This window comes from Streptomyces sp. NPDC051183, assembly GCF_040682455.1.
Taxonomy (GTDB): Bacteria; Actinomycetota; Actinomycetes; order Streptomycetales; family Streptomycetaceae; genus Streptomyces.
Genome location: NZ_JBFBBA010000015.1, coordinates 115,343 through 173,013, shown reverse-complemented (window position 1 = coordinate 173,013; position 57,671 = coordinate 115,343). Strand labels below are relative to the sequence as shown.

The 57,671-nt window shown below is 72.6% G+C and carries 46 protein-coding genes (2 of these 46 running past the window's edge); 24 read left to right on the top strand and 22 right to left on the bottom strand.

What is annotated here, in order from left to right; all coding sequences use genetic code 11:
- The 4 genes from msrB to AB0M99_RS16065 all read right to left on the bottom strand — a co-directional run.
- A protein-coding gene (gene msrB, locus AB0M99_RS16080; RefSeq protein WP_365920683.1) for a peptide-methionine (R)-S-oxide reductase MsrB crosses the window boundary here: on the bottom strand, positions 1 to 274 show its 5' portion. It extends 134 nt beyond the left edge of the window; the window shows 274 of its 408 coding nt (coding positions 1-274); it begins with the start codon at positions 272 to 274; its stop codon lies off the left edge, out of view.
- Positions 275 to 296: 22 nt separating this feature from the next.
- Positions 297 to 1,691: a UDP-N-acetylmuramate--L-alanine ligase gene (gene murC / locus AB0M99_RS16075; RefSeq protein WP_365920681.1), complete on the bottom strand. Its 1,395-nt coding sequence runs from the start codon at positions 1,689 to 1,691 to the stop codon at positions 297 to 299.
- A 43-nt stretch (positions 1,692 to 1,734) separates the two neighbouring features.
- Positions 1,735 to 2,202 carry an indole-3-glycerol phosphate synthase gene (locus AB0M99_RS16070; protein WP_365920679.1) on the bottom strand — a complete coding sequence of 156 codons (468 nt, stop codon included), beginning with the start codon at positions 2,200 to 2,202 and terminating at the stop codon, positions 1,735 to 1,737.
- 131 nt (positions 2,203 to 2,333) lie between these two features.
- Positions 2,334 to 3,128, bottom strand: a complete 795-nt coding sequence (locus tag AB0M99_RS16065) for a pyrimidine reductase family protein (RefSeq protein ID WP_365920677.1) — start codon at positions 3,126 to 3,128, stop codon at positions 2,334 to 2,336.
- Positions 3,129 to 3,164: 36 nt separating this feature from the next.
- Here AB0M99_RS16065 and zapE point away from each other — a divergent pair, with 36 nt between their 5' ends.
- The 5 genes from zapE (at position 3,165) to AB0M99_RS16040 (ending at position 8,578) form a co-directional block, all read left to right on the top strand.
- Positions 3,165 to 4,268, top strand: a complete 1,104-nt coding sequence (gene zapE / locus AB0M99_RS16060; RefSeq protein ID WP_365920675.1) for a cell division protein ZapE — start codon at positions 3,165 to 3,167, stop codon at positions 4,266 to 4,268.
- Positions 4,269 to 4,330: 62 nt separating this feature from the next.
- Positions 4,331 to 4,759 carry an OsmC family protein gene (locus AB0M99_RS16055; RefSeq protein ID WP_365920673.1) on the top strand — a complete coding sequence of 143 codons (429 nt, stop codon included), beginning with the start codon at positions 4,331 to 4,333 and terminating at the stop codon, positions 4,757 to 4,759.
- Positions 4,760 to 4,959: 200 nt separating this feature from the next.
- Positions 4,960 to 6,309, top strand: coding sequence for an alkaline phosphatase PhoX (locus AB0M99_RS16050; protein WP_365920671.1), 1,350 nt, complete (start codon positions 4,960 to 4,962; stop codon positions 6,307 to 6,309).
- A gap of 488 nt (positions 6,310 to 6,797) precedes the next feature.
- Positions 6,798 to 7,634, top strand: a complete 837-nt coding sequence (locus tag AB0M99_RS16045; protein WP_365920701.1) for a PPK2 family polyphosphate kinase — start codon at positions 6,798 to 6,800, stop codon at positions 7,632 to 7,634.
- 17 nt (positions 7,635 to 7,651) lie between these two features.
- Positions 7,652 to 8,578 carry a polysaccharide deacetylase family protein gene (locus AB0M99_RS16040; RefSeq protein ID WP_365920669.1) on the top strand — a complete coding sequence of 309 codons (927 nt, stop codon included), beginning with the start codon at positions 7,652 to 7,654 and terminating at the stop codon, positions 8,576 to 8,578.
- 13 nt (positions 8,579 to 8,591) lie between these two features.
- Here AB0M99_RS16040 and AB0M99_RS16035 read toward each other — a convergent pair whose 3' ends face one another.
- From AB0M99_RS16035 to AB0M99_RS16025, 3 genes are all read right to left on the bottom strand, one after another.
- Complete coding sequence (locus AB0M99_RS16035; RefSeq protein WP_365920667.1) at positions 8,592 to 8,792, bottom strand: hypothetical protein; 201 nt, start codon at positions 8,790 to 8,792, stop codon at positions 8,592 to 8,594.
- Positions 8,793 to 8,860: 68 nt separating this feature from the next.
- Positions 8,861 to 9,793 carry a sigma-70 family RNA polymerase sigma factor gene (locus tag AB0M99_RS16030; RefSeq protein ID WP_365920665.1) on the bottom strand — a complete coding sequence of 311 codons (933 nt, stop codon included), beginning with the start codon at positions 9,791 to 9,793 and terminating at the stop codon, positions 8,861 to 8,863.
- On the bottom strand, positions 9,794 to 10,468 hold the full coding sequence (locus AB0M99_RS16025) for an AIM24 family protein (RefSeq protein WP_365920663.1): 675 nt from the start codon (positions 10,466 to 10,468) through the stop codon (positions 9,794 to 9,796). It lies immediately after the preceding gene.
- Positions 10,469 to 10,565: 97 nt separating this feature from the next.
- Here AB0M99_RS16025 and AB0M99_RS16020 point away from each other — a divergent pair, with 97 nt between their 5' ends.
- From AB0M99_RS16020 to AB0M99_RS16005, 4 genes are read left to right on the top strand one after another with little or no spacing between them, the layout of a single operon-like run.
- On the top strand, positions 10,566 to 12,008 hold the full coding sequence (locus AB0M99_RS16020) for a site-specific integrase (protein WP_365920661.1): 1,443 nt from the start codon (positions 10,566 to 10,568) through the stop codon (positions 12,006 to 12,008).
- Entirely contained in the window at positions 12,008 to 13,747 is a 1,740-nt protein-coding gene (locus AB0M99_RS16015; protein ID WP_365920659.1) for a hypothetical protein, read from the top strand. The genes AB0M99_RS16020 and AB0M99_RS16015 overlap by 1 nt, the downstream gene beginning before the upstream one ends.
- Positions 13,744 to 15,942, top strand: coding sequence for a hypothetical protein (locus tag AB0M99_RS16010; protein ID WP_365920657.1), 2,199 nt, complete (start codon positions 13,744 to 13,746; stop codon positions 15,940 to 15,942). Before AB0M99_RS16015 ends, AB0M99_RS16010 begins: the two co-directional genes overlap by 4 nt.
- 1 nt (position 15,943) lies before the next feature.
- Entirely contained in the window at positions 15,944 to 16,426 is a 483-nt protein-coding gene (locus AB0M99_RS16005; protein ID WP_365920655.1) for a hypothetical protein, read from the top strand.
- Between the two features lie 253 nt (positions 16,427 to 16,679).
- Here AB0M99_RS16005 and AB0M99_RS16000 read toward each other — a convergent pair whose 3' ends face one another.
- Together AB0M99_RS16000 and AB0M99_RS15995 are read right to left on the bottom strand one after the other, a co-directional pair.
- The gene (locus AB0M99_RS16000; RefSeq protein ID WP_365920653.1) at positions 16,680 to 17,372 is read right to left on the bottom strand and encodes a transferase; all 693 of its coding nucleotides are present in this window, start codon (positions 17,370 to 17,372) and stop codon (positions 16,680 to 16,682) included.
- A 35-nt stretch (positions 17,373 to 17,407) separates the two neighbouring features.
- Positions 17,408 to 18,460: an NAD-dependent epimerase/dehydratase family protein gene (locus AB0M99_RS15995; RefSeq protein ID WP_365920652.1), complete on the bottom strand. Its 1,053-nt coding sequence runs from the start codon at positions 18,458 to 18,460 to the stop codon at positions 17,408 to 17,410.
- Positions 18,461 to 18,703: 243 nt separating this feature from the next.
- Between AB0M99_RS15995 and AB0M99_RS15990 the strand changes: the two genes are divergently transcribed.
- From AB0M99_RS15990 to AB0M99_RS15960, 7 genes are all read left to right on the top strand, one after another.
- Complete coding sequence (locus AB0M99_RS15990; protein WP_365920650.1) at positions 18,704 to 20,065, top strand: tetratricopeptide repeat protein; 1,362 nt, start codon at positions 18,704 to 18,706, stop codon at positions 20,063 to 20,065.
- 16 nt (positions 20,066 to 20,081) lie between these two features.
- The gene (locus AB0M99_RS15985; protein WP_365920648.1) at positions 20,082 to 20,951 is read left to right on the top strand and encodes a glycosyltransferase; all 870 of its coding nucleotides are present in this window, start codon (positions 20,082 to 20,084) and stop codon (positions 20,949 to 20,951) included.
- A 304-nt stretch (positions 20,952 to 21,255) separates the two neighbouring features.
- A complete protein-coding gene (locus tag AB0M99_RS15980; protein WP_365920646.1) occupies positions 21,256 to 22,005 on the top strand; it encodes an aminoacyl-tRNA hydrolase in 750 nt (249 codons plus the stop codon).
- A gap of 141 nt (positions 22,006 to 22,146) precedes the next feature.
- On the top strand, positions 22,147 to 23,472 hold the full coding sequence (locus AB0M99_RS15975; protein ID WP_365920644.1) for a DUF692 domain-containing protein: 1,326 nt from the start codon (positions 22,147 to 22,149) through the stop codon (positions 23,470 to 23,472).
- Positions 23,469 to 24,533, top strand: a complete 1,065-nt coding sequence (locus AB0M99_RS15970; RefSeq protein ID WP_365920642.1) for a TIGR04222 domain-containing membrane protein — start codon at positions 23,469 to 23,471, stop codon at positions 24,531 to 24,533. The genes AB0M99_RS15975 and AB0M99_RS15970 overlap by 4 nt, the downstream gene beginning before the upstream one ends.
- Before the next feature lie 84 nt (positions 24,534 to 24,617).
- The gene (locus tag AB0M99_RS15965) at positions 24,618 to 25,403 is read left to right on the top strand and encodes a TIGR04222 domain-containing membrane protein (protein WP_365920640.1); all 786 of its coding nucleotides are present in this window, start codon (positions 24,618 to 24,620) and stop codon (positions 25,401 to 25,403) included.
- 81 nt (positions 25,404 to 25,484) lie between these two features.
- Positions 25,485 to 27,134: an alpha/beta hydrolase gene (locus AB0M99_RS15960; protein WP_365920638.1), complete on the top strand. Its 1,650-nt coding sequence runs from the start codon at positions 25,485 to 25,487 to the stop codon at positions 27,132 to 27,134.
- 99 nt (positions 27,135 to 27,233) lie between these two features.
- Here the strand turns inward: AB0M99_RS15960 and hemQ are convergent, their stop codons facing one another.
- Positions 27,234 to 27,947, bottom strand: coding sequence for a hydrogen peroxide-dependent heme synthase (gene hemQ / locus AB0M99_RS15955; RefSeq protein WP_254384570.1), 714 nt, complete (start codon positions 27,945 to 27,947; stop codon positions 27,234 to 27,236).
- A gap of 23 nt (positions 27,948 to 27,970) precedes the next feature.
- Positions 27,971 to 29,443: a protoporphyrinogen oxidase gene (gene hemG / locus AB0M99_RS15950; protein WP_365920636.1), complete on the bottom strand. Its 1,473-nt coding sequence runs from the start codon at positions 29,441 to 29,443 to the stop codon at positions 27,971 to 27,973.
- A gap of 140 nt (positions 29,444 to 29,583) precedes the next feature.
- On the opposite strand from hemG, the gene AB0M99_RS15945 reads away from it, so the two are divergent.
- Together AB0M99_RS15945 and AB0M99_RS15940 are read left to right on the top strand one after the other, a co-directional pair.
- Complete coding sequence (locus AB0M99_RS15945; protein ID WP_365920634.1) at positions 29,584 to 30,642, top strand: DUF4349 domain-containing protein; 1,059 nt, start codon at positions 29,584 to 29,586, stop codon at positions 30,640 to 30,642.
- Positions 30,643 to 30,705: 63 nt separating this feature from the next.
- Positions 30,706 to 32,085, top strand: coding sequence for an FAD-dependent oxidoreductase (locus tag AB0M99_RS15940; RefSeq protein WP_365920632.1), 1,380 nt, complete (start codon positions 30,706 to 30,708; stop codon positions 32,083 to 32,085).
- A 91-nt stretch (positions 32,086 to 32,176) separates the two neighbouring features.
- Here the strand turns inward: AB0M99_RS15940 and hemE are convergent, their stop codons facing one another.
- Positions 32,177 to 33,241 carry a uroporphyrinogen decarboxylase gene (hemE, locus tag AB0M99_RS15935; protein WP_365920630.1) on the bottom strand — a complete coding sequence of 355 codons (1,065 nt, stop codon included), beginning with the start codon at positions 33,239 to 33,241 and terminating at the stop codon, positions 32,177 to 32,179.
- Positions 33,242 to 33,332: 91 nt separating this feature from the next.
- Between hemE and AB0M99_RS15930 the strand changes: the two genes are divergently transcribed.
- The 5 genes from AB0M99_RS15930 (at position 33,333) to AB0M99_RS15910 (ending at position 39,998) form a co-directional block, all read left to right on the top strand.
- Positions 33,333 to 33,989: a DUF3000 domain-containing protein gene (locus AB0M99_RS15930; protein ID WP_365920628.1), complete on the top strand. Its 657-nt coding sequence runs from the start codon at positions 33,333 to 33,335 to the stop codon at positions 33,987 to 33,989.
- 308 nt (positions 33,990 to 34,297) lie between these two features.
- Complete coding sequence (locus AB0M99_RS15925) at positions 34,298 to 34,960, top strand: response regulator transcription factor (protein WP_069922445.1); 663 nt, start codon at positions 34,298 to 34,300, stop codon at positions 34,958 to 34,960.
- 157 nt (positions 34,961 to 35,117) lie between these two features.
- Positions 35,118 to 36,401 carry a ribonuclease D gene (locus tag AB0M99_RS15920; RefSeq protein WP_365920626.1) on the top strand — a complete coding sequence of 428 codons (1,284 nt, stop codon included), beginning with the start codon at positions 35,118 to 35,120 and terminating at the stop codon, positions 36,399 to 36,401.
- A 244-nt stretch (positions 36,402 to 36,645) separates the two neighbouring features.
- Positions 36,646 to 37,872 (top strand): acetyl-CoA C-acyltransferase, encoded by a 1,227-nt coding sequence (locus AB0M99_RS15915; protein WP_365920624.1) that lies wholly within the window; start codon positions 36,646 to 36,648, stop codon positions 37,870 to 37,872.
- Positions 37,869 to 39,998: a 3-hydroxyacyl-CoA dehydrogenase NAD-binding domain-containing protein gene (locus AB0M99_RS15910; protein WP_365920621.1), complete on the top strand. Its 2,130-nt coding sequence runs from the start codon at positions 37,869 to 37,871 to the stop codon at positions 39,996 to 39,998. Before AB0M99_RS15915 ends, AB0M99_RS15910 begins: the two co-directional genes overlap by 4 nt.
- Before the next feature lie 99 nt (positions 39,999 to 40,097).
- Here AB0M99_RS15910 and AB0M99_RS15905 read toward each other — a convergent pair whose 3' ends face one another.
- From AB0M99_RS15905 to AB0M99_RS15870, 8 genes are all read right to left on the bottom strand, one after another.
- Positions 40,098 to 41,834 carry an FG-GAP-like repeat-containing protein gene (locus AB0M99_RS15905; protein WP_365920619.1) on the bottom strand — a complete coding sequence of 579 codons (1,737 nt, stop codon included), beginning with the start codon at positions 41,832 to 41,834 and terminating at the stop codon, positions 40,098 to 40,100.
- A 10-nt stretch (positions 41,835 to 41,844) separates the two neighbouring features.
- Positions 41,845 to 42,810: an endonuclease/exonuclease/phosphatase family protein gene (locus AB0M99_RS15900; protein WP_365920617.1), complete on the bottom strand. Its 966-nt coding sequence runs from the start codon at positions 42,808 to 42,810 to the stop codon at positions 41,845 to 41,847.
- Positions 42,807 to 44,774 carry a PIG-L family deacetylase gene (locus AB0M99_RS15895; protein ID WP_365920616.1) on the bottom strand — a complete coding sequence of 656 codons (1,968 nt, stop codon included), beginning with the start codon at positions 44,772 to 44,774 and terminating at the stop codon, positions 42,807 to 42,809. The genes AB0M99_RS15900 and AB0M99_RS15895 overlap by 4 nt, the downstream gene beginning before the upstream one ends.
- The gene (locus AB0M99_RS15890; protein ID WP_365920614.1) at positions 44,771 to 46,879 is read right to left on the bottom strand and encodes a glycosyltransferase family 4 protein; all 2,109 of its coding nucleotides are present in this window, start codon (positions 46,877 to 46,879) and stop codon (positions 44,771 to 44,773) included. Before AB0M99_RS15890 ends, AB0M99_RS15895 begins: the two co-directional genes overlap by 4 nt.
- Positions 46,876 to 48,630: a stealth family protein gene (locus AB0M99_RS15885; protein ID WP_365920699.1), complete on the bottom strand. Its 1,755-nt coding sequence runs from the start codon at positions 48,628 to 48,630 to the stop codon at positions 46,876 to 46,878. Before AB0M99_RS15885 ends, AB0M99_RS15890 begins: the two co-directional genes overlap by 4 nt.
- Positions 48,630 to 50,351, bottom strand: a complete 1,722-nt coding sequence (locus AB0M99_RS15880) for a sugar phosphotransferase (RefSeq protein ID WP_365920612.1) — start codon at positions 50,349 to 50,351, stop codon at positions 48,630 to 48,632. The genes AB0M99_RS15885 and AB0M99_RS15880 overlap by 1 nt, the downstream gene beginning before the upstream one ends.
- A 12-nt stretch (positions 50,352 to 50,363) precedes the next feature.
- Positions 50,364 to 51,977, bottom strand: a complete 1,614-nt coding sequence (locus AB0M99_RS15875) for a stealth conserved region 3 domain-containing protein (RefSeq protein WP_365920610.1) — start codon at positions 51,975 to 51,977, stop codon at positions 50,364 to 50,366.
- Positions 51,978 to 52,111: 134 nt separating this feature from the next.
- Positions 52,112 to 53,839, bottom strand: a complete 1,728-nt coding sequence (locus AB0M99_RS15870) for a hypothetical protein (protein WP_365920608.1) — start codon at positions 53,837 to 53,839, stop codon at positions 52,112 to 52,114.
- A gap of 177 nt (positions 53,840 to 54,016) precedes the next feature.
- On the opposite strand from AB0M99_RS15870, the gene AB0M99_RS15865 reads away from it, so the two are divergent.
- Positions 54,017 to 55,090: an LCP family protein gene (locus AB0M99_RS15865; RefSeq protein ID WP_365920606.1), complete on the top strand. Its 1,074-nt coding sequence runs from the start codon at positions 54,017 to 54,019 to the stop codon at positions 55,088 to 55,090.
- Positions 55,091 to 55,123: 33 nt separating this feature from the next.
- Here the strand turns inward: AB0M99_RS15865 and AB0M99_RS15860 are convergent, their stop codons facing one another.
- Positions 55,124 to 56,620 carry an amino acid permease gene (locus tag AB0M99_RS15860; protein WP_365920604.1) on the bottom strand — a complete coding sequence of 499 codons (1,497 nt, stop codon included), beginning with the start codon at positions 56,618 to 56,620 and terminating at the stop codon, positions 55,124 to 55,126.
- Positions 56,621 to 56,749: 129 nt separating this feature from the next.
- On the bottom strand, positions 56,750 to 57,671 hold the final stretch of the coding sequence (dxs, locus tag AB0M99_RS15855; protein WP_365920602.1) for a 1-deoxy-D-xylulose-5-phosphate synthase. It continues 995 nt past the right edge of the window; 922 of the gene's 1,917 nt are visible here — the last part of the coding sequence; its start codon lies beyond the right edge, outside the window — the gene reads right to left on this strand; it ends in the stop codon at positions 56,750 to 56,752.

The window sequence follows — 57,671 nt, the reverse complement described above, 5'->3', positions numbered from 1 at the left end:
GGACCATGCCGTGGGAGACGTCCGCCTTCAGTTCGACCGCCTCGGAGTCCTTGGGGTCGAAGAAGGACGGCCAGCCGCAGTGCGACTCGAACTTCTCCGTGGAGCGGAAGAGTTCGGAGCCGCAGGCGCGGCAGGCGTAGACGCCCTCCGTCTTGGTGTCCGTGTACTCACCGCGGAAGGCCGGCTCGGTGCCGGCGAGGCGCAGCACCTGGTACTCGGACGGGGTCAGCTCCGCCTGCCACTGCTCGTCCGTCTTCTCGACCTCGTACGACATGACTCTCCCGCTCCTCGTGTCTTCAGCTCGACAGGCGGGCGAGGATGGCCGGACCGAGGTCCGTGACGTCGCCCGCGCCCATCGTGAGAACGAGATCGCCGGGCTTGGCCATTCCCGCGACGACCTCGGCGACGGCGCCCTTGTCGTGCTCGGCGGTGACGTCGGCGCCCGCGGTCCGGGCGGCCGCGATGATGATCTCGCTGGTGACCCCGGGGAGCGGGTCCTCGCGGGCGGGGTAGATGTCCAGGACCACGGAGGCGTCGGCGAGCGCCAGGGCCTGGCCCATCTCCTTGCCGAGCTCCTGGGTGCGGGAGAAGAGGTGGGGCTGGAAGACGACCAGGATGCGCGAGTCCCCGGCGGCGCCGCGGATGGCCTCCAGGTCGGCGGTCATCTCGGTGGGGTGGTGCGCGTAGGAGTCGATGACCTGTACGCCGGCCGCCTCGCCCTTGAGCTGGAGGCGGCGCTTGACCCCGGTGTACTTGCCGAGGGCCGAGGCGAGGTTGTGCGCCGGGATGCCGAGGGCGACGCCGGCGGCGAGGGCCGCGACGGCGTTGTGCGCGTAGTGGCGGCCGGGCACGGAGACGGTGAAGGTGAGCATCCGGCCGTCGATGACGACGGTGACCTCGCTGGTCAGGCCGCGCGGGGTGATCTTCGTGATCCGGACGTCGGCCTCGGGCTCCTCGCCGTACGTGACGACGGTGAGGCCCTCCTTGCCGCGGACCCGGCCGGCGATCTCGGCCGCGCCCGCCTGGCCGTGGGCGACGACCAGGGTGCCGCCGGGCTCGATCTTGCCGACGAAGGTCTCGAAGGACTCGTAGATCTCGTCCATCGACGCGTAGTTCGCGTGGTGGTCGAGCTCGGCGTTGAGGATGATCGCGACGCGCGGGGTGTACTTGTGGAAGCTGCGGTCGCTCTCGTCCGCCTCGGCCACGAAGATGTCGCCCTCGCCGTGGTGGGCGTTGGAGCCGGGGGCGTCCAGGTCGCCGCCGATGGCGTACGAGGGGTCCAGGCCCAGGGCCGACAGGGACACCGCCAGCATCGAGGTGGTGGTGGTCTTGCCGTGCGTACCGGCGACCGCGATCGGCCGCAGCCCGTCCATCAGGCCCGCGAGGGCGTCGGAGCGGTGCACGACGGGGATCCCGAGCTCCGCGGCGCGGGCCAGCTCGGGGTTGTCGGCGCGGATGGCGCTGGAGACGACCACGCAGGTGGCGTCCTCGGCGAGGTGGCCGGCGGCGTGCCCGATGTGCACGGTGGCGCCGTGGGCGCGCAGCGCCTGGGCGGTCTCGGAATCACGGGCGTCGCTGCCGGCGACCTTCGCGCCGCGCTGGGCGAGGATCTTCGCGATGCCGGACATGCCGGCGCCGCCGATGCCGATGAAGTGGGGCCGTTCCATGGCGGTCGGCAGGCCGGGCTTCATTCAGGTCGCTCCAGGATCGAGTACGGGTTCAGCCGCTTACACCCTATTCCTTGTGGGCGAAGAGCTTGAGCACCGGAACGCCGACCTTGTGCCGGGCCCGGGAGGCCCAGTCCCGGTGGAAGAACTCCTCCACGTAGTGGGGGGCGGTCAGGACGATCACCTCGTCGGCGCCGGTCTCCTCCACCACCGCCTTGAGCTTGTCGAGGGGGTGGTCCTCGACGATCTGCCCGACGGCCTTCGCGCCCTTCTTGCGCAGGGCCGCCAGGGAGTGTTCGAGGGCCTGCCCGGCGGGGCCGCGGGCGGCCTCGCCCTCGGGTTCGTCGCCCTCGCGGATGGCCTCGGGGAGCTCACCGAGCGCGACGTCGTCGATGGCGCGCAGCAGCCGGTCCCGGTCGCCGCGGGGCTGCATGAGGACGACGAAGGAGACCGAGTCGTCTCCGTGAAGGGTGGTGACGAAGTCCACGTCGACGGGGGTCAGCGGCTGCTCGATCATCAATACGCTCGTGAACACGGACGCCCTCTCCTTCGTGGGCCGAGGCCGACCGGCCCCTGCGGAAACCATCCTGCCCCGCTGTCGCACGGGGCCTGCGGATGTATATGTGCCCAGCGGAAGCTAAGCGGAACGACAAATTCCGCGCCTTGTCAGATCCGACGGTAGCTCGTGAAGAGGAACCCGGCCTCTTCCAGTACGCAGGCCGGTGCGAGCCGGTGCGGAACCGTGACGGAGGGGCCCACGGAGATCCGCTGGGCGTCCCCCGCCGTGAGGGTCGGCGAGATCGTCAGGCACAGCTCGTCCAGCGCGTCGGCGGCCACGAACTGGCCCAGCAGCCTCGGCCCGCCCTCGATCAGCTGGCGGCGCAGCCCGCGCTCGGCAAGGCCCCGTACGGCACGGGCCGGGTCCACGGCGGCGCCTTCGCCCGCCAGCACGACCTCGACCCCGGCCGCCCGGGCCTGCGCCACCCGGTCGGCGGGGGCGCCGGCGCCCGTGACCACCAGGGTGGGGACCAGCGGGGAGGCGAACAGCGGCAGCGAGAAGTCCAGGTCCAGGCTCGCGGTGACCACGGCGATGGCGGGCGCCGGGCCCTGGCCCGCGGCCTCGCGGCGGGCCGCGAAGGCCTCCCGGGCCCGCGCCGGGCGGTAACCCTCCAGACGAACCGTTTCCGCGCCCACGACCACCACATCGGCCAGCGCCCGCAGGGTGCCGAAGATCCGCATGTCGGTCTCGCCGGAGATGGGCTGCGAGCGGCCGTCGTGCTGGGCGGCGCCGTCCAGAGTCGAAACCATGTTCGCCCGCAGCCAGTGGCCGTCCGGGCCGATCGCCGGGTAGGCGTACGCCTCGGCGAGCTCGTCCAGCGACCACTCGCGGTCGGCCTGGTCTTCGGCCGAGGCCGGGTCGGGGGCTGATGTCTGATCGGTCACAGGGAACAGGCGTCGCATCGGTGCAGTGTGCCACGGCCCGTAGAGTTGAGTGCTGTGTCAACATCACTCTCGCCCTCCGGATCACTCTCCGGCCGGCCTCCGATAGCCGACGCGGGCCCGCAGGCCCTGTGCGCCCGCGAGCCGCGGGTGCCCGCCGAACGGCTGGTGGCCGAGATGGTGCCGCCGCCCCGCTTCGACTCGGTGCGCTTCGACACGTACGACCCGGACCCGACGCAGCCGAGCCAGGCCGAGGCCGTCACCGTGCTCAGCGGATTCGCGGCCGGTCTGGGCGGGGCGCACGCGACCGGGGCCGGCAAGCGCCGCTGGTTCGCGAAGAAGCCGGCCGCCCCGACCGCCCCGCGCGGGGTCTACCTCGACGGCGGCTACGGCGTCGGCAAGACCCACCTGCTGGCCTCCCTGTGGCACGCCACCCCGGCCGAGCCCGCGCTGAAGGCCTTCGGGACCTTCGTGGAGCTGACCAACCTGGTCGGCGCGCTCGGCTTCCAGCAGACCGTGCAGACCCTGGGCGGGCACCGGCTCCTGTGCATCGACGAGTTCGAGCTGGACGACCCGGGCGACACCGTCCTGGTGTCCTCGCTGCTCAGCCGCCTCGTCGAGCAGGGTGTGGCGCTGGCCGCCACCTCCAACACCCTGCCCGGCAAGCTGGGCGAGGGCCGGTTCGCGGCCGCCGACTTCCTGCGGGAGATCCAGGGGCTGTCCGCGCACTTCCGGCCGCTGCGCATCGACGGCCAGGACTACCGCCACCGGGGCCTGCCGGAAGCGCCGGCCCCGTTCTCGGACGAGCAGGTGACCAAGGCCGCGTACGCGACGCCCGGCGCGAGCCTCGACGACTTCCCCGGCCTGCTGGAGCACCTGGCCCGCGTCCACCCGAGCCGGTACGGCGCCATGACCGACGGCATAGCGGCCGTCTGCCTGACGGACGTCGGCCCGGTCCCGGACCAGTCGACGGCGCTGCGGCTGGTGGTGCTGGCGGACCGCCTGTACGACCGCGAGATACCGGTGCTGGCATCGGGCGTCCCCTTCGACCGTCTGTTCAGTGACGAGATGCTGAACGGCGGCTACCGCAAGAAGTACTTCCGCGCCATCTCGCGGCTCACCGCGCTGGCGCGCGACGCGAAGCCCCTGGTCTCCCAGTAGGTTTGGGGACGTCGGCCCGTTTCCACGGGCCGGCCGTTTCCACTTCTGCGAAGGGATCCACCATGGCTGCCACACGCAACGCACACGCCGTCTGGGAAGGCGACCTGTTCGAAGGCAAGGGCGTCGTCATGCTCGACTCGTCCGGCCTCGGCAGCTACCCCGTCTCCTGGCCGGCGCGGACCGACGAGGCGGCCAACGGGCGCACCAGCCCGGAGGAGCTCATCGCCGCCGCGCACTCCAGCTGCTTCAACATGGCCTTCTCGAACGGTCTGGCGAAGGCGGGCAACCCGCCGGCCAAGCTGACCACCTCGGCCGCCGTCACCTTCGTGCCGGGCAAGGGCATCACCGGGATCCACCTCACCGTCGAGGGCGACGTGCCGGGCCTGGACAACGACGCGTTCGTCGCCGCGGCCGAGGACGCTAAGCAGAACTGCCCGGTCAGCCAGGCCCTGACGGGCACGACGATCACGCTGAGCGCGAAGCTGGTCTGACGGGTCCCGGGTCCGTCCCGGGTCCGTCCCGGGTCCGGGTCCCGGGTCCGGGGACGCGGTGGGTGGAGTGCCCTGCGCGACTCCCCCACCCCGTCCGCGGACCCTCACGGCGTACTCCCGGCGGGGCAGCGGGCAGCGCTGTCGCACGGCGTGGTACCACGGGCCGGTCGTGTGTCCAGCCCCACCGCCGGGAGTCGCCGATGTCCCTCACCCGACGCAGCCTGCTCACCGCCGCCGGCGGCGGCATCGCCTTCGGCGGGGCGCTCGCCGCGCTCTTCGCCGGGCCGTCCGGCGCCGCCCCGGCCGCCCGGGGCTACGGCCCGCTCGTGCCGGACCCGGCCGGCCTGCTCGATCTGCCCGCCGGGTTCACCTACCGGGTGCTCTCCCGCGCCGGCGACCCACTGCGCTCCGGCGAGGGCACCGTACCGGCCAACTGCGACGGCATGGCCGCCTTCGCCGCCGGCCGCGGCGGCGTACGGCTGGTCCGCAACCACGAGAACCGCACCACCGCCGCCCTGCGCGTCCCCGCGGTCGGGGGACTGACGTACGACCCCCAGGCGCTCGGGGGCTGTACGGTCCTGGAGCTCGACCCGGCGGGGCGGGTCACCGCCGAGCGCGTCGCCCTCGCCGGCACCGCCGTCAACTGCGCGGGCGGGCGTACGCCCTGGAACACCTGGCTGACCTGCGAGGAGACCGAGGACCGGGCCGGCACCTCCGGCTACACCCAGGACCACGGCTACGTCTTCGAGGTCGACCCCGCCGACCCGCACCGCTCGGGCGCGGTACCGCTCGCCGCGATGGGCCGCTTCGCGCACGAGGCCGTCGCGGTGGACCCGTACCGCGGGGTCGTGTACCTGACCGAGGACGCCTTCGTCGAGCCCTTCGGCCTGTTCTACCGCTTCCTGCCCGAGCGGCCGCTCGGCGGTCCCGGCTCGCTGCGGGCCGGCGGCGCCCTGGAGGCCCTGCGCGTGCCTGGCCTGGCGAACCTCGCCGTGGTGGACCGGCCCGGGGCGGAATTCCCGGTGGAGTGGGTTCCCGTACCGGATCCGTCGGCGGCCGTGACCCCCGTCCGGCTCCAGGACTTCGGGCCCGGCGGGATCACGCACGCGCAGAAACTGGAGGGCTGCTACTGGGGCGACGGCGGCGTCCACTTCGTCTCCAGCTACGCCCGCAGCCGCGAGGGCTCCCCCGCCGACCACCACGGCCAGGTGTGGTTCCTCGACCCGCTGCGCGGCCGGCTGCGGCTGGAGGTGGTCTTCGGCCCGGCCGCGGACGTCCAGTTGCCCGGGGACTCCCCCGACAACATCTGCCTGGCCCCGGACGGCGGGCTGATGGTGTGCGAGGACGGCGGGGGCGCGCAGTACGTGTTCGGGGTGGCCCTGGACGGCGAGGTGTACCCGGTGGCCCGCAACGCCGACGACATCGGGCGGCCCGGGGCCCCGGAGTGGGGGGAGTTCGCCGGGGTGACCTTCTCCCCCGACGCCCGGACCATGTACGTCAACGCGTACCAGCCCGGAACCACCTTCGCCGTGACCGGGCCCTGGAGGTAGGACCGCAGGCCCTGCCGGGTCCGTCGTCCGGCCCCCCGTGATCCGGTCTTTCGCCACGTCGCGCTCCCGTTCGATCTGCTGGAGGATCGAAGGGAGCCGACGGAGTGAGGTAGGTAGCGGTGGCCAAGAAGGACGGCGCGGAGCGGGGCACGAGGAAATCCGCGAAGAAATCCGCGAAGGAGCCCGGAAAGAAGCCCGCGAAGAAGCCCGGGAAGAGGGCCACGGAGAAGGCCCAGGAAAAGGCACAGGAAAAGGCACAGGAGAAGGCGGCCGGGCCCGCCGGGTCCGGTCCGAAGGCCGGGGCTTCGAAGGCCGGGGCTTCGAAGGCCGGGGCTTCGAAGGCCAAGGGGTCGAAGGACTCTCCCGCGCCCGCGCCGGAGGGCGGCGCCAAGGCCGAGCAGGCCAAGCCGCTCTCGCTGCGCGAGCTGCTGCGCATCTCCGCCGAGCAGCCCGGGCCCGCCGAGGGCGCCCGCAAGGCCGGCCCCGGCATCCCGCTGGGTCCGCTGCTGCGCGTACCCGTCGGCGAGCGCGTCGACCTCGCCGCCCTCCACCCCGCCGCGACCCCGGCCGGCCCCACCGACAAGGCGGCCGGCGTGGCGGCCACCGCCCAGCTGGCCGACCGGCTCGCCTCCCTCCAGGAGCGGCTCTACGCCGCGAGCACCGCGGGGGACCGCCGCCGCGTCCTGCTCGTGCTCCAGGGCATGGACACCAGCGGCAAGGGCGGCACGGTCAAGCACGTGATCGGCCTCTTCAACCCTTCCGGCTGCCGGATCAAGGCCTTCAAGGCGCCCACCGCCGAGGAGCAGAACCACCCCTTCCTCTGGCGCGTCATGAAGGCTCTGCCCCAGCCGGGCGAGATCGGCATCTTCGACCGCTCGCACTACGAGGACGTCCTCATCGCCCGCGTCCGCGAGCTGGTGCCGCGCAGTCAGCTGGGCCGCCGCTACGCGCAGATCAACCGGTTCGAGAAGTCCCTCGTGGACGACGGCGTGACCGTGGTGAAGGTGTTCCTCCACATCAGCTACGAGGAGCAGCGCAAGCGGCTGATGGAGCGGCTGGACAACCCGGACAAGCACTGGAAGTTCAGCCCGGGCGACATCGACGAGCGCGCCGCGTGGCCCGCCTACCAGCAGGCGTACGAGCTGGCGCTGGAGCGGTGCTCCACCGATGCGGCGCCCTGGTACGTCGTCCCCTCGGACCGCAAGTGGTACCGCAACTGGGCTATCAGCAAACTGCTGCTGGAGCACTTGGAGGCCATCGCTCCGCAGTACCCCGCGGGTGACTTCGACGTGGACGAGTGCCGCGCACGCCTACTTGCCACATAGTCATATATTTTTCATATGTGACCATCTCAGCGCGTAGAGCGGCGGCCCTGGCCGCCGCCGCAGCTCTCAGTGCCGCCCTCGCAGGATGCGGGGGCGGCACCGGTACGTCGGACGCCGGCAGCCAGGCCCGCATGGGCACCCCCGCCGCCCCCGCACCCGCCTCCGCCCCGGCTTCAGCCCCGGCCTCCGCCGCCCCCTCCAGCCCCTCCGCTCCGCCGTCCCCGCAGCCGGGCGCACCCGGCAAGGCCCCGACCCTGGCCCCCGGCCCGAACGGCCTGACCCCCGTATTCGAGCGGGCGAAGCAGCACACCGACAAGACGGTGGCACTGACCTTCGACGCCGACATGACCTCCGACCAGGGCCCGCGCGCCGCGGGCGGCGAGCGCTTCGACAACCCGCAGCTGATCTCCACGCTGCGCACGCTCCAGGTGCCCTCGACCGTCTTCATGACGGGCCGCTGGGCCGAGGAGTACCCGGACCAGGCGAAGTCCATCGGCACCGACCCGAACTTCGAGATCGCGAACCACTCGTACAGCCACCACGCCTTCAAGTCCCCCTGCTACGGACTCCCCGCGCTCGACGGCGCCGCGGCCCGGGCCGACGTGGACAAGGCCTTCGCCGCCTTCCGCAAGGCGGGGGCCGTCAACACCGTCCCCTACTTCCGCTTCCCCGGCGGCTGCTACGACGACCAGGCGCTGCGGGCCCTGGCCGCCGCCAGGGTCACGGCGGTCCAGTGGGACGTGGTCAGCGGGGACGCCTTCGCCAAGGACCCCGACGCGGTGGCCGAGCAGGTGCTCGCCGGGGTGAAGCCCGGCTCGGTGGTGGTCATGCACTGCACGCGCAGCGCCGCGCCGGTCACCGAGGAAGCCATCCGCAGAATCGTTCCGGAGCTGCGGGGGCGCGGCTACCGCTTCGTGAAGGTGTCCGAGCTCATCGGGAATTGAACCGGGCCCCGGCTCAGCCGGAGCAGGCCGTGCGCTGGGCTTCCTGCCACTCGCACACCGGGCACAGCACCACGCCCGGGGTCGCGACCCCGTACTCGGTGGGCTTGCCGCACTCCAGGCAGTCGGCGTACGGCGGCCCGTCCACGCGCCCGGCCGGGGCCGTCGGCGCCGCCGTGGTGCGGCAGTACGACTCGCCGCGCTCGGACCGGTCCATGCGTACGAGCGTACCCGGGGCCGCCGCCGGGCGCGGCGGCGGCCCCGGGCCGGACGAGCCGCGGAGCGTCAGATCCCGGCGTCGGCGTCCGCGTCGGCCAGGCCGAACCCGCGCAGCCGGTGCGGGTCCGCGATCACGTCGATGGCGAGGATCTTCCCGTCCGCGACGATGAAGGCCATGATCGACATCGGGCGGCCCTCGACGACCACCGTGACCCCGGCGGCGCCGTTGATCAGCGCCGGGCGGGCGAACGGCGCCACGCTGCTGAACGTGACCGCCTGTCCGGCCACGGTCCGCGCCCCGTTCAGTACGACCGTGAGCCCGGACCGCGCGACACCGCCGTCGGAGCGCAGTACGACGTCCGGGTCGAGCACGGCCACGAGTGCCTCGAAGTCCCCGTCGCGCGTGGCGGCGAAGAAGGCGTTGACGACCTGGCGCTGGCGGGTGAGGTCCGGATCCGGCGGCGGGGCCTGCCCCTGCACCCGGCGGCGGGCCCGGCTCGCGAGCTGCCGGGTGGCGGCCGGGGTCTTGTCGAGCAGCGTGGCGATCTCGTCGAACGGCACGGCGAACATGTCGTGCAGTACGAAGGCGAGCCGCTCGGCCGGCGCCAGGGACTCCAGCACCACCATCAGCGCCAGCCCGACCGAGTCGGCCAGCAGGACCTCCTGCTCGGGGTCGATCACCTCGCCCCGGGTGATCAGCGGGTCGGGCATCCGGGACCCACCGGGCTCGCGGGACTCGTCGAGGGAGTCCTCGCGCCGCGTCTCGCGCGAACGCAGGAGGTTCAGGCACACCCGCGCGGCGACCGTGGTGAGCCACCCGCCCAGGTTCTCGACGTCACTGGTGTCGGTGCGGTCGAAGCGCAGCCAGGTGTCCTGCACCGCGTCCTCGGCCTCGCTGATCGAGCCGAGCATCCGGTAGGCCACCGCTTGCAGATGGGCCCGGTGCTCCTCGAAGCGGGCCGCGAGCAGGAGGCTCTCGTCCACCGTGTCGGTTCCCATTCAGTGCGCCGCGGTGGTCTCGGTGACCTCGCTCGGGCGGACGATGACGAAGCCCTCGCCGCTCAGCTTCAGCTGGACGGCCTCGCCGGAACCGCCGCGGATCATCGAGCCGACCGACTGGGAGCGGTGCAGACCCGTCTCCAGGCGGGCGCTCCAGCCGACCACCGCGTCGGTGTCCACGAACACCGGGGACTGCGCGGTGACCGGGATGATGATCGGGCTGCCGTCGCAGACGACGGCGAGCTTGCCGGTGCCGGTGAAGAGGCTGTTGAAGAGCCCGCCGCCGGTCATGCCGGCGCCCTTCACCATCTTGATCTCGTAGGCCAGGGTCGAGTCGAAGCACAGCACGTTGCGGCCGTTGATGGTCAGGGCGTCGCCGGGCTCGAAGTCGATGATGAAGCAGTTGCCGGCCTGGTGCGCGAACCAGGCCTCGCCCTGGCCGCGTACGGACATCAGCGCCAGGCCCTCGCCGGTGACGGCGCGCTTGAGCATGCCGCCTATGCCCTGACCCTTGCGCTCGAACTGGAGGTTGCCGCGGAAGGCGACCATCGAGCCCTGACGGGCCAGCATTTCACCGTTGACGGTGTACTTCACGGACTTGGCGTTCTGCAGGCTCATCCCGGGAGCGGCAGACGGCTGGGCCAGGTTCTCGGACGCGAAAAGATCACTTATCACTGCACTTTAACCTTGTCTCTTTAGACGGTAGAAGAGGAGTGCAACTAGCTTTCTATTCAGTCTACTTGAGTGCGTCTCATTGCCTATGGTGTTAGGCATGTTGCTGACCTACTTCACCCGGGACGGCTGGGAGTCCTGGGACCTGGGACGGGAGCCCCTCATTCGCCAGGACATGCCGGTCCTTGTTGATGACGACCTTCGGTTCGAGGACGAGCACGGCCCCCGCCCCACCGTCGCGGTGAACGCCTGGCTCCGCGAACTCCCCATCAGCGGGGTGCCGGCCGCGAAGTCCTGGCGCTCGTACGCGCAGGCCATGCGATCTTGGCTGGAGTTCCTGGCCTCCCGCTCCATGCATCCCTTCGCGGAACGCGCAGACCTGCGGGCCGCACTGGGCGCCTTCGCGGAGTACCGGCTGGCCGGCCCAGTCGAAGCCCGATGGGACGGCGCCACCTGGAACCACCGCGTCAACGTGATGTCCCGCTTCTACTCCTGGGCCGTCGACAACGACCACTGCACGAAGGTCCCGTTCACGTACGCCATGGGCACCCGCTACAGCAGGGAGGCTGGCGCGATAGAGGCACGCCGCAACACCGCCACCGTCCGCCGCGCGAAGCCCCACGTGACGATGAAGTACTTGGAGCCGGAGTTCCGGGACACCTTCCTCCGGGCCCTGGCCGGGCTGGACCCGGACGGCGTCCCGGACGACTCCTTCCGCGGCCGAGAACTGGCCCGCAACGCCGCAGTGGGCGGCCTGGTCACAGCCACCGGCCTGCGCGCACAGGAGTTCACCTACCTGCTGACCTACGAACTTCCCTCCCTGCCCGCACGGCGGACCCCGGTCCCGGTCTGGTTCCCGCTTGCCGAATCCACGACCAAGGGACAAAAGGCACGCGCCACCTGGACCAGCCACCGGGCCCTTGCCGATGTCCACCAGTACCTCGAGCTGGACCGGGACGCCGCTGTGACCCGCGGCCCCTACCGGCCTCCGGCCCGCCTCGGGTCGCCGCTGTTCATCGAAGCACCCGACCACGAAGGCGCCCGGATCAACGGCCACCGCACCCGGTGGCGGCACCTCTCACCGGCCGAACGCCTCCGCCTGGTCAACACCGACGGCACGTCACCAATCGTCGCTGTGCAGTCCACCGGCCGCCCCTTCGCGGACTGGGACACCGTCCTCCGGCGCACCTCCCAGCGCATCCGGGAACGCTACGAACCCCGATTCCCCACGGTCCACGCCCACACGCTCCGCCACACCTTCGCGATGGAGACCCTGGAGGCCCTGGTCCAGGGCTACTACCAGCGGGCCGCCGCGCTGATCAGCGAAACCGGCGGAGACGGCGGCCTGGCCCTCTACCTCACGAAGACGGACCCGCTGATGATCCTTCGGGATCTCCTCGGCCACTCCTCCGTCACGACCACGGAGATCTACCTCCGGCGCCTGGACGTCCAGCGGATCTACCGCGACGCCTACACCGCCGCCGGACGCACGAACCATGACGCCGAGGCCGAGGCTGCCGCAGAGTTCGGAGAGGACGCCTGATGCCCGCCTACCTGCACCACGACCCCGTGCGGGTCGAATTCGTCTTTCCCGACGGGACCCGATACAGGACACGCTTCGACGGGACCGCGAACGACCAGCTGGCCGCCGAGCTGGCCGCCGCCTTCCCCGCCCTAGTCCACCCCCACAGAAGGATCGGCACCCGGAAGACGGCACTGCACTACGCCTCCTACCTTCGGGGCATGGTCCGTTGGCTGGCGGCGGAAGGGTTCACGGGCGGCCTGTCCCAGCTGACCCGCCCCCTTCTGTTCCGGTTCTGGATGGCCGTCACCGTCCAACACGCAGACCTGTCCCGCTCCCTGCTCCGCGCCGCCCACCAGGTCAGCGGCACCCTGCCGCCGGATGTCGTCCCGTACCTGGACGGGAAGCTGATCAAGGCCCGCCGTCGGCCGGATCCTCTACCCCCGTACACGGAGGGAGAGTGGCAGCGCATCACCGAAGCCCTGCAACAAGTGGTCGAAGAGAGCTGGGCCGACCACCGCCGGGCCCTGGCCGAGGCCGCCGGAGGCGAGGCTCCGCGAGTGGCCGGCCTCACCCCGCCCAACATCGCCCGGGAACTCCTCCGGCACGGGCCCATGTCCAGCAAAGCGTTCGCCGCGCACATCGGATGGCACCGGCACCGGGTTGAAGCGGCCAAGACGCTGGCTCCCGTACGGGAGGCCCTGTATCCGGCAGCCGCCACCGCTGCCGCCTACCGTCTTCTCCTCGGCGTCTACAGCGGGGTTGTACCAGACGGCCTGTCCGGCCTTGGAATCGGTGACGTGACGTGGGCTGGAGACTCCTCCATCCTCCTGGACTACGTGAAGGGCCGGCGCGGTCCGGAGTCGGTCAAGCTCACCGGCCGAGCGGTCCGCCTGATCGAACGATGGCTAGAACACTCGGCCCTCCTGCGCAAGCACGCCCGCCCCGAGGTCCGCGACGAACTCTGGCTCCGGCTCCGGGCGAATCGCTTCAAGGCCGAGTCAGGCGGCTGCGGGTACGTCGTCAGCGGACCAGACCCGGACGGGACCAACCTGCGGGCCAAGGACACCGGGCTGGTGGCCCGCATGGGGCTGCTGGACGACACCGGAAAGCCGTTGCAGCTTCACCCGTCACGTATTCGGACGACCTACTTGAACACCCTGAGCCGCAAGGGATGGACGGGGAATACGGCCATCGACCCCAACCACTCCGCCGCCGTGGAGGGGGACCGATACCTGACCGCGCAAACCCCGGCACAGATGGACGCAGTAGAAACGATCATTGAGGAGAGCCAGGCGGACATCCTCCGGCGAGCCCTCCCCCCGACGGTTCTCACCCAGGAAGCGGCCGCCGACCTCCCCGCGGAGGCGGCCCGGCTCGGCCTCACTGACGGTGCCCTGTCCGAACTCATGGCCGGGGAACGCGACGTGTTCACCGCGTCGTGCAAGGACCCCCTGTCCGGCCTTCACGGGCCGGCAGGAAAGCCCTGTCCGGCCCGGCCGTGGGTGTGCCTCCTGTGCCCTCTCGCCGTGTTCATGCCCCGCCACGCGGCCAACCTGCTGCGGCTCCGCGCGTTCTTCGCCCGGCAGTACCGGCAGATGACCACCGCCGAATTCGTCGCGGTGTTCGGCCCGTACGCCGACCACCTGGACCGGGAGGTCCTGCCCGCGTTTCCGCCCGCCGTGCTGGAGGCCGCGGCGGCCACCGTGGCCGACACCGACGATCAGATTCCCGTCCGTCCCGAGGAGATGACCGTATGACGACGCCCAGCGTTCTTGCGGCCACCGGCCGCCGGTCCCCGTTCTCAGGGCTGGACGTCTGCACGGTTGCCCAGCTGGAGATGCCACACGGGAACCGCGGCCCCCTGTTCGATGACGACCTATGGGATATGACGGGACTGGCCCGGGCCCCGAAGTCACTCACCCCCACCGCCCTGCGCTGGGACTTCCGCCGGATCGTGAACCCGGCGTGGAGGACCGTAGCGAAGGAGATGATCCTGGCCCTCCTCGCGCCGCAGGATGAGCACGTGGCCGTGCTGCCGCACGCGTTCCGCAAGCCCAAAGCGGTAAGCGCGGTGTACGGGCAGATCAGCGGTATGGCCCTCTGGCTGAACTGGCTTCATGCGGAAGGCGTCCGCACCCTGGCTGACGTCGACCAAAACCTTTGCGACCGTTACATGGCCTTCGCCTCCCGCAGCACCAGGCACGGCAGGACCGTCCAGCCCTCCACGCTCTTGAACCTTCTCCTGCCTGTGCAATACCTGGCCTTCTACAGCGGTCTGTTCACCCACGACGCCTACGCCCCGGGATTCACCCCCTGGGCGGGCAGGTCCGTATTCGAGGTGGCCGGCGCGAAGAAGCAGGCTGGGAACCTCTCCGGACCGGTCCCGGACCACGTCTTCCAGCCGATGATGGCTGCCGCCCTATGGGTGGTCGAAACCCTCGGACCCTACGTCGCGGAGGAGATCGAGCGCGCGCAGGCCCAGAAGGAGTCCCGCCCCACCATCGGCATCCGGTACTCCCTCTCCAAGCGGGACAGGGACAGGTTCGCGGAGCACCTGAATGCCTGCGTGCGTGACGGTGTGCCGCTTCCCCAGCTCGACAGGGGGTCGATCACTCAGCGGGTCCGGAGCGGGGTCTGGTCGCTTTCGGACCCGCTTCTGGAAGTGAACCTGGACCAGCTGGGGAGGGATGCCGGGGTCAGCAAAGAGATTCAAATCGGGCCCCTGGAAGTGCTCCGCCCGCTGATCGAAGAGGCCGCGGCGAAGGTAGGTGTGGCGGCCGTCCACGGCCGCGGTGCCGCCCTGGTCCAGCGGGCGGACGGGAACGGCACGGCGCCGTGGACGCTACCACTCGACTACCGGCAACTTCGAACCCTCGGCAGTCTCGTACAGGGGGCCTGCCTGGTCGTCACGGCGGCCCTTAGCGGGATGCGGGCCAGTGAGCTGGCAGAGCTGTCCACGGACTCATGTCTCCCGCCCACCCCCGCGTACAGCGGCGCCATGCGCTACCGGCTGGCGTCCCGACTGATCAAGGGCCAGGAGTTCGGCGGCGTCCCGGAGGAGTGGGTGGTGGTCGAAGAAGCCTGGCGGGCTGTCGGCCTGGCCGCACGGATCGCCCAGCGGGACGGATCCTTGAACGGGGCCCTGTTCGGCAGGAAGCGGCCAGCCTCGGCCGACATCTACATTCAGTTCCGGACCTGGGTCAACGGCCCCGAAGGCGGCCGCCTCGGACTGGCACCGATCCCTGACGGCCCCGTGAACGCACGGAACCTCCGCCGCACGCTGGCCATGGCGCTGGCCAACCGGCCCGGCGGCCTGATCGCCGCGAAAATCCACCTTAAGCATGTGCACGTGGCCACCACCGAGGGCTACGCGCACCGTCCCGGCGGCGCACAAGGCATCTTCCTGGCCGAGGTCGGGGAGGAGGAGGCGAAGCACCACCTGGAGCTGACCGCCACCGCGTTCCGGGAGTTCCAGGCCGGCATCATGCCGTCCGGCCCCGGGGCCCGGGACGTGATCGCCGCGTTCACGCACGTGGACGCCGCCCTGGCCGATCACCAGGCCGGGGAACCCAAGGTGCTGGGGTCGGACCGGCAGCTGGTCAACCTCCTGCGAAGCCAGTCCCAGTTCCTCCACGCCGGCGCCGCGAACTATTGCTGGTTCAAGGACCCCCATAAGGCCCTGTGCTTGAAGATCGCCGGGGCTCCGGTCACCGCGGACTCCAAGCCTATGGCGGGGATGTGCGACTCCGCACGGTGCCCGCAGGCCACCCACCACCCGGTCCACCGGAAGGTGTGGGCTGACAACGCCGAGAGGACGCGCGTGTTCCTCGGCTCCATCCCCCGGGGCCACAAGGCCGAACGGGACCGTGTCCGGGCCGACCTGGACAGATCGCTCCGGGTACTGGACGAAATCGACGCCGCCGGGACCGGCCCGGCCCAGGAAGGAGCCTGACGTGGCCCGGATCTCCGAGGAGACGAAGCAGCACAACGAGGGAGCGATCCGGGCCGCGATGGACCGGCTACTCCGGGGTGAACTCCCGCGCGGCGGCCGGTGCGACTTGAAGACCCTGGCCGCCGAGGCAGGCGTGACCCGCACCGGCTTCTACCCGAAGAAGGACCGGGCCGGGAACGAGCGGCCCGGCCCGTACCAGCACCTGGCGGAGGAGTTCGAGCGGCGCGTGAGGGCCGCGCAGGAAGCCGGGGAGATCATCGACCCCCGGGACGCCCAGATAGAGCGTCTGAAGGCCGAAAATGCCGGTCTGCGGGAGCGGCTGGCGGCCAACCGGGACACCATCGCGGAACTGACGGTGTTCCGCACGATGGCCGTGTCGCAGCTGGCCGCGCAGTACGAGGAAATCGAGCGGCTCCGTAAGGCCCTGGACGGCGCCGGGAACGTCCGCACGTTGCCGCTGGGCGGCCGTACCGGTCCCGCGTAGCCGGGACTGGCACAACGACCCTCCCAGGTCAGCAGAAGGGGCCCCACCAGGTCTTGGGTTCTGGTGGGGCCCTTCGCGTACCCGGGCGGTCAGGCCGCGCCGGGCCGCTGCGCGAGGATCTCCCGGACCCGGGCGCCGGCCTCGGGCGCCGGCCTCGGGATACTCCGCCGCGGTGCGGGCAGAGTGGGCACGGCCCCGCTGGACCGAGGCCCACAGGCGGGCCCGCCGGGGCGGGAGTCGGCGGGGACGGCGGTCAGATCCGGCGGGGCTCGATGATCACTTCGGGTGAAGACGACCGTACGACGCTGGCCGGGGGAACGATGGTGCTGCCCATGCAGACGCTCGCGGCGATGGTCGAGTGCCGGCCCACGGCGATGCCGGGGCCGAGGGTGATCATGCTGCCGGTCTGGACGTGGTCGCCGATCAGGCCGCCGAACTGGGACGTGGTGCACCGGTAGGGCGGTTCGTCGCCGGGGCCGTGCAGGGCGATTTCCTTGATGGGTACGCGCATGTCGTAGTTCCACAAGCTGATCGCCGCGATCACGAGGTTCGCGGACAGGTGGGCGTCGGTCCCGATGATGGAGTGCCCGACGCCGACCTGGTGGCCGAGAACAGCGTTCTCCCCCACGAAGGAGTGGGTCACTTCGCACCCGAAGCCCACGGACACGCCGGCGGCGAGCACGGACCGCTTGCGGACGGTCGAGAACTCGTGAACGCGGACCCCCGGCCCGATGATGGCGTCTTCGCCGATGATCGCAGTGGGGTGGATCTGCGCAGTGGGGTGGATCCGCTCGGGCACAACCTGTAGGGCGTCGTCATGGAGAGCGTCCCAGCGGGTGAGGAAGTCGGACAGCTCGAACTCGCCGATCTTGGCGTATCCGGTGGCGTCCAGGCCGGACGCGGTCGGGGGGCGGACGTAGTCACCGATACGGATGGACTCGGGCACCTGGCTTGCTCCTGGTCGTCGTCGGGGCGGGTGGTTCAGGCGGCTTCGGCGGCCTCACGGCGCAGGAAGTCGGGCAGGGCGGCGGGGGTGTTGTCGAGCCAGGCGACGTAGCGGGCCACGCCCTCGGCCGCTGTGATCCGGGGCTCCCAGTCCAGGGCGGCGGTCATGCGGGCCGTGTGGGCCGTCCCGCCGAGCGGGTCGCCCTCGGGCAGCGGCCGGTCTTGGAACTCGGCGTCGGGGTAGTGGTTGCGGATGAGCTGGGCTACGTCGGCGATGGATGTGGCCTGGCCGGTGCCGATGTTGAGGGTCTGCCGGTCGGCGCCGGGGGCGAGCATGGCGCGGATGGTGGCTTCGGAGATGTCTTCGACGTGGACGAAGTCGCGGACCTGTCGGCCGCCGCCGTTCAGGTGCAGGGGAAGGCCGAGCTTCGCGCGCATCGCCATCCAGGCGACCACCCAGGAGTGCGATCCCTCCTTGACGGTCTGCGGTTCGCCGTAGACGGAGAAGTAGCGGACCGAGGTATGGGAGACGTTGGCCTTGCCCAGCACGAGCATGGTCTGCGCCTCACCCCACGCCTTCGTGTTCGCGTACACCGAGAGCGGCGCCAGGGGCTGGTCTTCGTTCCATGTCTGCACGTCGTGGCGCTTGGGGTCGCCGTTGCCGTAGACGGCCGCCGAGGAGACGAACACGAACCGGCGTACCCGGGCGTTGCAGCGGCGGACCGCGTCCAGGAGGACCTGGGTACCTGTGACATTGGTCTGGATCGCGGCCATCGGGTTGCGGGTGCAGGCGGCCACGTCGGCGACGGCGGCGGCATGGATCACGTAGTCCGCTTCCCGGACGACGTGGTCCATCAGGGTCGCGTCGGCGATGTCGCCCACGATGGTGTCCCGGTCGGTGGTGTGGACGCCGAACAGGTCGGCGTAGACGGCGGCGGGGTAGGCGTCGAGCTTGCCCACGGCGATCACGCGGGCCCCGGCCGCGCGAAGTCGGGCGGTGATGCGGGAGCCGACCAAGCCCCCGCCCCCGGTGACCACCACGGTTGAGCCGGCGAGGGCGGCGGACAGGTCAGCGTCGGTCAACGTCACGATGGTCTCCTCGGATTCGGCGGAAGGGGGCGACGGGGAGGTTGCGACCGGTCCGGCTTGGGACCGCCTCCCCGCCACCCCGGCGGGCACCGCCCGGGCCAGGGGTGGGCTCCACCGGAAGGAGCGGTGGTGCAGCCCCGGGCGGGCTGATGAACAGTGAACGCCCCAGCACGGAAAGTGAGTACCGTGGGCGAAGTGGCAACCCGTTCAACCCGTTCAAGATCGTTTCCGAGGGGGCCGACATTGGCAGGGGACCGGACACCGAACAGCGCGTTAGCGGACGTGATCGCCGAGTCCGGGGCCACGTACTACGCGCTGGCCAGGGAGATCCGCTCTGTGGCGGCCGAGGCCGGCCAGCGGTTGAGTACCGGGCCGTCGGCCGTCGCCTACTGGGTTGCAGGGGGTACACCCTCCGGCCAGACGCCGTTCTACATCGCCGAGGCCCTGACGAGACGGACGAAGCGGCGGGTGACGGTCGCCGAGATCGGTCTAGGCTCCGCTGTCATCGGTGGCGTCCTGGAGGCCGATCCGCTGGCCGCCATCGCCGATCTCGGGAGATCCGTCATGCAACGTCGCCGTGACTTCCTCGGCGCCGCGTTCACCGCCGCCGCCGTCGGCCTGCCCCTGGCCTACGACCACGAAGCGGTCGCCGCGACGCTCCGAGCCGCCGAGAGCGGCGGCAGTGTCGGCCCCACCGAGGTGAGCACCGTCCGCCAGCTCACCGAGACGTTCCGCAGCGTGGACGAACGCATGGGCGGCGGCCACGGCCTGACCACCGTCACCGCCTACCTCACCGACACCGTCGCCCCGATGCTCACCGCCCGGTTCCCCTCCGCCACGGTCCGCTCCGAGGCGTTCGCGGCGGCGGCCCAGCTGGCCTGCCTGGTCGGGTGGAAACACCACGACCTCGGCCGGGAGGGCGCCGCACAGCGGTACTACCTGCTGGGCTATCAGCTGGCCTGTGAGGCCGACCCGAACGGCCATGCCGCGTGGATGATGCGGGCCCTGACCCATCAGGCACTTGACCTGGGCCACCCCCGCTCTTGTCCGGAGCTGGCCGAAGCCGCCCTGGGCAGGGCGGCGGGGAAGGTCGACCGGCAGACCGAGGCCCTGCTCCTGGTGACGTGCGCCCGCGCCTACGGGGCCGGCGGGCAAGGCGCCAGGGCGGCACGTGCCCTGCTGGCCGCCGAGGACGCCGTGACAGACACCCGGGACCCTGTCCCCGCCTACGCCGCCGCCTCGGGCCCGGTAGTGGCCACGGTCGCCTCCCACATGGGAAAGACCCTGACCGCGATGAACGACCACCGTGCTGCGGGGCGGCACTACCGGCGGGCCCTGGCGGGCCGCGCACCGGGCACGTACCAGCTCAAGCACGGGCTGACCATGGCCAACTTGGGGCGATCGGTGGCCGGGCAGCACCGGCACGAAGAGGCCGTGGGCCTTTGGGCCCGGTCGCTGGACTTCATGGGCGGCGTGGTCTCCGACCGCAACAGGCAGGCGGTCAGGGAAATCCAGGCGGCGGCGACCCGGTACCGCAAGCGCGGTGTGGCCGGCGCGGCCAGCCTGGACCAGCGCGCGACCGAACTACTGCGAAACCACGTGTGAGAGGAACAGCAACAGAATGCCGAAGATCGGGGTTGTGGTCCTGACCATGGGCGATCGGCCCGCAGAGCTGCGGGCCCTGCTGGACTCGGTGGCCGCCCAGGAAGGCGATCCGGCAACCGTCGTCGTCCTCGGCCAGGGCGTAAAACTCCCACCCCTCCCGGACGGCGTGGACGGTGTGGAGTTGCCGGAGAACCTGGGCATCCCCGGCGGCCGGAACGCCGGCGTGGCCTGGCTGCGCGAGCGGGGCGGCGTGGACGTCGTCGTGGTCCTGGACGACGACGGCCTGCTGCCCCGCACCGACACCTTCCGGCTGGTCCGGGAGGCGTTCGCCGGAAGGCCCCGCCTGGGTATCGCGGGCTTCCGCATCGCGGATGAGACCGGAGCGAGTCAGCGCAGGCATGTCCCCCGCCTGGGCGGCAAGAACCCGCTGGTGTCCGGGCCGGTGACGACGTTCCTCGGCGGCGGCCACGCCATCCGCATGAGCGTCATCGACCAGGTAGGCGACTTCCCCACCAAGTTCTTCTACGCCCACGAGGAAACGGACTTCGCCTGGCGGGCACTCGACGCCGGCTGGGATGTCGACTATCGGGCCGACATGGTGCTGCAACACCCGCGTACGGAAGCGTCCCGGCACGCGGTGTACTACCGCAACACCGGCCGGAACCGGGTCTGGCTGGCCAAACGGCACCTGCCCGCCGTCCTGGTCCCGGTCTACCTCGGGACGTGGGCCGCATACACGATCGCGCAGCGGCCCCCGCTGTCCGGCCTGGCCGCCTGGTGGGCCGGCTTCTTCGAAGGCGTGCGGGTGCCCTGCCCGCCAAGGCGACCCATCCGCTGGCGAACCGTGTGGCGGATGACCCAGCTGGGCCGACCCCCGGTGGTTTGATCGCCGCCGCCGACGACGGCCAGGATCTGGTTGTGCTGGCCCTACCTACACAGACCGCAGCGCCCCCTCACTCCATCGAGTGTGACGCCCGCCACGGTGGTAGGGTCTTCGCCACGCTCGAATGCGACACCGGGACCCGCACCGTACGAGACACCGGCCCGGGCTCCAGCGGGCCCCTATACGACACGACTTGCGGGGGACACGGCGAGTGCGTCGATAAGATCACTCTTCATGGGGACGATCCTCACCTGGCCGGGACCCCTGCGGCATCCTCCTGAAGGCGGAGGCTGGCATCCTTGGGCGGATGAGCAGCCAGCACACCAACGACACCACAGCCGTACCGGCGGTCGGGGCCGACAGCCCCTTCCGCCAGGAACACGCCCTGCGCGACGAGGCGCCCCAGTTCGTCCTCCCCCTGGTCGTACGCATCGAGAAGGCCGAGCCGCCGGCCCGCACCGATGCGCTGGAGACAGCGGCGCGCGCGGTGCTGGTGCTGCTGAGCGACGAGCGGGCGGCCGGCGAGGGCGAGTGGGCCGAGGCCGTACGGGACTGGCAGGACGCGCGGATCCGCAAGGTGGTCCGGCGGGCCCGCGGGGCGGAGTGGCGCAAGGCCGGCACGCTGCCCGGCATCACGGTGCACGGTGACACCTCGGAGGTACGGGTCTTCCCGCCGGTGCCCCTGGACGGCTGGCCCAAGGAGCTCGCCAAGCTCCAGGTGTCGGGCACCGACCTGGACGACCCGCAGGCGCCCGCCCCGCCGGCGGACGGGACCGTGGTGCTGTGGCTCAACCCGGACCTGGAGATGTCGGCCGGCAAGGCGATGGCCCAGGCCGGGCACGCCGCGCAGCTCGCCTGGTGGGAGCTGACCGGCGCGGAGCGGGCCGCCTGGCGGGAGTCCGGCTTCCGGCTGGCCGTACGGACCGCCGCGCGCGAGCGGTGGGCGGAGCTGAGCGGGAGCGGGCTGCCGCTGGTGCGGGACGCGGGGTTCACGGAGATCGCGCCGGGCAGCGCCACGGTGGTCGCCGACCACCCGGCACTGCGGGCGCGGCTGTAGGGCCCGTCGCCGAAGTCCCCGGGAACCTCAAATGTTGCTCTGAACGTCCCCTCCGACGGTTGGCCCGACTCCGTCCGGGCCATGACATCGGCACACGACCGATCAGTACCGTCGAGGATCGACGAGGGGGGGCGAGGGGACATGAAGCCCATGGCACACCTGGGGGTGGGCATCGGCTGGCGGCCGGAGATCGCGGAAGCGGTCGAACGGCTGCCGGACCTGGACTGGGTCGAGGTGGTGGCCGAGAACATCTGCCCGGGACACCTGCCGGCCTCGCTGCTGCGGCTGCGCGAGCGCGGGGTCCGCATGGTGCCGCACGGCGTCTCGCTGGGGATCGGCGGCGCCGACCGGCCGGACGCGGAGAAGCTGGCCGCGCTGGGCGAGCGGGCGGTGGCGCTGGGGGCGCCGCTGGTGACCGAGCACATCGCCTTCGTACGGACCTCCTCGCCCGAGCTGGAGGCCGGCCACCTGCTGCCCGTGCCGCGGACCCGGGACGCGCTGGACGTGCTCTGCGAGAACGTGCGGATCGCCCAGGACGCGCTGCCCGTGCCGCTGGCGCTGGAGAACATCGCCGCCCTGGTCTCCTGGCCCGGGGAGGAGCTGACGGAGGGGCAGTTCCTGTCCGAGCTGGTCGAGCGGACGGGGGTGCGGCTGCTCATCGACGTGGCCAACCTGCACACCAACCGGGTCAACCGGGGCGAGGACCCGTCGGCCGTGCTGGACTCGATCCCCCTGGAGGCGCTCGCGTACGTCCACGTGGCGGGCGGGGTGCAGCGGGGCGGCGTCTGGCACGACACCCACGCGCACCCGGTCCCGCCGGTGGTGCTGGACGTCCTGGCGGAGCTGCGCCGGCGGGTGGACCCGCCGGGAGTGCTGCTGGAGCGGGACGACGACTTCCCGCCGGAGGCGGAGCTCGCGGACGAACTGCTGCGCATCCGGGGCGTGGTCGGCGCCGACGCCCCCGCGAGGGAGCCGCGGGCCGGGCGCGGCCCGGGCGCCTCCGGGGCCACCGCAGCAGGGTCCGGCGCGGCGGAGTCCGGCGCGGCCGTCGACACCGGCCCCGCGCGGATCCGCGTACGGCTGGAGCAGGGCGCGCTGCTGTCGGCCCTCGTGGCCGGGACGCCCGTGCCGGAGGGCTTCGACCGGCAGCGCGTACGGGTGCAGTCGCGCGCGCTCGCGGCCAAGCGGGCCGGGATCGTGGCCAGACTGGCGCCCGAGCTGCGCGAGATCCTGGGCGGCGAGGAGGCGTACGTCGAGGCCTTCCTCGGGTACGCCCGGCACCGGCCCATGACGGCCGGGTACCGCCGCGACGCGCTGAACTTCGCCGAGCACCTGCTGATCCGGGACCTGCCCGCCGATCCTGCCGCCCGCCGACGGCTCACCGCCTGGTGGCAGGACCGGGCCGGGGCGCGGCCGCCGCGCCGCGTCGTGCGCTGGGCCCGGGCGCTGGCGGGGAGAGCGGCATGACCCTCCTCGCCCTCGCCGTCTGGATCGGCGTCATCGTCTCCACCGTCCTCCTCTTCCGCGGCCTGCGGAGCTCGCGGCCGGCCGGCCACGGGCCCGCGCCGCGGCTGCACGACCTCTCCGAGGCCGCGTTCATCGCGGGCGGCCCGGGCAACGTCGTGGACACCGCGCTCGTCTCGATGCTCGTGGACACCCGGATGGTGGGCGGCGGCGGCCCCGGGATCGTCCAGGTGCGCCCCGGGGCGCGGGCCTCCGACCCGGCCGAGCGCGCGGTGCTCCAGGCGTACCGTGACGCGCCCTCGGGGTGGCTCTACCAGGTGCGGTACGCCGCCATGCTCGACCCGGCCGTCCAGGAGGTCGGGGACGCGCTGGCCGCCCGCGGGCTGATCTCCCCGCCCGGTTCCGGGCGCAGGTGGCGCCGCTGGGGCGTGGCCCAGGCGGTGGTGTGCGGGGTGCTGGTGCCGCTGTCGCTGCCGCTCACCTTCCTCGCCATCGCCCTGGGCTCCGGGCCCGGGGTCCCGTTCGCCGTGATGGTGTTCCCCGTTCTGCTGGGCGGAACGGTGATGGGCGCCGCGGGCGCCGCGCGGGCCGGGCAGCGGGTCACCCCGGCGGGGCAGGCCGCGCTGCGCGAGATCCGCGCCCACCACCTGGGCGACCGGACCCCGCACGTACAGATCGCGCTGTTCGGGCTGCGCGGACTGCACGACCCGTACCTGCGGCAGCAGCTCGTGCCCGCGGCCCGCGGCACCCGGCTGGCGGCGGCCCAGTCCCGCTCCCGGCCGACGCGGCACCACACCACCGGCTCCGACACGTCCTGGCCGGCGGCGGGCGCGGAGGCGATCCCGGTCGTCTGGTGCGCGGGCAGCGACTCCGGTTCGGGCGGCGGATCCCCGGGCGGCGGCTGCGGCTCCGGTTCGAGCTGCGGGTCCTCGGGCAGCAGTTGCGGGTCCTCGGGCAGCAGTGGCGGCTCCTCTTCGAGCAGTTGCGCGAGCAGCGGTTCGAGCTGTTCCAGCAGCTCCAGTTGCGGTGGTTCGTCCAGTTCCAGCTGTAGCAGCAGTTCCTGACAGCCCATCACGGGCCGATCACGAGGTGCTCACACATCGGCAGCACCCGGTACCCGGATCATCGACGTCCTATAAAAAACGATCATGTTCTGGGTCCTGTTCCTCCTCTTGGCCTGGGCTGGGGTGCTGATCGCGTGCACCCGCCTCCTGAGAGCGGCCACCGAAGCCGCGGAGCCCGTCTCCGTCGGCGCCATCACGCACCACCACGACGAGCTGAACCTGTACGAGGCCGCCTATCTCGCGGGCGGCCCGCGGCGGGTGGCCGAGTTGACGCTGCTCTCCATGCAGCGCCAGCGCCGGCTGCTCCTCGCCCACACGGGCTGGGCCACCGTGCTCGACCCGGTCGGGCGCGATCCGCACGAGCGGTCCGCGCTCGTCGCGTTCGGGCCCGACGGGCAGTCCCCGGTGGCGTCCATCCGTACGGCCGTGGCCGAGGACGCGGCCGTACGGGCCCTCGCGGAGCGGCTCGGCGCGGCGGGTCTCGCGCCGGCCGGCGGGGCCGGGCGGGGGACGTACGACGCGATCCGGTCGGTCCGCCGGGCCGCCCTGCTGGTCCTCGCCATGGCGGCGGCCGCGTTCTGCGTGCCGGCGGACGGGACCTCGGCCGCGATGCTGCTGAGCTGGTTCGCGCTGCCGCTGCTCCTGGCCCTGGGCTGCCTGGCCATCGCACGCTTCGAGGGGCACCGGGACTCGCCCTGGGCCTCCCCCGACGGGCAGCGGCTGCTCGACTCGCTGGACCGCGAACGCGGCCGTGAGGGCTCGCTGACCGCAGTGGCCGTGCGCGGGCTCGGCGCGGTCGCGGACCCCGGGCTGCGGGCGGCCCTGGAGTACGGCGGGCGGGGGTCCGTCCCGCGGCAACGGGGGGATTGAGGGCGACACCCGACGGTGATCCTTTACAGGGGCGCGACCCGAGCCTTTCATCGGACCAGCCGATGAGATGGGAGGGCCGTCATGCGGACGAAGCTCGTACGCCGGGCAGCCGCCGCGGCGGCCCTCTGCCTCACCCTGTGCTCCCCCGCCCCGGCCCGCGCGGCCGGGTCCCCGGTTCCCGATCCGGGGTCCGCCGAGAGCGCGGCGGCCGCCGCGGGTGCCGAGCGCGCCGCCCGGGCGGCGGCCGCCGCGGGCCTCCACTTCGGCCCCTGCCCCGACGCCGAGGGGCTCGGCACCCCCGTCGCCTGCGCCGAACTGCGCGTCCCGCTCGACTACGCCCGGCCCGACGGCCCGCAGCTCTCGCTCACGGTCAGCCGCGTCGCGGCGACGGGCGGCGGCGACCACAGGACCGCCCGCCAGGGCTCCCTCGTCCACAACCCCGGCGGCCCCGGCGCCTCCGGCATGTTCTTCCCGCTCGTGGCCGACCTCCCCGAGTGGAAGCGCGTCGCCGCCGCCTACGACCTCATCGGCTACGCCCCGCGCGGAGTCGGCCGCTCGGCCCCGCTGTCCTGCCAGGACCCCGCCGAGTACGCCGCGGCCCCCGCCCAGGTCCAGGCCGACCCCTCCCCGGAGTACAAGCGGGAGCGCGTCGCCGCCGCGCAGGCCTACGCCCGGGGCTGCGCGCGGCGGGCCGGCGCGGACCTCGCGCACTACACGACCCTGAACAACGTCCGCGACCTGCACGTGCTGCGCGCCGCGCTCGGCGAGCCGAAGCTGAACTTCACGGGCGCCTCGTACGGCACCTACCTCGGCGCGGTCTACGCCACGCTCTACCCGGGGCACGTGCGCCGGATGGTCTTCGACTCGGCGGTCAACCCCGATCCGGACCGCATCTGGTACCGCAACAACCTGGAGCAGGCGCCCGGCTTCGAGCGCCGCTGGGCGGACTTCCGCGCCTGGGCGGCCCGGCACCACGACACGTACGGCCTCGGCGCCACCCCGCAGGCCGTGCAGGCGAGTTACGAACGCGTCCGGACCGCGGTGGCCCGTACTCCGGCGGGCGGGGTCGTGGGCACCGGCCAGCTGCACTCCGCGTACCTGCGGGCCGCGTACTACGACGAGGTCTGGCCCGGCCGGGCCGCGGCCCTGGCCGCCTTCCTGCGCGGCGATCCGGGCCCGCTCGTCCGGCTGGCCGGGCCCGACCCGGACTCGGCGGCCGAGGGCGAGAACGCGACGGCGGTGTACACGGCGGTGCTGTGCAACGACGCCGACTGGCCGGCGGACTGGGAGACCTGGGACCGCGACAACACCGAGCTGGCGCGCACGGCCCCGTTCGAGACCTGGGCCAACGCCTTCCTCAACCTGCCGTGCGCGTACTGGCCGGTCCACGCCCGGCAGCGGCCGGTGGCGGTGGGAGCGCAGCCGGCCGCGCTCCCCCGGACGCTCGTCGTCGCGGCGGAGCGGGACGGGGCTACCCCGTACCCGGGGGCGCTGGAGCTGCAACGGAGACTCGGCGGCGGGGCCGCGCTGGTGACGGAGGAGGGGGCCGGCACCCACGGAGTGTTCGGCGGACGCAATGACTGCGTGGACCGTCACGTGGAGCGGTATCTGCTCACAGGTGACACCTCGGGGTGGCGTGTCAGGTGTGCGCCGCATCCGGAGCCCGCACCGGTGTCGTTGGACGACCGGGCAGCGAGCGCCCGCAGGGCGCTGCTGCCGCCAGTCGTCTGAACTTCCGGGCGGGATCTCCGGCTGCGTCGTTTCGGGGGCAGGGCCTCCCGATCCACCGGAGGACGGTCAGTCCTCCGGCTCTTCCCCCCAGGGGAGGTATCAGGCGAGTCCGGCCACCAGATCGGCGACGGACTTGCGGCGTCCGGTGTAGAAGGGCACCTCTTCACGGACGTGCATACGGGCCTCGGAGGCGCGCAGGTGACGCATGAGGTCGACGATGCGGTAGAGCTCGTCGGCCTCGAAGGCCAGCAGCCACTCGTAGTCGCCCAGCGAGAAGGAGGCGACGGTGTTGGCGCGCACGTCCGGGTAGCCGCGGGCCATCAGGCCGTGGTCCTTGAGCATGCGGCGACGGTCCTCGTCGGGCAGCAGGTACCAGTCGTAGCTGCGCACGAAGGGGTACACGCTGACGTAGTCGCGGGGCGTCTCGTCGGCCAGGAAGGCCGGGATGTGCGACTTGTTGAACTCGGCGGGGCGGTGCAGGGCCATGTTCGACCACACCGGCTCCAGCGCGCGGCCCAGCTTGGTGCGGCGGAACAGGTTGTACGCGGTCTGCAGCTCGTCCGAGGTCTCGGCGTGCCACCAGATCATGATGTCCGCGTCGGCGCGCAGGCCGGAGACGTCATAGGTGCCGCGGACGGTGATGTCCTTGGCGGCCAGCTGGTCGAACAGCTCCTGGACCTCGTCGGCGAAGCCGGCGCGGTTCTCGGGCAGGACGTCCTTCAGCTTGAAGACGGACCACAGGGTGTAGCGGATGACCTCGTTGAGGTCCTTCGCCTTCTTCCCCGCGTTGGGAATCTTCTCTGGTGCAGTCATGTGCCTATTGTCCCGTGTGCCGATCAGTGGTCTGTGCCAGGGGTGCCCAACGTGGCCATCACCACGTCCGCGGCCCTGCCGGCGCTCGCGATGCACGCCGGGATGCCCACCCCGTCGTAGAGCGCTCCGCACACCGCGAGGCCGGGGACCGCGGCCACGGCGGCCCGGATCGTGGCCACGCGGTCGAGGTGGCCGACCGGGTACTGGGGCAGGCCGCCGTCCCAGCGCGTGACGGTGGACGCGACCGGCCGGGCCGCGAGGCCCACGGCCTCGCCGAGGTCGCCGAGCGAGACCTCGACCAGCTCCGCGTCCTCGCGCCCGAGGTCGCCCTCGTCGCCGTGGCGGCCCACCGAGGTGCGCAGCAGGAAGAGCTCGGGATCGGCCCCGGCCCAGGACCACTTGTTGCTGGAGAAGGTCGACGCCTTGATGGTCCGGCCGTCCACGGGCGGTACGAGGAAGCCGCTCGCCCCGCCGCCGGTGACGGAGTCCGGCAGCTCGGAGCGCCGGAAGGCCATGGTGACCAGCGCCATGGACGCGTACTCGACCCCGCGCAGCTCGGCGGCCGCCGCGGGCGCGAGCGCGGCCAGCAGCCGCGCGGCGGGCCCCGCCGGGGTCGCCAGGACCACGGCGTCGGCCTCGACGGCCTCCGCGTCGGTGACGACCCGCCAGCCCCCGGCGGTACGGGTCAGCTCGCGCACGGGGGTGTCGGTGGCGATCCGGGCCCCGGCCGCCCGGCAGGCCTCGGCCACGGCGATCGGGAGCCGGCCGATGCCGCCCTCGATGCCCGCGAAGACGGGGCCGGCCTGCTGGGGCTGGAGCGCCGCCCGGCGCTGGAGTTCCCGTACGCCTTCGCCCAGCGAGGTGTGCGTGCGGGCGGCCTCGAAGAGCTGGGGCACGGCGGCCCGCATCGAGATGCGGTAGGCGTTGCCGGCGTAGACCCCGCCGAGCAGGGGTTCCACCAGCCGGTCGACGACCTCGTGGCCCAGCCGGGCGGCGACGTACTCGCCGACGGCGACGTCCTCGCCGATCTCGGCGGGCGGCAGGGCGCGTTCGGCCCCGATCCGGGCCAGCCCCTCGGCGGAGAGCACCCCGGAGGCGGCGAGCGGCCCCAGGTCACCGGGGACGCCCATGACGTGGCCGCGCGGCATGGGCCGCAGCGCACCGCGGGTCCACAGGTGGGCGGTGGCGGTGGCGGGCTGCTGGAGCGCCTCGCCGAGGCCCACGGAGCGGGCGAGTTCGAGGGCTTCGGGGCGGCGGGCGAGCACGGATTCGGCACCGAGGTCGACGGCGGCACCCGCGAGCTCGCCCGCGAACAGCTTGCCGCCGAGCCGCGGGCCGGCCTCCAGGAGCGTGACGCGGGCGCCGTCGGCGAGCAGCCGGTGCGCCGCGGCGAGGCCCGCGATGCCGCCGCCGATGACGACGACGTGGCCGGTCCCGCCGCCGGGGGTGTGGCCGGGCCCCGTCGGCCGGTCCGTACGCGTGTCCGCTTCGTGCATGGACACATCGTCTCAGACCGATCACCGAGGCCGGACCGTGACCGGTTCGGGACCGCCTCGGAACCGCCGGGGCGAAACCCGCGGCGGGACCCTGTACGTCAGAACGGCGACATCAGCCGCATTCTCGGGGGGTATCAGCGATGCACACCCAGTACAGACGTCGTTCCGCGGCGGCCCTGGCCGCCCTCTCGCTGGCCGGGGCGCTCGCGCTCACCGGCTGCTCCGCCTCCGACCAGGCCGCCGGCCGGGCCGACGCCAAGGCGGCGGACGTGGCGGCGCCCGGGCTGAAGGAGGAGGCTGCGAAGGGCGCCCCGGGCGCGGCCGCGGCGCCGGCCGCGCCGGACGGCAAGAACCAGCAGCAGGCGCCCGCCGCCCGTACGCAGATCATCCGTACGGCGACGCTGAGCGTCGAGGCGGCGGACGCGCAGAAGGCCACGGCCGCGGCCCGGACGGCGGCCGAGAACGCGGGCGGGTACGTCGGCAACGAGACCACCAATCGCGATCCCGACGGCCGGATGACGTCGACCGTGACCCTGCGCGTGCCCGGCGACCGCTTCGACGCGGTGCTCGGCGCCATGGAGGGCAGCGGGAAGCTGCTCGACCGGAAGGTCGAGGCACAGGACGTGACCCAGAAGGTCGCGGACGTCGACAGCCGGGTCAAGTCGCAGCAGGCGAGCGTGGCCCGGGTGCGCGAAATGATGGAGAAGGCGACGGGGCTGGGCGAGGTCGTCACCCTGGAGAGCGAGCTCAGCAAGCGCCAGTCCGACCTGGAGTCGCTGCTGGCCCAGCAGACGGCGCTGAAGGACCAGACCTCACTGGGCACGATCACGCTGACCTTCTCCGAACCGGCCAAGCCGGTGCAGAAGCCCGCGAAGAAGAAGGAGAAGGAGCCGACCTTCCTGGGCGCCCTGGAGGGCGGCTGGAACGTCTTCACCAAGATCGTGCGGTACCTGACGGTGGCGTTCGGCGCGCTGCTGCCGTTCGCGCTGGCGGCCGGGATCGTGCTGCTGGGCCTGCGGCTGCTGCGCAAGTGGCGCCCGGCGCGGCCGAAGACGGGCCTGTTCCCGAAGCGGGTCCCGGCGGCGCGCACGGGCCGGCCGGCGGCCGCGCAGACCGCGCAGCCGGCGCCGGGCCCGGAACTCCCGCGACACCCCGGGGACCCGGCGGACCCGGCCAACCCGGCGGACGCCCGGCACTGAACACGCATTCGCACGTAGCGTGGTCGGCGGCCGCGGTGTCGACGACGGAGGACGGTACGGGCGATGGCGACGGAACGACTGGTGGTGGTCGGCGGTGACGCGGCGGGGATGTCCGCCGCGTCACAGGCCCGGCGGCTCAGGGGCCCGGCGGAGCTGGAGATCGTCGCCTTCGAGCGGGGGCACTTCACCTCGTACTCCGCGTGCGGGATCCCGTACTGGATCGGCGGCCTGGTCGCGGAGCGGGACGAGCTGATCGCCCGCACCCCCGAGGAGCACCGGGCGCGGGACATCGACCTGCGCACCCGTACCGAGGTGCTGGAGCTGGACCTCGCCGGGGCCCGGGTCCGCGCCCGCGATCTGGACACCGGATCCGAATCCTGGACGGGCTACGACAAGCTCGTCCTGGCGACGGGCGCCCGCCCGGTCCGTCCGCGGCTGCCGGGCATCGGCGCGCACGGGGTCCACGGCATCCAGACCCTGGACGACGGCCAGCGCCTGATGGACACGCTCGGACGCACGCGGGGCCGCCGGGCGGTCGTCGTCGGCGCCGGCTACATCGGCGTGGAGATGGCGGAGGCCCTGGTCGGCCGGGGCTACGAGGTCACCGTGCTGCACCGCGGGGAGCAGCCGATGGCCACGCTCGACCCGGACATGGGCGCCCTGGTGCACCGCGCGATGAACGCCATGGGGATCCGTACGGTCTCCCGCGCCGAGGTGGTGAAGATCCTCACCGACGAGGAGGGCCGGACCCGCGCGGTGGCCACCGCGTCGGGCGAGGAGTACCCGGCGGACGTGGTCGTCCTCGGCATCGGCGTGGAACCGCGCACCGCCCTGGCCCGCGCGGCGGGCCTCCCGCTCGGCTCCTCGGGCGGCATCCTCACGGACCTGTCGATGCGGGTCCGTGGCCACGGGAATGTCTGGGCGGGCGGCGACTGCGTGGAGGTACTGGACCTCCTCTCCGGCCGCACCCGGCACATCCCGCTGGGTACGCACGCCAACAAGCACGGCCAGGTCATCGGCACGGGCGTGGGCGGCGGTTACGCGACCTTCCCCGGGGTGGTCGGCACGGCGGTCAGCAAGGTCTGCGACCTGGAGATCGCCCGTACGGGTCTGCGCGAGCGCGACGCGCTGGAGGCGGGGCTGCGGTTCGTGACGGCCACCGTCACCTCCACCAACACGGCGGGCTACTACCCGGGCGCGGCGGAGATGACGGTGAAGATGCTCGCGGAACGGCGCACGGGCCGGCTCCTCGGCGTCCAGATCGTCGGCGGCGCGGGCTCCGCGAAACGGGTGGACGTCGCGGCGGTCGCCCTCACGGCGGGCATGACGGTCGAGCAGGTGGTCTCCCTCGACCTGGGCTACGCCCCGCCGTTCTCCCCGGTCTGGGACCCGGTCCTGGTCGCGGCCCGCAAGGCGGTCACGGCGGTCCGCGCCGCGGCGTAGGCCGCACAGGGAAGACGACGCCGGGCCCGTGCCGTGTCGTGCACGGCACGGGCCCGGCGGCTCGGTCCTGTCAGCCTCGGTCCGGTACGGCTCAGCGGGCCGTGCGGGTGTGGACGTAGTCCACCAGGCGGGTCAGCGCGTCGGGGTTCGTCGTCGGGAGGACACCGTGGCCCAGGTTGAAGACGTGGCCCTCCAGGCCGGCCGCGGCCGCGAGGACCTCGTCCGTCTTGGCCTCGACCGCCTCGGGGGTGGAGAAGAGGACCGCCGGGTCCAGGTTGCCCTGGAGCGCCTTGCCGGGGCCGACGCGGCGGACGGCCTCGTCGAGCGGGACCCGGTAGTCGACACCCATGACGTCCGCGCCGGCCTCGCCCATGAGGCCGAGCAGCTCGCCCGTACCCACGCCGAAGTGGATGCGCGGGACGCCGTACGAGGCGACGGACTCCAGGACCTTCGCCGACGCCGGCATCACCGAGCGGCGGTAGTCGGCCGGGGCCAGCGCGCCGACCCAGGAGTCGAAGAGCTGCACCGCGGAGGCGCCGGCCTCGATCTGGACCTTCAGGAAGGCGGAGGTGATCTCCGCGAGGCGGTCCAGCAGGTCGGCCCACAGCTCGGGGTCCCCGTACATGAGGGCCTTGGTGTGCTCGTGGTTCTTGGAGGGGCCGCCCTCGACGAGGTAGCTCGCGAGGGTGAAAGGTGCACCCGCGAATCCGATCAACGGCGTGGAGCCCAGTTCACCCGTGAGCATGCCGATCGCCTCGGTGACGTACGAGACGTCCTCCGGGGTGAGGTCGCGCAGCTGTGCGAGGTCCTCGCGGCGGCGGATCGGCTGGGCGACGACCGGGCCGATGCCCGGCTTGATGTCCAGGTCGACGCCGATGGCCTTCAGCGGGACCACGATGTCGGAGAAGAAGATCGCCGCGTCCACGTTGTGGCGGCGCACCGGCTGCAGCGTGATCTCGGTGACCAGGTCGGGCCGCATGCACGATTCGAGCATCTGCGTGCCTTCGCGGACCTTGCGGTATTCCGGGAGCGAGCGCCCCGCCTGACGCATGAACCACACAGGAGTGTGCGGCACCGGCTCGCGCCGGCACGCCTTGAGGAAGGCGGAATCGTACGTCTGGCTCGGCGTGCCCGTGGGGCGGGTGTTGGCGCTCACGACTCAAATCTTCGCACGTATGAAGAAGTGCCCGGCCCGGCGCGGGTGTCCCTGCGCCGTACGGGCGTCCGGTGCGCCTAGTCTTCCCCGCATGGCTGCGGCTCAGGGACGATTTTCAGATGGCGCTGACGGTATGGACAGCGCGAAGGAGAGCTCCGTCCCGCTCCCGTTCCGGCGGGCGGTCGACGGCTTGAAGAAGGCACGGCTACGGCCGGGGATCGAGATCGACCCCACGAAACCGCCACAGAGGCTGGCGCCCCACGCCTACGCGCTGGAGGCGGCGGTCGTGGACGGTGAGGAGGACCTGGCCGACGGCCGGCTGATCCTGCTCCACGACCCGGTCGGGCACGACGCCTGGCAGGGGACCTTCCGGCTGGTGACGCTCGTACGGGCGGAGCTGGAGCCGGAGATGGCCGTGGACCCGCTCCTCCCCGAGGTGTGCTGGTCCTGGCTGACGGGGGCGCTGGACGCGCGCGGGCTGACGTACGGGGAGGCGAGCGGGACCGTGACCATGGCGAGCTCGCACTACTTCGGCGGGCTCTCCGAACGGCGGCCGGCGACCCAGATCGAGATCAGGGCCTCGTGGACGCCGCGCGAGGGGGTGGGCGGGGTGCCCGACACCTCGGCGCACCTGGCGGCCTGGTGCGAGCTGCTGTGCCAGATCGCCGGGCTGCCTCCGGTGGGGCCGACGGAGACGGTCACGGGAGTGGTCTCCCTGCCGCAGCGGCGGGGTCCGCACCACCCTTAGGTGTGAAGCCGGCGGGGCCGCCGCGCGGCGGCCCGGCGGGAGCCCCGGAGCGGCCCGGATGGCGGGGATCGACCGATAGAGCCCGTAACGGAGTGCCGGAACCCTCTGGAACCCGGCGTCAGTTGCGGGCTTCTGATCACCCGATGATCGATCGTGCGTCCGAATTGCCCGAATTGTTACTCACCAAATCGTGATCATTCCCTAAAGCCGGGCGGGTGACGTGCCGAAGGAGTCAGTGACCATCCGCACGGTTCGCACCGGCTTCCTTCCCCGAGCCGGCCGTCCCGCCACTCCCCCAGGAGGCCTAGGTGTCCGTTCTTCTCGAGCAGCCCGCAAGCCTGGTCGCCTACCGCCCGAACAAGCCGACGGCCATGGTCGTCGTGGCCGACCCGCGCGTCCGTTCCACCGTGACCCGCCATCTGTGGGCCCTCGGAGTACGTGACGTGATCGAGGCGTCGTCCATCGCGGAGGCCCGCCCCCGCGTCGGCAGCCCGCGCGACATCTGCGTGGCCGACGTACACCTGCCCGACGGTTCCGGTCTCACCCTGCTCTCCGAGACCCGGGCCGCCGGCTGGCCGAACGGCCTGGCCCTGTCCGCCGCCGACGACATCGGCGCCGTGCGCAACGCCCTCGCGGGCGGAGTGAAGGGCTACGTCGTCACCGGTACGCGGACGAACATCGGGCTCCCCTCCCGGCCCGGCGCCGCCCCCATCGGCGCTGCCGCCGCCCGCATGCACCGCCGCCCCCCGGGTGCCCCGAGCCACCCGGGCGGCTACCGAGAGCTCTCCGGCCGCGAGGTCGAGGTCCTGCGCCTCGTCGCGGAGGGCCAGTCCAACAAGGCCATCGGCGTCTCGATGGGCCTGTCCGCCCTGACCGTCAAGTCCCACCTCGCCCGGATCGCCCGCAAGCTGGGCACCGGCGACCGGGCCGGGATGGTCGCCGTCGCACTCCGGACCGGGATCATCCACTAGGCCCCGTACGGACCGACGGGTCCTCGGCCCCCGCTCCGCCCGGAAACATCCGGGCGAACTCCCGGGGAACCCGGGGAAACGTCCGCACCTCCCCATCGCGCCCGTCGCCGGAACGCTCCGGCGACGGGCGCGCCGTATCCACGGATACCCTTGAGCGGTGACCGACGCCCAAGAGACCGCAGCAGACCTGCGCACCACCACCGGGGGCGGCCCCCCGGACGACGTCGATATTCCGTCCGATGGGCTGCCGATCCCCTTGCTGGAGCCCCGCGAGGGGATCCCTCCGGTCGTCGCCGACGCGGACGCGCTCGCCCGGGTGGTCGCGGCCTTCGCCGCGGGCACCGGACCCGTCGCCGTCGACGCCGAGCGCGCCTCCGGATACCGCTACGGCCAGCGCGCCTACCTCGTGCAGCTGCGCCGCGAGGGCGCGGGCTCCGCGCTGATCGACCCGGTGGGCTGCCCCGACCTGTCCGCACTGGGCGAGGCCCTGTCCGGCACCGAGTGGATCCTGCACGCCGCCACCCAGGACCTGCCCTGCCTGCGCGAAATAGGCATGGTGCCCACCTCCCTCTTCGACACCGAGCTGGCCGGCCGCCTGGCGGGATTCCCCCGGGTCGGGCTCGGCGCGATGGTCGAGAGCGTCCTCGGCTACGCGCTGGAGAAGGGGCACTCCGCCGTCGACTGGTCCACCCGGCCGCTGCCCGAGCCGTGGCTGCGCTACGCCGCGCTCGACGTGGAGCTGCTGGTGGACCTGCGGGACGCGCTGGAGAAGGAGCTGGACCGGCAGGGCAAGCTCGACTGGGCCCGGCAGGAGTTCGACGCCATCGCCGCTGCTCCGCCCGCACCGCCGCGCAAGGACCCGTGGCGCCGGACCTCCGGCATGCACAAGGTGCGCCGGCGCCGGCAGATGGCCGTCGTACGCGAGCTGTGGGAGTCCCGGGACCGGATCGCGCAGCGCCGTGACGTGTCGCCGGGCAAGGTGCTGGGCGACGCCGCGATCATCGAGGCCGCGCTCGCCGTCCCGCTGAACGTGCACGCGCTGTCCGCCCTGCCCGGCTACGGCCAGCGGATGGGCCGGCGCCAGCTGGACCAGTGGATGGCCGCCGTCGACCGGGCGAAGGCCCTGCCCGAGAACGAGCTGCCGCAGCCGGGTGCGACCCCGGCCGGTCCCCCGCCGCCGCGCTCCTGGGCCGACAAGGACCCGGCGGCCGCGGCCCGGCTTTCGGCGGCCCGGGCAGCCGTCTCCGAACTGGCGGAGGGGCTGAACCTGCCGCAGGAGAACCTGATCACCCCGGACACCGTCCGCCGGCTGTGCTGGGAACCGCCGCAGCGGCTGGAGGCCGACGCGGTGGCGCAGGCGCTCGCGGGCTACGGCGCCCGCCCGTGGCAGGTCGAACAGGTCACCGACGCGCTGGTCACCGCCCTGGCGGCCACCGCCTGAGGCCCGCGCACCGCGCGCGCAGACCCCCACGAGCCCCCGGCCCCGGCCGGGGGCTCTGCTCGTATCCGCCTCCGGCCGGGCTCCGGCGGCCGGGGGCAGAGTGTGACCTTCGCCGCTCCGGCCGGAGGGGGTGTCCACATTGGTTACCCGCAAGTAGCATGGGGCAGGTGAGCGCGCGCTCAGTGGCATTCGCCGAGCGCGCCCCCGCGCAGCAGTGCACACCCGCACCTGGAGGAGAGCCAACGTGCCTCGTACCGTCAGGGACGTCGTCTTCGTCGACGGCGTCCGCACCCCGTTCGGCAAGGCGGGCCCGAAGGGCATCTACCACGAGACCCGCGCCGACGACCTCGTCGTGAAGGCGATCCGGGAGCTGCTGCGCCGCAACCCGGACCTGGACCCCGCGAAGATCGACGAGGTCGCCATCGCCGCGACCACGCAGATCGGCGACCAGGGCCTCACGCTGGGCCGTACGGCCGGCATCCTCGCGGGCCTCCCGCAGTCCGTCCCGGGCTACTCCATCGACCGCATGTGCGCCGGCGCGCTCACCGCCGTCACCGCGGTCGCGGGCGGCGTGGCCTTCGGTGCGTACGACGTCGCCCTCGCCGGCGGTGTCGAGCACATGGGCCGCCACCCCATGGGCGAGGGCGTCGACCCGAACCCGCGGTTCGTCTCCGAGAAGCTGGTCGACGAGTCCGCCCTGTTCATGGGCATGACCGCCGAGAACCTGCACGACCGGTACCCGACGATCACCAAGCTCCGCGCCGACGAGTACGCCGTGCGCTCGCAGGAGAAGGCCGCCAAGGCGTACGCCGACGGCAAGATCCAGCAGGACCTGGTCCCGATCTCGGTGCGCAACACCAACGAGGCGGCCGGTGAGACGGGCTGGGGCCTGGTCACCACCGACGAGCCGATGCGCCCGGGCACCACGCTGGAGAACCTGGCCGGCCTGAAGACCCCGTTCCGTACGCACGGCCGGGTCACCGCGGGCAACGCCGCCGGCCTCAACGACGGTGCCACCGCCGCGATCATCGCGTCCGAGGACTTCGCCCGGGAGAACAACCTCCCGGTCAAGATGCGCCTCGTCTCGTACTCCTTCGCGGGTGTCGAGCCGGAGGTCATGGGCTACGGCCCGATCCCGGCCACCGAGAAGGCCCTCGCCCAGGCCGGCCTGTCCATCGAGGACATAGGCCTGTTCGAGGTCAACGAGGCCTTCGCGGTCCAGGTCCTCGCGTTCCTGGAGCACTACGGCATCGCCGACGACGACGCCCGGGTGAACCAGTACGGCGGCGCCATCGCCTTCGGCCACCCGCTCGCCTCCTCCGGCGTCCGCCTGATGACGCAGCTGGCCCGCCAGTTCGAGGAGCAGCCGCACGTCCGCTACGGCCTGACCACCATGTGCGTCGGCTTCGGCATGGGCGCCACGGTCATCTGGGAGAACCCGCACTTCAACACCGAGGGAGACTCCAAGTGAGCACCACCACTGAGCTCCTGAAGGGCGCGGCCGAGCTGTTCCCGGACGAGGTCGTCACGCAGGCGCACGTCCGCCACCTGGACCTGCCGTTCGGCGCCGGGCGCTTCGCGCTCGTCACGCTGGACAACGGTTTCGACCACACCAAGCCGACCACCTTCGGCCCGCAGTCCCTCGCCAACCTGAACGCGGCGATCGACCAGGTCGAGCAGGAGGCCCTCGCGGGCTCCATCGTCGGCGCGGGCATCACCGGCAAGCCGTTCATCTTCGCGGTCGGCGCCGACCTCAAGGGTGTCGAGCTGCTGAAGAAGCACGACGAGGCGCTCGCCATCGGCAAGGGCGGCCACGACGTCTTCAAGCGCCTCGCGGCGCTCGCGGTCCCGACCTTCGCGTACTACAACGGCGCGGCCATGGGCGGCGGTGTCGAGGTCGGTCTGCACTGCACCTACCGCACCGTCTCGAAGGCCATCCCGGCCTTCTCGCTCCCCGAGGTCTTCCTCGGCCTGGTTCCCGGCTGGGGCGGCTGCGCCATCCTGCCGAACCTGATCGGCGCGGAGCGCGCGGTCTCGGTGATCATCGAGAACTCGCTCAACCAGAACAAGCAGCTGCGCGGCAAGCAGGTCTTCGACCTGGGCATCGCGGACGCTCTGTTCGAGGGCGCGGACTTCCTGGAGCAGTCGCTCCTGTGGACCGCGAACGTCCTGAACGGCACGACCGAGGTCGTCCGCGCGGAGATCGACCGCGGCGAGGCCTGGGACGCGGCCGTCGCCAAGGGCCGCTTCGTCGCGGACTCCAAGGTGCACGGCGCCGCTCCGGCCGCCTACCGCGCGCTGGACATCATCGCCGCGGCCAAGGACGGCGACCTGCAGGCCGGCTTCGACGCCGAGGACACGGCCCTGGCCGACCTCATCATGGGCGGCGAACTGCGCTCGGGCATCTACGCCTTCAACCTGGTCCAGAAGCGCGCCAAGCGCCCGGCCGGTGCCCCGGACAAGTCCCTGGCCCGTCCGGTCACCAAGGTCGGCGTCGTCGGCGCGGGCCTGATGGCCTCGCAGCTGGCGCTGCTCTTCCTGCGCCGCCTGGAGGTGCCGGTGGTCCTCACCGACATCGACCAGGAGCGCGTGGACAAGGGTGTGGGCTACGTCCACGCCGAGATCCAGAAGCTGCTCGGCAAGGGCCGCATCAACCAGGACAAGGCCAACCGCCTGACCGCCCTGGTGACGGGCGTCCTGGACAAGGCCGAGGGCTTCGCGGACGCGGACTTCATCATCGAGGCCGTGTTCGAGGAGATGTCCGTCAAGCAGAAGGTGTTCGCGGAGGTCGAGGCGGTCGCCCCGGCGCACGCGATCCTCGCCACCAACACCTCCTCGCTGTCGGTGTCGGAGATGGCCTCCAAGCTCCAGCACCCGGAGCGCGTGGTCGGCTTCCACTTCTTCAACCCGGTCGCGATCCTCCCGCTGCTGGAGATCGTCCGCGGTGAGCAGACCGACGACGCCTCGCTGGCCACGGCCTTCGGTGTCGCGCGGAAGCTGAAGAAGACCGCGGTCCTCACCAAGGACGCCCCGGCGTTCGTCGTGAACCGCATCCTGACCCGCTTCATGGGCGAGATCCAGAACGTCATCGACGAGGGCACCCCGGTGGTCACGGCGGAGAAGGCCATCGAGCCGCTCGGCCTGCCGATGTCCCCGCTGGTGCTGCTGGAGCTCGTGGGACCGGCGATCGGTCTGCACGTGTCCGAGACCCTGAACCGCGCCTTCCCGGAGCGCTTCACGGTTTCCCCGAACCTGGCTGCCGTCGTCAAGGCCGGCAAGCGCGGCTTCTACGTCTACGATTCCGGCAAGCCGGAGCTGGACCCCGAGGTCGCCGCCCTCCTGGTGCAGGGCGATGTCGTCCTGACCGAGGAGCAGGTCCGCGACCGCGTCCTGGACGCGGTGGCGCAGGAGATCGGCCTGATGCTGGAGGAGGGTGTCGTGGCCGAGGCCCAGGACATCGACCTCTGCCTCATCACGGGCGCCGGCTGGCCCTTCCACCTGGGCGGCGTCACGCCGTACCTGGACCGCGAGGGTGTCTCCGAGCGTGTGAACGGCAAGAAGTTCCTGGCCCCGGGCCTGGCGAGCGTCCCGGCGTAACGGGTCGCACGGAGCGGAAGTGGAGCGGGCCGTACGGGATCCTTCCCGTACGGCCCGCTTCGCCGTTCGCGGCCCGCTGTGCCGGCCGGTGCGTCGCGGTCAGCTGATGGAGCGGACGGTGTTCCAGCCGCTCTGGCCGACCGTGGTACGGGTCCCGTCCACCGGGTCGCCCGCGCCGTTGGCCTCGCCGGCGTAGAACATCAGGGTGCCGGTGCCCTCGCCGGTGGTGGTCCACATGTCGGCGGTGCCGTTCCCGTCGGCGTCGGCGCCGCCCGCGATCAGGGGCCGGTTGGCGGTGCCGTACCCGTGGCCGTACTGCGTGCGGGCGTCGAAGCCGCCGTCGCTCCGGCCGCGGTAGAGCCACAGCCTGCCGTCACGGGTGTCCCGGGCCAGCAGGTCGGGCCGGCCGTCGTGGTCGGCGTCCCCGGGCGCGGTCAGGGTCATGACCGCCCAGCCGCCGTTGCCGATGCGGACGGCCGGTTTCACCGCGGGCCGGGCCGCCGGGTCGCCCGCGTAGAGCCACAGCTCCTCCCCGATGGTCGCGACCAGGTCCGGGTGTCCGTCGCCGGTGGCGTCGCCGACGCCCACCACCTGGGCGGTGGCCGGGAGTCCGGCGGCGATCCGCACCGGGGAGGCCAGGGTGCCGTCGCCGCGGCCCGGGTAGACGCGCAGTTCGCCGCCGATCCGCGCAACCACGTCCTCGTGGCCGTCGCCGGTCCAGTCTCCGCGGTGGGTCACCGCGGAGCCGGTCCAGCCGCCGGAGCCGATGACGGCGGGGCTGCCGGTGACGGCGCCGGTTCCGTCGCCGCGGTAGAGGCGGAGCCTGCCCGCGTCGTCGACGGCGAGCAGGTCGGGCTTGCCGTCCCCGGTCATGTCACCGGGCACCGGGGCGCCGCGCAGCACGCCGGTGACGGGGGCGTGGTCCGAGTAGCCGCTGGGGGCGCCGCCGGCCGGCTCGTTCTCCGTCACGTCCATCCGGGACGCGTCGATGGAGCAGGAGGCGAAGCGGCCGGCGCCTGCGGCGCGGGTGGTGAACAGGTGGTCCAGCCTGTGCCAGGCGTGGGCCTTCGCCGCGGTGTCCCACCCGTGGTAGGTGGTGCCTTCGATGCAGCGGTCGTAGCCGCCGGTCAGCGGCTCCATGGCCGGGGCGCCGGCGTTGCGGTTGAAGTCCCCGCCCACCACGACGCCGTTCGGGCCGTTCCGGTCCAGGAAGGCCTTGACGTGCTTGATCTGCTCGGCAGCCCGCTGGTCCTGGCCCGCGACGATGTGCGTGGTGCAGACCGTCGTGGTCCAGCCCGCCACCGAGGCGCACAGCGCCGGCAGGGTCTGCCGGTCGTCGCCTGCGGGGAGGGTGTTCTCGCTGACCGCGGAGGTGATCTCGCCCTTGACCGCCAGCAGGACGCCGAGCTGCCCCGTCAGGCCGGCGCGGCAGTCGGTGCGGCCGTCGGGGCGGGCGCCCGCGGCGTGCCGGATCGACCATCCGGCGCCCAAGCGGGCCTGGAGCAGCGCCATGTGACTGTCCGGCGCCTCGCCGCAGACCTCCTGCAGCATCACCACGTTGGCCCGCTGCTCGTCCACGAGCTGCTTGACCTGGTCCATCTTCTGCGCGGGTTCGTCCCGGTACGGGCAGTAGCCCGCGTCCCCCCGGTCGCCCCCGGCCTCCCCGCAGATGTTCCAGGAGACGACCCGGATCTCCGGCGCCGCCGGGCGCACCGTGGCGGCGCCGGCCTGGGCGGGCGCCGCCGACAGGACCGTGCCCAGGGCCGGGAGCACGGCGGCGACGGTCAGCAGGAGGCCCCTGGACCGGCGTGTGAAACGTTTCTTCGGTATCCCCATGCTTCCATGATCACTCAAGGAAGCGGAAGGACGCCTCGTACAGCACGTGGTCGGACTCCGGGAAGTCCTCGGTCCGCCCCGTGGGGCTGTTGAAGTGCGCCTCCGTGGCGAAGATGTAGTCGATCTTCCGCCCGTCGTCCGCGGTCGGCGCGCCGTTGCGGCACCGGGCCACACCCGGATCGTCACAGCGCACCCCGCCGGCCGCACCCTGGCGGAACCACTCCCGGTCGCTCTCGTCCGCCTCGATGAACCGGCCCCGCGGCTCGTAGGTGTCCTTCTCCCCGCGCGTGTGCGAGTAGAGCCCCGCCAGCGGGGCCTCGTTGGGCTGCTGGTTCAGGTCGCCCGCGAACACCACCGGCACGTCCGGCGGGAACAGCTCCGCGTCGGCGAACCACTCCTGCGCCTGTACCAGCTGGTCCGGCTCGGTCCCGGAGTGCGCGCCGCACAGCACGACCCGGCGGAACTTGACCGTCGTGGGCGCGCACAGCACGCCGCGGCGCACCCGCTCGGCGCGGCCCTGGGCCACGTACTCCTCCGAGGTGCTGGCGAAGGGCCGGTACTGCGCCGGGGCCGTCAGCGGCTCGCGGGAGAAGACCGCCAGCCCGTACGAGCTGTCGGAACCGCAGGCGGGCACGTTGTCGTGCATCTGCGCGTACGCCCCCTCCATCCGCCACCCGCGCACGGAGAGCAGCGCCTGGAGCGCCACGAACTGGGCGTGGCAGATCTCGTTGACGCTCAGCAGGTCGGGCGTACGGAACTGCACCTGCTCGGCGAGGCGCGCCAGGGAGGTCCCGACGCCCGTGCTCCCGCGGTTCGAGCAGTTCTGGGCCGCCCCGCAGATGTTCCACTCCAGCACCCGCAGCAGTTCCCCGGGAGGCTGCGCCCCCTCCTTCACCGTGCCGCTCCGCAGGAGCAGGCCGACGAGGGCCAGCGGAACGAGCGCGAGGGCCAGCGCGAGCTGGTACCGGCGTCTCATACGGTCACGGCGGGCCCCAGCGAGCTGCCGGCCTCCGGTACGAGCTGGCGCCGGACCCGCAGCCGGCCGTCAGTGCCGATGACCGCGGCGACCAGGGCCCCCGCGGCGTCGTAGGCGAGGGAGGGCGACTGCGCGAACATCTCGCCGGTCTCCCGCCAGCGGGTGCCGGACGCGTCGACGTCCTGTTCGGGCAGCGAGACGCACAGCCGGCCGCCCGAGCTGCGGTGGGCCAGGTACGCCTCGCGGGCGCCGCGCCGCGGAGCCCATACGGCGGCGACCGCGCCGGTGCCGCCGGCGCCGCCCAGCGAGGCTCCGGCGCCGGGCCAGCGGCCGTTCTCGTGCTGGCGGTAGGCCATGACCTGCTGGGTGCCGGCCTCCCGGTAGTAGAGGCAGACCCGGCCGCCCCCGGAGTCCACGGCATTGATGCCGCCGGTGGCGACGGTGCCCGTGGACAGGGAGCCGTCGTGGGAGAAGGGGCCGCCCACCTCGTTCTGGTACCAGCGGGACACCGAGCCCTTGCCGGGCACGTACACCTCGACGGTGCCCAGTTCCTTGGTGACCGCGATGCCCGCGTCCTGCATGAAGCCGCCGCCCAGGCTCTGCCAGGGCTCCCAGCCGCCGAAGCCGTCCTGGCGGCGCATGGAGATGCCCTGGGCGAAGTCGCGGGCGAAGACGTACAGCCGGCCCGCCCCGTCGACGGCGGCCATGGGGACGCCCAGCTCGCGCTGGCGGCGCAGGTCCTCGTGCGCCCAGTCCGGGTTCTCCAGCGACTGCCAGCCCGTGAAGCCGCTGCCGTCCGGGCTCTGCTGCGTGTGCACGAGGTCGACGGTGACGGTGCCGTTCTCGGCCGTACGGCGGCGCAGCGCGACCACGTGGGCGGGCCCGCCGGGGGTGCCGGCCACCGCGAGGGACGGGGAGATCCAGTCGTCGCCGAGCATGAAGGGGCCCTGCCACTCGCCGGTGGCGGGTCCCGTCTCCGTGTAGAAGGCGAGCCGGCCGCTGAGGACGACGTACGCGTTCAGACGTCCGCCGGGACCCAGCCGCAGCCAGTCCGCGGTCGGCGAGAAGCGGTAGGCGCTGCTGCGCATGTGCGTGCTGCGGTACGGGTTGGTGCCCAGCTGGCGGTCGCCGCACTGCTGGCAGGTGCCCTGCGGGCAGTGGGCGGAGCCGAGGCCCATGTACACGGAGAGGTAGTCGGCCTTCTCGGCCATCTCCATGACGTCGAGGTTCTGCCCCCAGAACCGGTTGGAATACGCGCGGTAGTACTCGACGACCGGGACGCGCTCCGCCGTCTCCCGGTGGCGCGCCAGGGCCGCCACCGCGAACTGCGTGATGACGGTGTGGTCGAGGTGGTCGGACATCACGAAGTCCTGCTTGCCGCCGTCGTGCTCGGGGTCCGGGTCCATGGTGCGGACCGTGGTGGCCCCGGTCTCGGCGAGCAGCGCGGCCAGACCGGCGATGACCATCTCCCGGGACACGTGCTGGACCTGCGTCAGCGCGGAGCCCCACACCGGCAGCGTCGCCTGGGTGCGGGTCTGGCCCGTCCACAGCTGGTGGAGCCGGGTGCGCATGCCCGCCTCCGTGGGCGCGCCCATGTGCAGCTGGCAGAAGTACATGCGCACGGACGGCACGGCGACGAGCGTGAAGCACTCCACCGCGAAGCCCTGGACGAGTTCGGTGATCTCGCGCCGCCAGGGGCTGTTGCGGTCCCCGGTGGCCATCCGCGCGTAGGCGGAGCGCAGTCCGCAGCCGCGGGCCGTGCTGTACGCGGCGAAGTCCGGCGCGACCGAGCCGCGGCTCTGGTCGTTGACGTCGACGTTGATCCCGTCGCCCTCGCCCGCCGTCAGGACGACGGTGGCGATGCGGTCCCCGTCCTGGAGCGAACGGACCAGGTCCGGGTTCATGAAGTACAGGTCGTCGTCCTGGTGGGCGACGATGTGCAGGATCGAGCGGTTGCTGTTCAACGTTCCACCACGTTCATTGCCATGGCTCCGGAGGCGGAGCAGTACGGTCGGACGTGCACCGGACGCACGGGGCTCGCGATCACGAACCGGGGGTCCTCGTCGGTGGCGACGGGCACGGCGGGATAGGCGCAGGAGTTCTTGACGTCGGGGAAGTCCTCGAAGAGGTGGCAGATCCGCACCCGCCTGCGCTCGAAGGGGTCGGGCTGGATCCACCAGTCCCAGTCCTCCCAGCGCGCCAGCCGGTCCTCGACGGCCGCGCCCACCGGGAGGACGGCCTGGAAGAAGCGCCCGCCGAAGACCCGGGCGGTGACGGTGAGCTGGGCCTTGTAGTGGCCGCGCCGGGTGAGGACCACCTGCGCGCCGGGCATCAGGTCGAGTGCGCCCAGGAGCACGGCGGACAGCACGATCCCGTCGTCGTCGACCTGGACGGTGGAGACCTCGGCGTGCATGGCGCGGACCACGGTGCGCAGCGTCAGCTTCCCGTTGGGCTGCGCGTAGGGCAGGTTCCACCGCACCGGGCCGTTGCCCGGGTCGCCCAGCAGCCGGGAGCGGGCGCCGATCAGCGTACGGGTGTCGCGGATGCCCGCCTTGACGTGCACGCGCTCGCCCCGGCCGGACTCCATCACCACCTGCCAGCGGCCGTCGCCGAGTTGCACCAGGTCCTCGGGGGTGACGTCCGCCGTGTAGCGGGTGCCGCCGGTGTCCAGCGCGGACCGCCGGGTGCTCAGCGGCATGTCGGGGAGCCGGTCCTGGCCCGTCGCGAGGTGGCGCAGCAGGAAGTTCCAGCGGGTACGGCCCTCCGCGGGGCCGTCCAGGGACAGCAGCAGCCGGTCCGCGTCCTCGGCGGTGGCGTGGCAGACCGCCGTCCGCATGCCGGCGGGCGGGGCCTCGGAGCCGGACACCCGGCCGAGCGGCTTGGCCGCGGGCCGGCGGTAGCGGCCGTCGGCGTCGGACCGGCGCCGGGCCGCGTCCTCGAAGAGCTCGCCGTACCGGGTGGCGATCACCGCGGGATCGTAGCGGGCGGAGTTGTGCAGGGCCGCGGCGGCCATCCGGCGGCGCAGCGGCGCGTCGGCCATGACCGTGCGCAGCCCGGCCGCGACGGCGTCGGCGTCGCCGTTGGTGACGAGCAGGCCGTCCTCGCCGTGCGTGATGATCTCGCGCGGGCCGACGGGGCAGTCGGTGGAGACCACCGGCAGCCCGCACCGCATGGCTTCGACCAGAGTCATGCCGAAGGACTCGGCGCTGGAGGTGACCACCGCGATGGAGCCCTTGGCCCACTCGGACTCGATCGGGGAGAAGCCGCCCATCAGCAGTACCTGTCCGGCCAGGCCCAGCTGGTGCACCATCGTACGGAGCTTCGGGGCCTCGCCGCCGTCGCCGTAGATGCGCAGCTGCCAGTCGGGGAAGTCCCCGGCGAGCTGGGCGAAGGCCTGGAGCAGCAGGTCGTAGCGCTTGACGTGGTGCATGCGGCCGGCGGTGACGATCACGTTGCGGCGGCCGTCGGCGGGCTCGACCACCGGCTGCGGAACGCTGTTGGGGATCGCCACGACGGGCAGCAAGGGCGGCAGCGGGGTGTGCTCCAGGAAGGAGCGGGCGTCCGCGTCGGTGACGGTGGTGACGGCGTCCAGCCGCGGGTACACCCGGGCCATCTCGGCGCGCACGGCCGCCGGGATGGCCAGGTGGGTCATGTGCTCCTGGGCCACCCGCAGCGCCTTGTCGTGCGTGTACTGCGCGACGAACAGGTTGAGGCTGGGCCGGGTGCCGATGACCACGTCCGCGTCGGTCTTGGACAGGTGCTCGATGATCCGCCGGTCGGAGAGCTTGCTGTACTGCTCGTGGAACTCCTCCTGGCGCGGTACGACCGAACCGGGTTCCGCCAGGTCCGGGTGGCCGCGGTCCGCGCCGGTCCTGCCCGGGCGCAGGTCGACCAGGGGGCGCACGGTGACCTGGGGCGAGATCTCGAACTTGGTGCCGCCGTTGGTGCGCCGGAAGACCGAGACGATCTCCACCTCGTGGTCGGCCGACAGGGCCTCGGCGAGGTTGATGACGGTGCGGTTCGTGCCGCCGATCCCGTAGATGTTGTTGATCAGGAAGGAGATTTTCATCGGGCGTGGTACTCCTTCCGCTCGAAGGGGCTGGGTATGGGGAAGTAGGAGTCGAGGAACCCGCGCACCATCCGGGACTGGCGGTCCGCGTCCCGGCCGTCGTCGACCGTGTCGTTGATGCAGAACGCCTGCCGGTCCCGGTGGGCGAGGAGGATGCCCAGGCGCCGCTCGATCTCCGGCTTGTCCAGGGCCAGGTACGCGAACTCGATGTCCGAGGGCACCGCCCGGCCCGTGAAGTACGCGTAGTAGTGGTAGAGCGAGGACGGGATCGAGATGTCAGTGACGCTGCGGAACCGGCTCGCGCTGGTGTCCCGGTGGTGGTCGGCGAACTCCTCCTCTATCTCGAAGAGGATGGAGCGCCGCAGCGGGTACGGGGCGTGGCGCATCTTCTGCACGATGCTGGGGCCGAACCGCTCGGCGATGATCCGCCGGTTGTTCTTCCCGGCCGCGTCCACCGGGCGGTCCTGGGAGCTGACCCGCTGCTGCGGCACCTGGGACGGGGAGAAGAACACCCGGGTCGTGCCGTTCGACAGGAAGAAGGCCTGCGGGGTGACGGGCCGGCCCAGGAACATGTCGTCGTTGAAGTACAGGAAGTGCTCCGAGAGCCCGTCGATGTGGTGCAGGCGGCTCTCGATGGCGTGCGAGTTGAAGGTCGGCAGCGCCTGCGGGTCGGCGAAGATCTGCGAGTGGTCCACCACGGTGATCCGCGGGTGGTCCGGGTCGAGCCAGACCGGCCGCTGCCGGTCGGTGACCAGGAAGATGCGGCGCACCCAGGGCGCGTTCTGTTCCAGCGAGCGCAGCGAGTAGCGCAGTTCGTCGCGGCTGATGTAGCGGGCGGGGTTGGCGGACTCCTCGTGGTAGCCGCCGTGGCCGTACTCCCGGCGGCGGCGCTGCCAGGCGGGGTCGTTGCCGTCGACCCAGGTGTAGACGACGTCGATGGGGAAGCGCACGTCCTCGGGCAGGGCGGCGGCGTACGGCTCCAGCGTGCGCACCCTGCGGGTGCGGCGGGTGTGCCGGGAGGCGAATCCGGTGAGCCGGGAGACCGGGACCGTCACGCGCGGGGAGTCCGCGGCCACCTCGTCGGTGACCAGGTTGGGCCGGGGCGCGAGGAGCACCCCCTGCTCGTCGCGCCAGAACTCGATCTCGCTGCCGTACTCCAGGCCGAGCGGCAGCGAGCCGCCCGGATCCCGCCACACCATGCCCACGCGCAGTACGTCGGCCTCGGCGCCGATCCGGCGGGCCCGGCGGGAGCCGGTCAGGGCGGCGCGCAGCGCCGACTTGGGGGCGTCGCCGCGGGAGAGGTAGACGGGGGCCTGCAGGCCGCTCTCGTCCAGCGCGGCCAGGACCCGTTCGCGGTCCTCGGCCCGGACCCCGAAGCAGGCGCGGAAGTCGCTGGCCCCGCGGACGGCGAAGTAGTCGACGCCGGCGCCCTCCAGGGCGGTCACGACGAGTTCGAGGTTGGCCTCGCGCAGACCGAGCGGCGAGGCGGTCGGCCGGACCAGGGCGATCTGCGCCCCGCGGTCCATCAGCGCGGCGAGCCGCTCGCCCTGGCGGAACAGGTGCGGCCAGCGCCGTCGGGCTCGCAGGGCGCGCAGCGCCTGGCTGAGGCCCACGCCCATCTGGAGCCGGCGCAGGAGCCGCTTGACCAGGCCGCGCAGGCGGACCGGGACGCGTCGGGCGAGGCCGCGCCGCAGGGCGACGGGCAGCACGGTGCGGTAGGCCGCGACCATCGACGACGCCTCGGGGTTCATCACCGCCACGGACCGCCGCCTGTGGCCCGCCCCTGTTCGGGTTCCGGCGCGGGGCCGAGTTCCGGCGCGGGGCCGGGTTCCGGCGCGGGGCCGGGTTCCGGCTCGGGCTCCGGCTCCGGCGCCACGGCGGGCACCGGCCTCTCGAACGGGCTGGGCACCGGGTAGTAGCGGCGCAGGAACCCCAGCACGGTCCTGGTGCCGCCGGCGGTACCCGCTTCGGTGCTGCCCAGGCCCATCAGGTGCAGTTGCTGCGTGTCCCGGCGCACCAGCAGCCTCTCCAGCAGCCGCGTGATGCGCGGCATCGCGGCGTGCACGGTGAGCGTGGCCTCGCCGGAGGGGTCGGCCAGGGCCGCGACGTGCGCGGCGTGGTGGACCAGGCCGTCGACGGGGTGGGTGCCGGGCAGCTCGGAGACGTACTGGCCGTCCGGTGCTCCGTGCCCGCCGGCGTGGTCGGGGCGGATGCCGCCGAGGGCCTCGACGGTGTAGGGCTGGGGGCCGTGCGCGTAGCCGTGCACGACGGCCCGGCCGGTGTTCGCGTACGCCTGCGCCGCCCAGGGCGCCGCGGCCTCCTCGGCGGACCAGCCGCCGCGGCGGGGCCGGGTCCCGCCGAGCGGGGTGAAGTAGTCGAAGGCACGGACCGGGCGGGCCAGCAGCGCACCGGGCCGGAACAGCAGGAACCGGCCCGCGGCGCCGGGGAGTTCCTGGAGGGCGGGGTCGGTGCCGGCCGCGGCGCCGGCCAGCCGCAGCCGCTCGCTGACCCGGACCCAGCCGGGGACGGGCCGGGAGGCGACGATGTGGACGACGTCGATCCAGGGGGCGTACTGGTGGATCGAGCGCAGCGTGGCGCGCAGCAGTGCCTCGGCCCAGGGCTCGGAGTGCTCCCACAGGACGACCGCGTCGACCGGGTAGGTGATCTCCTCGATGCGCTGGACCTCGAAGCCCTCGCGGGTGAGGGTGCGTTCGGCGTCCGCGGCGATGTCCGCGTATCCGGACAGCCGGTCGTGGGTGACGCTGACGACGGCCTCCGCCTCGGCGGGTACGACCCGCTGGACGCGGTTGGGGCGCGGGCCGACCAGGCGCGGGGTGGCCAGGGTCGTGTTGTGGGTCCAGAACTCGATCTCCACGCCCTGCTGTTCGCCGATCCACAGCGACCGGGTCGGGTCGGTGCGCAGCCAGGTCAGCCTGATGACCCGGGCCTTCGCGAAGTGCTTCCAGGCCTTCACGTGGCTGCCGGGAACGGCGGCGGTGGACTCGTTGGAGGGGGACACGGAGACGACGTACCCCGTCTGCGCCTCCAGCAGGGCGCGCAGGACACGCCGTACGTCCCCCTTGCGGTCCTGCGGTACGGCGAGGGAGATCCGGCGATCGTCGAGGGCGGGTACGGCGAACCACGGGATGCCGGCCGAGTCGAAGGCGGTGGTGACGAGCGCCAGGTCGGTGTGGCGGGCGAAGTCGGTGGTCAGGCCCCGGTGGACGTGGCCGACCCGGCCGTCGACGGCCTTGGCCCGGCCGTCCGGGACGTTGCCGGAGCCGTTCTCGCGCACCCGCTTGACGGCGCGCCGGTGCAGGCGCGACTCCCGGGAGGCCAGGGTGCGGTCCAGCCGCCTCTTGACGCTGCGGCGCACCTGCGGCGGCATCTTGGCCGCCACCGTGCGCAGCGGCAGGGGGACCAGCTTCGCGTAGACCTGGGCGGCGGAGTTCAGGGCATCGGGCTCAGCCATGTCGTGCGCTCCTCAACTCGGTTCGCAGGGGCTGGGGGTCGGGAAGTAGGCACCCAGGAAGCCGTTGAGGACTTCCGTCTGCGCCTGGAGGTCCTCCGGCGTGGAGTAGGCGTCGTTGAGGCAGAAGGAGTCCTGGCCGCGTCCGTCCAGGAGCCGCTGGAGCCGGTCCGCGAGGTCGTTCACGGACAGCTGGAGATAGGTGTGGCGCATGGATCCGGGCTGGGCCCGGCCGGTCAGGGCCGCGTAGTACAGGGCGAAGGAGGAGGTCGGGGAGAGGTCGGTCATGGCGCGGAACCGGCTGGCGGCCGTGCGCTGCCAGGCCTGCGGGAAGTCCGCCTCGGCCTCCTCCATGGCGCTGCGGCGCAGCGCGTAGGGGATGTGCTCCATCGGCTGGGTGATGACGCGGCCGAACCGCTCCAGCAGCAGTGCCCGGTTGTTCTTGCAGGCCGCGTCGACCGGGGTGTCGGTCTCGACCACGGGCCCCTGGGGGATGCGGTTGCGGGAGGGGAAGTACTTGGCCGTGCCGCCCGGGGTGAAGAAGGTGTGCGGGGTGACCGGGCGGCCGATGAACATGTCGTCGTTGAAGTAGAGGAAGTGCTCGGCCAGACCGGGGATGTGGTGCAGCTGGCTCTCGATGGAGTGCGAGTTGAAGGTGGGCAGGTCGGCCGGGTTGCGGAAGATCTCCCGGTGGCTCACGACCTGGAAGCCGGGCACGTCGGTGCGCATCCAGGCGGGGACCTGATCGTCGGTCACCACGTAGACGTTGCGGATCCACGGGGCGAAGAGGTGCAGGGAGCGGATCGAGTAGCGCAGCTCGTCCCGGCTGAGGAAGCGGGCGTCGCTGGCGGATTCCGCGTGGTACGCCTCGCCCTTCGCCGCCGCTTTGCGCGCGGCCCAGGCCGGGTCGTCCCCGTCCACCCAGGTGTAGACGGCGTCCACGGGGAATTCGATGTCCTCGACCGTGGGGACCAGGAATTCCGGCCGGGTGGCCAGCTGCGGGGCGGACTCCCGGGGGGTGGCCTCGGATATGAAGCGGCTGAACAGGCGCCCCGGGCCCCAGACGTTGGGGCCGTCGGCGGCCACCGAGAAGGCGGTCCGGTTGGGCCGCGGGGCGACCAGCCGGTCCCCCTCGCTCCGCCAGAACTCGACGGCGCAGCCGTACTCGTGCCCGAGCAGGAGGTGGCCCTCGGGGTCGGTCTGGTACCAGCTGGCCTGTACGCCCATGGCCGAGCCCAGCTCGTGCCAGGCCTCGGGGTCACCGCTGGCCAGCGGGCGCGGGGCGCGCAGCCGCGGGTCGCGCAGCGGGGTCAGGTGGCCGGGGTAGTGGGCCAGGTAGCGGGACAGTCCTTCGAGGAAGCGCGTCCGGTCGTCTTCGAGGACGGCCACCGCGGTGCCGTGGTCGGACTTGCCGCGCACGGCGAAGGAGGGGATCCCGAGGTGCTGGAGGAGCTGGGCGACCGCGGCGCGGTTCCATTCCCGGGCGGCGAGCGGGGTGGCGCGCGGGTGGACGTAGGCCTCGTCACCCGATGCCGCGACGAGCAGTCGCGGACGGGGCACCGGCCGGGGGGCGGCCGTGTCCGGCGCCTGGCCCATGCCCGCCCCGGTCTGCATCACGTACTCAGGCATGATGGCCACGCTCAACCCCCCGCAGTGCTTGGAACCGGACTCTCGCGCTGCAGAGCTCCGATTCAACCGCCGCAAGATATGGAAAGAGTAAACGATTTGTCGACATGGTCGGGAACTCCCCCTCCCCCTCCCCCTCAGACAGTCACCCACTCGCCCAGCGTCAGCCCGGAGACCGACGCGTCCTGCCGGGCCACGGCCAGCCGGCCGTCCCCGTCGAGCGAGGCGATGACCAGCCGGCCCAGGGCGTCCGCGGCGGCCGCGGGCTCCCGGATGCCGGTTCCGCCCGTACGCTCCCACCACAGGCCCGCGTTCTCGTGTTCGGTCGGGTACGCGCCGACGGCGACGGCTCCTTCGGCCGAGCGCTGCAGGAGCACCGTGCAGTCGTAGCCGTCGATGGCCATGCGCAGCACGCTCACCCCTTCCCCGCCGGCCGTGCCGAGCGGTGTCGACGCCCGGTCGGTGCGGTACGCGTGGAGCATCCGGTCGCGAACGTCACATCCGTAGACGGTGACCCGGCCCGGTCCGGTGGCCAGCGCGGAGATCGCCGTGCCCGGTGCCGCGAAGAGCGGCAGCCGCTCGTCGATGACCTCGCGCAGCGCACCCTCGGCGTTGCGCCGCCAGCGCAGCACCCCGTCGCCGGAGGGCGCGTAGAGCTCGGGGCGGCCCGCGTCGTCGAGCACGGGGGCCAGCCCGTCCTGCACCTCCGAGCCGTTGATGTCCTGCCAGGAGGTCCAGGAGCCGTCGGTCCGCTGGGTGCGGCTGCTGACACCGCGGCCGAAGTTGCGTGCGTAGACGTGCAGGCAGCCCTCGGCGTCGACGATGGCGGCGGGCACGCCGACCTCGCGGCCCTTGTCGTGGTTGCCGCCGTTCGGGTTGCCGAGGGAGCGCCACGGCCCCAGCGGCCGGCCGCTCTGGTACTGCACGGCGTGCATGACCTCGACGCGTACCGTTCCGCCGGGCTGCGGGGTGCGCCGCAGGGAGACCAGGTGCACCCAGCCCTGCCCGGTCTGGGCCGCCGCCAGTACGGGCAGCAGCCCGGGCGCGTCCAGCAGTTCGCGCTCGCCCCACTCCGGTCCGCCGGGGGTCCGCTCCGTCCAGCGCGCCAGCCGGCCGCCGAGGACCGCGTACGCCGTGAGCTGCCCGTCGGTGCCCCGGGTCAGCGCGACGCGGCGCCCGGGGTAGCGCACGACGGCCGGAGCCGGACCCGACGGCGCCTCGCAGGGGGCCGGGCAGCGGAAGCACTCGACCGCCACCGGCCGCGCACCGGCCTCGGCGGCACGGTGCACCGCCACCAGCGCGGCCTCGGCGACGGCGGTGTGCTCGGGGTGGTCGGGGCGGGCGGCGCCGGTGTCGTCGCTCCAGCCGGTGTGGTCGGGATCGGGGTCCAGGGTGCAGACGGTGCCGGGCGCGAACAGCTCCAGCAGCGCGGCCACCCGGTCCACCAGCCCGTCCGGCGCGCCGGGCACCGGCGGCTCGGCGGGGTCCGCGAAGCAGACTTCGACGTGGGGGGCCTCGGAGAGGGCGAAGACGTCGAGCACCTCGCCGTCCGGCAGGGCCTCGGTCGTACGCCGCCAGGTGCCGCCGCGGCCGATGACCCGCAGCAGCCGGTCCCGGTCGGTCCGCCCGCTGCGCGCGAGGCAGGCCACGGTCACGGGGCGGCCCGGTTCCCCGAGGGCGCGGAACAGTTCCGCGGAGGTCGCGCCGAGCGCGTCCGCGGGGTGGGCCAGTACGTGCAGGACGCGGCCGGCGGTGGCGGATGCCCGGGCTGCGGTCCGGCCGGCGGACGACGGCCGGTCGGTGGCCACCGCCCTGCGGCGGCCCCGCGCCGTGGCGCGTCCGCCCCTCCCCGAACCCCGCGCCACTGCGTTCTCCTGTTGTCGGTACCGCCCGATGGCCGCTGAACACCTTATGTCAGACGAACATCTGAATGAACACGCGCCCTTTGGCGAGCGCTCCGCGGCGGCCCGCTCGATAGGCGCCCCAAGCCGTCGCCCCTATAGTTCTCGCTCAAACACCTGTCCAGTTAAGGATTCGACGCGATGACGCAGACGCAGACCGCCACGACCTCGGGCGAGGGGCAGACCCACCGGGCCGCCCCGCGCAAGCGGCGGCGCGTGCTCAGGATCACCCTGCTGGTCCTGGCCGTTCTGATCCTGGGCGCCGCGGGCGCCGGCTGGTGGGCGTACAACCACCTCAACGGCAACATCGACAGCGTGGACCTGGACCAGGCGATCGGCGACGACCGGCCCGCGAAGGTCGTCGCGAACGCGCAGAACATCCTCGTGATCGGATCCGACTCCCGCGCCGGGGCCAACGGCGACCTCGACCACGGCGACGTCAGCGGCGCCCGCTCGGACACCGCGATGCTCGTGCACATACCCGAGGGCCGGGCCAAGGCCACCGCGGTGAGCATCCCGCGCGACACCCTGATAACCCGGCCCGAGTGCAAGGACCGTGACGGCAAGACGATGGGCTCCGCCAACCGGCAGATGTTCAACTCCGTCTACTCCCTCGCCGGCCCGGCCTGCGTCGTCAAGACCGTCGAGCAGATGTCCGGCATCCGCGTGGACCACTTCGTCGAGGTGGACTTCGCCGGCTTCAAGGGCCTGGTCGACGCCCTCGGCGGGGTCACCGTCACCCTGGACAAGCCGATGAGCGGCGCCAAGGGCGGCCTCAAGCTGGACGCGGGCCCGCACCGGCTCGACGGCACCGACGCGCTCAAGTTCGTCCGTACCCGCTACGGCTACGGGGACGGCAGCGACCTCGGACGCATAGGCCTGCAGCAGAAGTTCATGATGGCGATGCTGAGCGAGATCAAGAAGCAGGACGCCCTCGGCAACCCGGCCCGCCTCTACAAGCTCGCCGACGCGGGTACCAAGTCGCTGACCACCGACTCCGAGCTCGGCTCCCTCAAGGGCCTGTCCGACTTCGCGCAGAGCATGAAGGGCGTGGACCCGGAGACGATGGAGACCATCATGCTGCCGGTCGCCTACGACAAGGTCGACAAGAACCGCGTCATCGTCGCGGAGCCGCAGGCCGGCCAGCTGTGGGAGGCCCTGCGCAACGACAAGAAGGTCCCCGACTCCGCGAAGGACTCCCCCGCCAAGGGCTGACCGGGGAGTCCTCCGGGATCCGCAGGAGACGGCCTAGAACTCTGCGTCCCTGCCGAGGCGGCCGAGGCGGCTGTTGTGGCGGCCGTACACGAAGTAGACGACGAAGCCGATCGCCATCCAGATCCCGAAGCGCACCCAGGTCTCGGCCGGCAGGTTGAGCATCAGCCAGACCGAAGCGGCGATCGACAGGATCGGGACCAGCGGCACCAGCGGGGTACGGAAGGACCGGTGCAGGTCGGGACGGGTGCGGCGCAGGATGATCACGCCGAGCGCCACGACCACGAAGGCGAAGAGCGTGCCGATGTTCACCAGCGTCGCGAGCTCGTTGATGCTGGTGAACCCGGCGACGATCGCGATGACCACGCCCAGCAGGATCGTCGGCCGGTACGGGGTGCGGAACTTCGGGTGCGTCCGCGAGAAGAAGCGCGGCAGCAGGCCGTCACGGCTCATCGCGAAGAACACGCGGGTCTGGCCCAGCAGCAGGATCATGCAGACCGTGGTCAGGCCCACGGCGGCGCCGAAGCTGATGATGCCGCCGTACACGGGATGCCCGGCGGACTTGAAGGCGTCGGCCAGCGGGGCGCTCACCGACAGCTCCGAGTAGTGCTGCATGCCGGTCACCACGAGCGAGACCGCCACGTACAGCACGGTGCAGATGAGCAGCGAGCCGAGGATGCCGCGCGGCATGTCCCGCTGCGGCAGCTTGGTCTCCTCGGCGGCCGTGGCCACCACGTCGAAGCCGATGAAGGCGAAGAAGACGACGGAGGCGGCGGTGAAGATGCCCATGACGCCGAAGTTGGTGGGCTCGTAGCCGAAGATCAACTGGACGAGCGGTGCGTCGAGGCCCGAGCCGCCCTTCTGGGGAACCGCCTCGGGGATGAAGGGCTTGTAGTTGCTGCCCTTGATGAAGAAGAGTCCGGCGATGATCACGATGAGCACCACCGTGACCTTGATGGCGACGACCACAGCGGTGATCCGGGCCGACAGCTTCACCCCGACCACCAGGATCGCGGTGAGCACCAGGACCAGGACGAAAGCCAGCAGGTCGAAGGTGCCGCCCGCCACGTCGGGCCCCTGTAGGGAGACCGGCAGATGGATTCCGGCGTTGTCCATCAGCGAGCGGACGTAGCCCGACCAGCCGACCGCCACGACGGCGGTGCCCAGGGCGAACTCCAGCACCAGGTCCCAGCCGATGATCCAGGCCGGCAGCTCGCCGATCGAGGCGTACGAGAAGGTGTACGCCGATCCGGCGACCGGCACGGTGGAGGCGAACTCCGCGTAGCAGAGCGCGGCGAGCGCGCACACCACGCCCGCGGCCACGAAGGCCAGGGCGGTGGCGGGTCCGGCGGTCTCCTTGGCGACCTTGCCGGTGAGGACGAAGATGCCGGTGCCGATGATGACGCCGACGCCGAAAACGGTCAGGTCCCAGGCGGAGAGCGACTTGCGGAGCGCGTGTTCCGGCTCTTCCGTGTCGCGGATGGACTGCTCCACCGATTTCGTGCGGAAGGGACTGTTCAGATCCGTACTCACCGACGCACCTCCGAACAGGTGGCGTACACACGTACGCGAACGGGCCGGGAGGCCCACCCCTCAAGGGTGATCTCCCGGCCCGTGACGTGCAACCGCGCGGTGCTGCCTTGGCCGGTTGCGGCCGCTCGGCTAGTCGACGGCGGCGGCCGGCTCGCTCTCGTAACGCCCGTCCAGCTTGGCGACGAGGCCGGTGACCTGTCGGGCGATGTCCGGCGCGGTCAGCCCGATCTCGGCCATGACCTCCTTGCGGGAGGCGTGGTCGAGGAAGCGCTGCGGAATGCCGAAGTCACGCAGCGGTACGTCGACGCCCGCATCCCGCAGGGCCTGCGAGACGGCGGAGCCGACACCGCCGGCGCGGCTGTTGTCCTCGACCGTGACGACCACGCGGTGGCGGTCGGCGAGCGGGGCCAGGGCCTCGTCCACCGGCTTGACCCAGCGGGGGTCGACCACGGTGGTGGTGATGCCCTGCTTGTCGAGCAGGTCGGCGATCTCCAGGCACATCGGGGCGAGCGCGCCGACCGAGACGAGCAGTACGTCCGGCCGGGTGACCTCGTCGGCCGGGGTACGCAGCACGTCCATGCCGCCGATCCGGCCGACGGCCGGGACGGCCGGGCCGACGACGCCCTTGGAGAAGCGCACGACGGTCGGCGCGTCCTTCACCTGGACGGCCTCGTTCAGCTGGGCGCGCAGCTGCTCGGCGTCGCGCGGGGCGGCGAGGCGCAGGCCCGGGACGACCTGGAGGATGGACATGTCCCACATGCCGTTGTGGGAGGCGCCGTCGGTACCGGTGACTCCGGCCCGGTCCAGGACGAAGGTGACGCCGCACTTGTGCAGGGCCACGTCCATCAGGACCTGGTCGAAGGCGCGGTTGAGGAAGGTCGCGTACACCGCGAAGACCGGGTGGGCGCCGCCGGTGGCCAGGCCCGCCGCCGAGGTGGCGCCGTGCTGCTCGGCGATGCCGACGTCGAAGATCCGGTCCGGGTAGGCGTCCGCGAACTTCTTCAGGCCGACCGGCTGGAGCATGGCCGCGGTGATCGCGACGATGTCCTTG

Coding starts and splice junctions, on each gene's coding strand:
- murC (WP_365920681.1), bottom strand. CDS start 1,691: ATGAAGCCCGGCCTGCCGACCGCCATGGAACGGCCCCACTTCATCGGC.
- AB0M99_RS16065 (WP_365920677.1), bottom strand. CDS start 3,128: ATGCGACGCCTGTTCCCTGTGACCGATCAGACATCAGCCCCCGACCCG.
- AB0M99_RS16055 (WP_365920673.1), top strand. CDS start 4,331: ATGGCTGCCACACGCAACGCACACGCCGTCTGGGAAGGCGACCTGTTC.
- AB0M99_RS16050 (WP_365920671.1), top strand. CDS start 4,960: ATGTCCCTCACCCGACGCAGCCTGCTCACCGCCGCCGGCGGCGGCATC.
- AB0M99_RS16035 (WP_365920667.1), bottom strand. CDS start 8,792: ATGGACCGGTCCGAGCGCGGCGAGTCGTACTGCCGCACCACGGCGGCG.
- AB0M99_RS16030 (WP_365920665.1), bottom strand. CDS start 9,793: ATGGGAACCGACACGGTGGACGAGAGCCTCCTGCTCGCGGCCCGCTTC.
- AB0M99_RS16020 (WP_365920661.1), top strand. CDS start 10,566: ATGTTGCTGACCTACTTCACCCGGGACGGCTGGGAGTCCTGGGACCTG.
- AB0M99_RS16015 (WP_365920659.1), top strand. CDS start 12,008: ATGCCCGCCTACCTGCACCACGACCCCGTGCGGGTCGAATTCGTCTTT.
- AB0M99_RS16010 (WP_365920657.1), top strand. CDS start 13,744: ATGACGACGCCCAGCGTTCTTGCGGCCACCGGCCGCCGGTCCCCGTTC.
- AB0M99_RS15985 (WP_365920648.1), top strand. CDS start 20,082: ATGCCGAAGATCGGGGTTGTGGTCCTGACCATGGGCGATCGGCCCGCA.
- AB0M99_RS15980 (WP_365920646.1), top strand. CDS start 21,256: ATGAGCAGCCAGCACACCAACGACACCACAGCCGTACCGGCGGTCGGG.
- AB0M99_RS15975 (WP_365920644.1), top strand. CDS start 22,147: ATGAAGCCCATGGCACACCTGGGGGTGGGCATCGGCTGGCGGCCGGAG.
- AB0M99_RS15970 (WP_365920642.1), top strand. CDS start 23,469: ATGACCCTCCTCGCCCTCGCCGTCTGGATCGGCGTCATCGTCTCCACC.
- AB0M99_RS15965 (WP_365920640.1), top strand. CDS start 24,618: ATGTTCTGGGTCCTGTTCCTCCTCTTGGCCTGGGCTGGGGTGCTGATC.
- AB0M99_RS15960 (WP_365920638.1), top strand. CDS start 25,485: ATGCGGACGAAGCTCGTACGCCGGGCAGCCGCCGCGGCGGCCCTCTGC.
- hemQ (WP_254384570.1), bottom strand. CDS start 27,947: ATGACTGCACCAGAGAAGATTCCCAACGCGGGGAAGAAGGCGAAGGAC.
- hemG (WP_365920636.1), bottom strand. CDS start 29,443: ATGCACGAAGCGGACACGCGTACGGACCGGCCGACGGGGCCCGGCCAC.
- AB0M99_RS15945 (WP_365920634.1), top strand. CDS start 29,584: ATGCACACCCAGTACAGACGTCGTTCCGCGGCGGCCCTGGCCGCCCTC.
- AB0M99_RS15940 (WP_365920632.1), top strand. CDS start 30,706: ATGGCGACGGAACGACTGGTGGTGGTCGGCGGTGACGCGGCGGGGATG.
- AB0M99_RS15930 (WP_365920628.1), top strand. CDS start 33,333: ATGGCTGCGGCTCAGGGACGATTTTCAGATGGCGCTGACGGTATGGAC.
- AB0M99_RS15905 (WP_365920619.1), bottom strand. CDS start 41,834: ATGGGGATACCGAAGAAACGTTTCACACGCCGGTCCAGGGGCCTCCTG.
- AB0M99_RS15900 (WP_365920617.1), bottom strand. CDS start 42,810: ATGAGACGCCGGTACCAGCTCGCGCTGGCCCTCGCGCTCGTTCCGCTG.
- AB0M99_RS15890 (WP_365920614.1), bottom strand. CDS start 46,879: ATGAAAATCTCCTTCCTGATCAACAACATCTACGGGATCGGCGGCACG.
- AB0M99_RS15885 (WP_365920699.1), bottom strand. CDS start 48,630: ATGAACCCCGAGGCGTCGTCGATGGTCGCGGCCTACCGCACCGTGCTG.
- AB0M99_RS15880 (WP_365920612.1), bottom strand. CDS start 50,351: ATGGCTGAGCCCGATGCCCTGAACTCCGCCGCCCAGGTCTACGCGAAG.
- AB0M99_RS15875 (WP_365920610.1), bottom strand. CDS start 51,977: ATGCCTGAGTACGTGATGCAGACCGGGGCGGGCATGGGCCAGGCGCCG.
- AB0M99_RS15865 (WP_365920606.1), top strand. CDS start 54,017: ATGACGCAGACGCAGACCGCCACGACCTCGGGCGAGGGGCAGACCCAC.